The 51908-nt window shown below is 67.7% G+C and carries 71 protein-coding genes and 1 pseudogene (2 of these 72 running past the window's edge); 20 read left to right on the top strand and 52 right to left on the bottom strand.

The genetic code is table 11. The features are described from left to right. Positions 1–1613, bottom strand: the 5' portion of a protein-coding gene (gene acnA / locus ACFPJ1_RS40925) for an aconitate hydratase AcnA (RefSeq protein WP_380111785.1). 1162 nt of this gene lie to the left of the window's left edge; 1613 of the gene's 2775 nt are visible here — the first part of the coding sequence; the start codon lies at positions 1611–1613; the stop codon falls past the left edge of the window. Between the two features lie 246 nt (positions 1614–1859). Here acnA and ACFPJ1_RS40920 point away from each other — a divergent pair, with 246 nt between their 5' ends. Next, positions 1860–3059 (top strand): MFS transporter, encoded by a 1200-nt coding sequence (locus tag ACFPJ1_RS40920; protein WP_380111784.1) that lies wholly within the window; start codon positions 1860–1862, stop codon positions 3057–3059. Position 3060: 1 nt separating this feature from the next. Here the strand turns inward: ACFPJ1_RS40920 and ACFPJ1_RS40915 are convergent, their stop codons facing one another. After that, positions 3061–3993 carry an LLM class F420-dependent oxidoreductase gene (locus ACFPJ1_RS40915; RefSeq protein ID WP_380111783.1) on the bottom strand — a complete coding sequence of 311 codons (933 nt, stop codon included), beginning with the start codon at positions 3991–3993 and terminating at the stop codon, positions 3061–3063. A gap of 204 nt (positions 3994–4197) precedes the next feature. Between ACFPJ1_RS40915 and ACFPJ1_RS40910 the strand changes: the two genes are divergently transcribed. Continuing rightward, a complete protein-coding gene (locus ACFPJ1_RS40910; RefSeq protein ID WP_380111782.1) occupies positions 4198–4452 on the top strand; it encodes a hypothetical protein in 255 nt (84 codons plus the stop codon). On the opposite strand, the gene ACFPJ1_RS40905 is transcribed toward ACFPJ1_RS40910, so the two are convergent. Next, entirely contained in the window at positions 4431–5498 is a 1068-nt protein-coding gene (locus ACFPJ1_RS40905; RefSeq protein ID WP_380111781.1) for a GntR family transcriptional regulator, read from the bottom strand. The two genes, ACFPJ1_RS40910 and ACFPJ1_RS40905, sit on opposite strands and share 22 nt — an antisense overlap. Positions 5499–5582: 84 nt before the next feature. Here ACFPJ1_RS40905 and ACFPJ1_RS40900 point away from each other — a divergent pair, with 84 nt between their 5' ends. From ACFPJ1_RS40900 to ACFPJ1_RS40860, 9 genes are all read left to right on the top strand, one after another. Next, entirely contained in the window at positions 5583–5816 is a 234-nt protein-coding gene (locus tag ACFPJ1_RS40900) for a hypothetical protein (protein ID WP_380111780.1), read from the top strand. A 153-nt stretch (positions 5817–5969) separates the two neighbouring features. After that, positions 5970–6371: a hypothetical protein gene (locus ACFPJ1_RS40895; protein ID WP_380111779.1), complete on the top strand. Its 402-nt coding sequence runs from the start codon at positions 5970–5972 to the stop codon at positions 6369–6371. Further along, positions 6368–6736, top strand: a complete 369-nt coding sequence (locus ACFPJ1_RS40890; protein ID WP_380111778.1) for a hypothetical protein — start codon at positions 6368–6370, stop codon at positions 6734–6736. The genes ACFPJ1_RS40895 and ACFPJ1_RS40890 overlap by 4 nt, the downstream gene beginning before the upstream one ends. After that, positions 6733–7098, top strand: coding sequence for a hypothetical protein (locus ACFPJ1_RS40885; protein ID WP_380111777.1), 366 nt, complete (start codon positions 6733–6735; stop codon positions 7096–7098). Before ACFPJ1_RS40890 ends, ACFPJ1_RS40885 begins: the two co-directional genes overlap by 4 nt. Next, positions 7095–7268, top strand: a complete 174-nt coding sequence (locus ACFPJ1_RS40880; protein ID WP_380111776.1) for a hypothetical protein — start codon at positions 7095–7097, stop codon at positions 7266–7268. Before ACFPJ1_RS40885 ends, ACFPJ1_RS40880 begins: the two co-directional genes overlap by 4 nt. Next, a complete protein-coding gene (locus tag ACFPJ1_RS40875) occupies positions 7261–7617 on the top strand; it encodes a hypothetical protein (protein WP_380111774.1) in 357 nt (118 codons plus the stop codon). The genes ACFPJ1_RS40880 and ACFPJ1_RS40875 overlap by 8 nt, the downstream gene beginning before the upstream one ends. Before the next feature lie 152 nt (positions 7618–7769). After that, on the top strand, positions 7770–8174 hold the full coding sequence (locus ACFPJ1_RS40870; RefSeq protein ID WP_380111773.1) for a hypothetical protein: 405 nt from the start codon (positions 7770–7772) through the stop codon (positions 8172–8174). Then, entirely contained in the window at positions 8171–9115 is a 945-nt protein-coding gene (locus ACFPJ1_RS40865; RefSeq protein ID WP_380111772.1) for a tyrosine-type recombinase/integrase, read from the top strand. Before ACFPJ1_RS40870 ends, ACFPJ1_RS40865 begins: the two co-directional genes overlap by 4 nt. Beyond that, on the top strand, positions 9112–9558 hold the full coding sequence (locus tag ACFPJ1_RS40860) for an endonuclease domain-containing protein (RefSeq protein WP_380111771.1): 447 nt from the start codon (positions 9112–9114) through the stop codon (positions 9556–9558). The genes ACFPJ1_RS40865 and ACFPJ1_RS40860 overlap by 4 nt, the downstream gene beginning before the upstream one ends. A gap of 257 nt (positions 9559–9815) precedes the next feature. Here ACFPJ1_RS40860 and ACFPJ1_RS40855 read toward each other — a convergent pair whose 3' ends face one another. Next, a complete protein-coding gene (locus ACFPJ1_RS40855; protein WP_380111770.1) occupies positions 9816–10634 on the bottom strand; it encodes a GntR family transcriptional regulator in 819 nt (272 codons plus the stop codon). 316 nt (positions 10635–10950) lie between these two features. On the opposite strand from ACFPJ1_RS40855, the gene ACFPJ1_RS40850 reads away from it, so the two are divergent. The 9 genes from ACFPJ1_RS40850 (at position 10951) to ACFPJ1_RS40810 (ending at position 17531) form a co-directional block, all read left to right on the top strand. Further along, positions 10951–11292 (top strand): hypothetical protein, encoded by a 342-nt coding sequence (locus tag ACFPJ1_RS40850; protein ID WP_380111769.1) that lies wholly within the window; start codon positions 10951–10953, stop codon positions 11290–11292. Further along, a complete protein-coding gene (locus tag ACFPJ1_RS40845; RefSeq protein WP_380111768.1) occupies positions 11292–11543 on the top strand; it encodes a hypothetical protein in 252 nt (83 codons plus the stop codon). The genes ACFPJ1_RS40850 and ACFPJ1_RS40845 overlap by 1 nt, the downstream gene beginning before the upstream one ends. After that, positions 11543–11827 (top strand): hypothetical protein, encoded by a 285-nt coding sequence (locus ACFPJ1_RS40840; protein WP_380111767.1) that lies wholly within the window; start codon positions 11543–11545, stop codon positions 11825–11827. The genes ACFPJ1_RS40845 and ACFPJ1_RS40840 overlap by 1 nt, the downstream gene beginning before the upstream one ends. After that, positions 11824–12195, top strand: coding sequence for a hypothetical protein (locus ACFPJ1_RS40835; protein WP_380111766.1), 372 nt, complete (start codon positions 11824–11826; stop codon positions 12193–12195). The genes ACFPJ1_RS40840 and ACFPJ1_RS40835 overlap by 4 nt, the downstream gene beginning before the upstream one ends. A gap of 12 nt (positions 12196–12207) precedes the next feature. Then, positions 12208–12645: a hypothetical protein gene (locus ACFPJ1_RS40830; RefSeq protein WP_380111765.1), complete on the top strand. Its 438-nt coding sequence runs from the start codon at positions 12208–12210 to the stop codon at positions 12643–12645. A 3-nt stretch (positions 12646–12648) separates the two neighbouring features. Then, positions 12649–13389 (top strand): DUF2637 domain-containing protein, encoded by a 741-nt coding sequence (locus ACFPJ1_RS40825; protein WP_380111764.1) that lies wholly within the window; start codon positions 12649–12651, stop codon positions 13387–13389. Beyond that, positions 13389–14426, top strand: coding sequence for a hypothetical protein (locus ACFPJ1_RS40820; RefSeq protein WP_380111763.1), 1038 nt, complete (start codon positions 13389–13391; stop codon positions 14424–14426). Before ACFPJ1_RS40825 ends, ACFPJ1_RS40820 begins: the two co-directional genes overlap by 1 nt. 170 nt (positions 14427–14596) lie before the next feature. Beyond that, on the top strand, positions 14597–16603 hold the full coding sequence (locus tag ACFPJ1_RS40815) for a hypothetical protein (RefSeq protein WP_380111762.1): 2007 nt from the start codon (positions 14597–14599) through the stop codon (positions 16601–16603). Positions 16604–16814: 211 nt separating this feature from the next. Next, on the top strand, positions 16815–17531 hold the full coding sequence (locus ACFPJ1_RS40810) for a hypothetical protein (RefSeq protein WP_380111761.1): 717 nt from the start codon (positions 16815–16817) through the stop codon (positions 17529–17531). A 73-nt stretch (positions 17532–17604) separates the two neighbouring features. Here the strand turns inward: ACFPJ1_RS40810 and ACFPJ1_RS40805 are convergent, their stop codons facing one another. The 48 genes and pseudogenes from ACFPJ1_RS40805 to ACFPJ1_RS40570 all read right to left on the bottom strand — a co-directional run. Beyond that, on the bottom strand, positions 17605–17760 hold the full coding sequence (locus ACFPJ1_RS40805) for a hypothetical protein (RefSeq protein ID WP_380111760.1): 156 nt from the start codon (positions 17758–17760) through the stop codon (positions 17605–17607). Then, positions 17760–18212 (bottom strand): hypothetical protein, encoded by a 453-nt coding sequence (locus ACFPJ1_RS40800; protein ID WP_380111759.1) that lies wholly within the window; start codon positions 18210–18212, stop codon positions 17760–17762. Before ACFPJ1_RS40800 ends, ACFPJ1_RS40805 begins: the two co-directional genes overlap by 1 nt. Positions 18213–18215: 3 nt before the next feature. Continuing rightward, on the bottom strand, positions 18216–19136 hold the full coding sequence (locus ACFPJ1_RS40795; RefSeq protein ID WP_380111757.1) for a peptidoglycan recognition protein family protein: 921 nt from the start codon (positions 19134–19136) through the stop codon (positions 18216–18218). Positions 19137–19158: 22 nt separating this feature from the next. After that, on the bottom strand, positions 19159–20061 hold the full coding sequence (locus ACFPJ1_RS40790; protein WP_380111755.1) for a hypothetical protein: 903 nt from the start codon (positions 20059–20061) through the stop codon (positions 19159–19161). Next, positions 20054–20392 carry a hypothetical protein gene (locus ACFPJ1_RS40785; protein WP_380111754.1) on the bottom strand — a complete coding sequence of 113 codons (339 nt, stop codon included), beginning with the start codon at positions 20390–20392 and terminating at the stop codon, positions 20054–20056. Before ACFPJ1_RS40785 ends, ACFPJ1_RS40790 begins: the two co-directional genes overlap by 8 nt. 131 nt (positions 20393–20523) lie before the next feature. Further along, positions 20524–20868 (bottom strand): hypothetical protein, encoded by a 345-nt coding sequence (locus ACFPJ1_RS40780; protein WP_380111753.1) that lies wholly within the window; start codon positions 20866–20868, stop codon positions 20524–20526. 8 nt (positions 20869–20876) lie between these two features. Further along, positions 20877–22457, bottom strand: a complete 1581-nt coding sequence (locus ACFPJ1_RS40775) for a hypothetical protein (RefSeq protein WP_380111751.1) — start codon at positions 22455–22457, stop codon at positions 20877–20879. Next, a complete protein-coding gene (locus ACFPJ1_RS40770; RefSeq protein WP_380111749.1) occupies positions 22457–23611 on the bottom strand; it encodes a hypothetical protein in 1155 nt (384 codons plus the stop codon). Before ACFPJ1_RS40770 ends, ACFPJ1_RS40775 begins: the two co-directional genes overlap by 1 nt. Then, on the bottom strand, positions 23608–24669 hold the full coding sequence (locus ACFPJ1_RS40765; RefSeq protein WP_380111748.1) for a DcrB/PsbP domain-containing protein: 1062 nt from the start codon (positions 24667–24669) through the stop codon (positions 23608–23610). Before ACFPJ1_RS40765 ends, ACFPJ1_RS40770 begins: the two co-directional genes overlap by 4 nt. A 9-nt stretch (positions 24670–24678) precedes the next feature. Continuing rightward, positions 24679–25527 carry a phage tail family protein gene (locus tag ACFPJ1_RS40760; protein WP_380111747.1) on the bottom strand — a complete coding sequence of 283 codons (849 nt, stop codon included), beginning with the start codon at positions 25525–25527 and terminating at the stop codon, positions 24679–24681. Further along, positions 25527–27992, bottom strand: coding sequence for a hypothetical protein (locus ACFPJ1_RS40755; RefSeq protein WP_380111746.1), 2466 nt, complete (start codon positions 27990–27992; stop codon positions 25527–25529). The genes ACFPJ1_RS40760 and ACFPJ1_RS40755 overlap by 1 nt, the downstream gene beginning before the upstream one ends. Positions 27993–28007: 15 nt before the next feature. After that, entirely contained in the window at positions 28008–28226 is a 219-nt protein-coding gene (locus ACFPJ1_RS40750) for a hypothetical protein (RefSeq protein WP_380111745.1), read from the bottom strand. 143 nt (positions 28227–28369) lie between these two features. Beyond that, complete coding sequence (locus tag ACFPJ1_RS40745) at positions 28370–28993, bottom strand: hypothetical protein (RefSeq protein ID WP_380111744.1); 624 nt, start codon at positions 28991–28993, stop codon at positions 28370–28372. Between the two features lie 107 nt (positions 28994–29100). Continuing rightward, a complete protein-coding gene (locus ACFPJ1_RS40740; RefSeq protein WP_380111743.1) occupies positions 29101–29628 on the bottom strand; it encodes a phage tail tube protein in 528 nt (175 codons plus the stop codon). Position 29629: 1 nt separating this feature from the next. Then, positions 29630–29812 carry a hypothetical protein gene (locus tag ACFPJ1_RS40735; RefSeq protein ID WP_380111742.1) on the bottom strand — a complete coding sequence of 61 codons (183 nt, stop codon included), beginning with the start codon at positions 29810–29812 and terminating at the stop codon, positions 29630–29632. Positions 29813–29822: 10 nt separating this feature from the next. Further along, the gene (locus ACFPJ1_RS40730) at positions 29823–30233 is read right to left on the bottom strand and encodes a hypothetical protein (protein ID WP_380111741.1); all 411 of its coding nucleotides are present in this window, start codon (positions 30231–30233) and stop codon (positions 29823–29825) included. After that, entirely contained in the window at positions 30230–30571 is a 342-nt protein-coding gene (locus ACFPJ1_RS40725) for an HK97-gp10 family putative phage morphogenesis protein (protein ID WP_380111740.1), read from the bottom strand. Before ACFPJ1_RS40725 ends, ACFPJ1_RS40730 begins: the two co-directional genes overlap by 4 nt. Continuing rightward, entirely contained in the window at positions 30571–30987 is a 417-nt protein-coding gene (locus ACFPJ1_RS40720) for a DUF6093 family protein (protein WP_380111739.1), read from the bottom strand. The genes ACFPJ1_RS40725 and ACFPJ1_RS40720 overlap by 1 nt, the downstream gene beginning before the upstream one ends. Beyond that, entirely contained in the window at positions 30987–31601 is a 615-nt protein-coding gene (locus ACFPJ1_RS40715) for a copper resistance CopC family protein (protein ID WP_380111738.1), read from the bottom strand. The genes ACFPJ1_RS40720 and ACFPJ1_RS40715 overlap by 1 nt, the downstream gene beginning before the upstream one ends. Next, on the bottom strand, positions 31591–32931 hold the full coding sequence (locus ACFPJ1_RS40710) for a LamG-like jellyroll fold domain-containing protein (protein ID WP_380111737.1): 1341 nt from the start codon (positions 32929–32931) through the stop codon (positions 31591–31593). Before ACFPJ1_RS40710 ends, ACFPJ1_RS40715 begins: the two co-directional genes overlap by 11 nt. Positions 32932–32959: 28 nt before the next feature. Further along, the gene (locus ACFPJ1_RS40705; RefSeq protein ID WP_380111736.1) at positions 32960–33313 is read right to left on the bottom strand and encodes a phage tail fiber protein; all 354 of its coding nucleotides are present in this window, start codon (positions 33311–33313) and stop codon (positions 32960–32962) included. A 189-nt stretch (positions 33314–33502) separates the two neighbouring features. After that, a complete protein-coding gene (locus tag ACFPJ1_RS40700; protein ID WP_380111735.1) occupies positions 33503–33679 on the bottom strand; it encodes a hypothetical protein in 177 nt (58 codons plus the stop codon). 45 nt (positions 33680–33724) lie between these two features. Then, positions 33725–34849: a phage major capsid protein gene (locus ACFPJ1_RS40695; protein ID WP_380111734.1), complete on the bottom strand. Its 1125-nt coding sequence runs from the start codon at positions 34847–34849 to the stop codon at positions 33725–33727. A 14-nt stretch (positions 34850–34863) separates the two neighbouring features. Next, positions 34864–35205: a capsid cement protein gene (locus ACFPJ1_RS40690; RefSeq protein ID WP_380111733.1), complete on the bottom strand. Its 342-nt coding sequence runs from the start codon at positions 35203–35205 to the stop codon at positions 34864–34866. 3 nt (positions 35206–35208) lie between these two features. Beyond that, a complete protein-coding gene (locus ACFPJ1_RS40685; protein WP_380111732.1) occupies positions 35209–36543 on the bottom strand; it encodes a hypothetical protein in 1335 nt (444 codons plus the stop codon). Between the two features lie 44 nt (positions 36544–36587). Next, positions 36588–37625: a phage minor head protein gene (locus ACFPJ1_RS40680; protein WP_380111730.1), complete on the bottom strand. Its 1038-nt coding sequence runs from the start codon at positions 37623–37625 to the stop codon at positions 36588–36590. Continuing rightward, a complete protein-coding gene (locus tag ACFPJ1_RS40675) occupies positions 37625–38713 on the bottom strand; it encodes a DNA-methyltransferase (RefSeq protein ID WP_380111729.1) in 1089 nt (362 codons plus the stop codon). The genes ACFPJ1_RS40680 and ACFPJ1_RS40675 overlap by 1 nt, the downstream gene beginning before the upstream one ends. Beyond that, positions 38695–38859, bottom strand: coding sequence for a hypothetical protein (locus ACFPJ1_RS40670; RefSeq protein WP_380111728.1), 165 nt, complete (start codon positions 38857–38859; stop codon positions 38695–38697). The genes ACFPJ1_RS40675 and ACFPJ1_RS40670 overlap by 19 nt, the downstream gene beginning before the upstream one ends. Further along, positions 38856–40496, bottom strand: a complete 1641-nt coding sequence (locus ACFPJ1_RS40665) for a hypothetical protein (protein WP_380111727.1) — start codon at positions 40494–40496, stop codon at positions 38856–38858. Before ACFPJ1_RS40665 ends, ACFPJ1_RS40670 begins: the two co-directional genes overlap by 4 nt. Before the next feature lie 18 nt (positions 40497–40514). Further along, positions 40515–42071 (bottom strand): phage terminase large subunit, encoded by a 1557-nt coding sequence (terL, locus tag ACFPJ1_RS40660; protein ID WP_380111726.1) that lies wholly within the window; start codon positions 42069–42071, stop codon positions 40515–40517. Positions 42072–42444: 373 nt separating this feature from the next. Further along, on the bottom strand, positions 42445–42738 hold the full coding sequence (locus tag ACFPJ1_RS40655) for a hypothetical protein (RefSeq protein ID WP_380111725.1): 294 nt from the start codon (positions 42736–42738) through the stop codon (positions 42445–42447). A gap of 111 nt (positions 42739–42849) precedes the next feature. Continuing rightward, positions 42850–43038: a hypothetical protein gene (locus ACFPJ1_RS40650; RefSeq protein ID WP_380111724.1), complete on the bottom strand. Its 189-nt coding sequence runs from the start codon at positions 43036–43038 to the stop codon at positions 42850–42852. Beyond that, on the bottom strand, positions 43035–43379 hold the full coding sequence (locus ACFPJ1_RS40645) for a hypothetical protein (RefSeq protein ID WP_380111723.1): 345 nt from the start codon (positions 43377–43379) through the stop codon (positions 43035–43037). The genes ACFPJ1_RS40650 and ACFPJ1_RS40645 overlap by 4 nt, the downstream gene beginning before the upstream one ends. Positions 43380–43402: 23 nt before the next feature. Beyond that, positions 43403–43597, bottom strand: coding sequence for a hypothetical protein (locus ACFPJ1_RS40640; protein WP_380111722.1), 195 nt, complete (start codon positions 43595–43597; stop codon positions 43403–43405). Beyond that, entirely contained in the window at positions 43594–43830 is a 237-nt protein-coding gene (locus tag ACFPJ1_RS40635) for a hypothetical protein (protein WP_380111721.1), read from the bottom strand. Before ACFPJ1_RS40635 ends, ACFPJ1_RS40640 begins: the two co-directional genes overlap by 4 nt. Beyond that, positions 43827–44222, bottom strand: a complete 396-nt coding sequence (locus tag ACFPJ1_RS40630; protein WP_380111720.1) for a hypothetical protein — start codon at positions 44220–44222, stop codon at positions 43827–43829. Before ACFPJ1_RS40630 ends, ACFPJ1_RS40635 begins: the two co-directional genes overlap by 4 nt. Before the next feature lie 25 nt (positions 44223–44247). Further along, complete coding sequence (locus ACFPJ1_RS40625; protein WP_380111719.1) at positions 44248–44673, bottom strand: hypothetical protein; 426 nt, start codon at positions 44671–44673, stop codon at positions 44248–44250. Beyond that, a complete protein-coding gene (locus ACFPJ1_RS40620; RefSeq protein WP_380111718.1) occupies positions 44670–45632 on the bottom strand; it encodes a hypothetical protein in 963 nt (320 codons plus the stop codon). The genes ACFPJ1_RS40625 and ACFPJ1_RS40620 overlap by 4 nt, the downstream gene beginning before the upstream one ends. A gap of 47 nt (positions 45633–45679) precedes the next feature. Continuing rightward, positions 45680–46645 carry a DNA-methyltransferase gene (locus ACFPJ1_RS40615; RefSeq protein WP_380111717.1) on the bottom strand — a complete coding sequence of 322 codons (966 nt, stop codon included), beginning with the start codon at positions 46643–46645 and terminating at the stop codon, positions 45680–45682. After that, positions 46642–46833: a hypothetical protein gene (locus ACFPJ1_RS40610; protein WP_380111716.1), complete on the bottom strand. Its 192-nt coding sequence runs from the start codon at positions 46831–46833 to the stop codon at positions 46642–46644. Before ACFPJ1_RS40610 ends, ACFPJ1_RS40615 begins: the two co-directional genes overlap by 4 nt. Positions 46834–46993: 160 nt before the next feature. Beyond that, a complete protein-coding gene (locus ACFPJ1_RS40605) occupies positions 46994–47659 on the bottom strand; it encodes a hypothetical protein (protein ID WP_380111715.1) in 666 nt (221 codons plus the stop codon). Further along, positions 47656–48027, bottom strand: coding sequence for a hypothetical protein (locus ACFPJ1_RS40600; RefSeq protein WP_380111713.1), 372 nt, complete (start codon positions 48025–48027; stop codon positions 47656–47658). The genes ACFPJ1_RS40605 and ACFPJ1_RS40600 overlap by 4 nt, the downstream gene beginning before the upstream one ends. Beyond that, positions 48024–48554 carry a hypothetical protein gene (locus ACFPJ1_RS40595; RefSeq protein WP_380111712.1) on the bottom strand — a complete coding sequence of 177 codons (531 nt, stop codon included), beginning with the start codon at positions 48552–48554 and terminating at the stop codon, positions 48024–48026. The genes ACFPJ1_RS40600 and ACFPJ1_RS40595 overlap by 4 nt, the downstream gene beginning before the upstream one ends. Before the next feature lie 218 nt (positions 48555–48772). Beyond that, positions 48773–49198 (bottom strand): hypothetical protein, encoded by a 426-nt coding sequence (locus tag ACFPJ1_RS40590; protein ID WP_380111711.1) that lies wholly within the window; start codon positions 49196–49198, stop codon positions 48773–48775. 34 nt (positions 49199–49232) lie between these two features. After that, complete coding sequence (locus tag ACFPJ1_RS40585) at positions 49233–49586, bottom strand: DNA methyltransferase (protein ID WP_380111799.1); 354 nt, start codon at positions 49584–49586, stop codon at positions 49233–49235. Positions 49587–50502: 916 nt separating this feature from the next. Next, positions 50503–50796, bottom strand: coding sequence for an HNH endonuclease (locus ACFPJ1_RS40580; RefSeq protein WP_380111798.1), 294 nt, complete (start codon positions 50794–50796; stop codon positions 50503–50505). 560 nt (positions 50797–51356) lie between these two features. Next, positions 51357–51773 (bottom strand): annotated as a pseudogene (locus ACFPJ1_RS40575) (DNA methyltransferase); the annotation flags it as partial. Continuing rightward, positions 51770–51908: the 3' end of a hypothetical protein gene (locus tag ACFPJ1_RS40570; RefSeq protein ID WP_380111710.1), read on the bottom strand. It continues 392 nt past the right edge of the window; the window shows 139 of its 531 coding nt (coding positions 393–531); its start codon lies beyond the right edge, outside the window; its stop codon occupies positions 51770–51772. The pseudogene ACFPJ1_RS40575 and the gene ACFPJ1_RS40570, both read right to left, overlap by 4 nt.

Below are 51908 nucleotides of genomic sequence, written 5' to 3'. Positions count from 1 at the left end.
GGCAGCGGGCCCGAGTTGCCGATGCAGGTGGTGCAGCCGTAGCCGACCAGGTGGAAGCCGAGCTTCTCCAGGTACGGCGTGACGCCGGCCTTCTCGTAGTAGTCGGTGACGACCTTGGAGCCGGGCGCAAGTGACGTCTTGACCCAGGGCTTGCTCGCCAGGCCCTTGTCGACGGCGTTCTTCGCCAGCAGCGCGGCGGCGAGCATCACCGACGGGTTCGAGGTGTTGGTGCAGGAGGTGATGCTGGCGATCACGACATGGCCGTGGTCGAGCTCGACCTCCTGGCCGTTCATGCTGATCTTCGTCTTCTTCGACGGGCGGCCGTTGGCGCCGTGCGGCACGTGCGGTTCGTCGTTGACGTTGCCGTGGCCGTTCGGCGCGTCGCTGGCCGGGAAGCTGCCGATCTCCGACGGGTCGACGTCGAGCTCCTCGGTCGCGTAGTCGGTGAGCGCCCCGCGGAAGGCTTCCTTGGACTCGCTCAGAGCGACCCGGTCCTGCGGCCGCTTCGGGCCGGCGATCGACGGTACGACGGTGGACAGGTCGAGCTCGAGGTACTCCGAGAAACGGGGCTCGACCGACTGGTCGTGCCACAGGCCCTGCTCCTTGGCGTACGCCTCGACCAGCGCGACGTCCTGGTCGGGCCGGCCGGTGAGGCGCAGGTAGTCCAGGGTGACGTCGTCGATCGGGAAGATCGCGCAGGTGGAGCCGAACTCCGGGCTCATGTTGCCGATGGTGGCGCGGTTGGCCAACGGCACCGCCGCGACGCCCTCGCCGTAGAACTCGACGAACTTGCCGACCACACCGTGCTTGCGCAACTGCTGGGTGATGGTCAGGACGACGTCCGTCGCGGTCGCTCCGGGCGGCACCGAGCCGGACAGCTTGAAGCCGACCACCTTCGGGATCAGCATCGAGACGGGCTGGCCGAGCATGGCCGCCTCCGCCTCGATACCGCCGACGCCCCAGCCGAGCACGCCGAGGCCGTTCACCATCGTGGTGTGGCTGTCGGTGCCGACGCAGGTGTCCGGGTAGGCCACGCCGTCGCGGACCATCACTGTGCGCGCCAGGTGCTCGATGTTGACCTGGTGCACGATGCCGGTGCCGGGCGGGACGACCTTGAAGTCGTCGAAGGCGGTCTGGCCCCAGCGCAGGAACTGGTACCGCTCGCCGTTGCGCTGGTATTCGAACTCGACGTTGCGCTCGAACGCGTCCGGGCGACCGAAGACATCGGTGATGACCGAGTGGTCGATGACGAGCTCCGCCGGGGCCAGCGGGTTGATCTTGGCCGGGTCGCCACCGAGCTCGGCGACCGCCTCGCGCATGGTGGCCAGGTCGACGACACACGGCACGCCGGTGAAGTCCTGCATGATCACCCGCGCCGGGGTGAACTGGATCTCGGTCTCGGGGGCCGCGTTCGGGTCCCAGCTGCCGAGCTTGGTGATGTGGTCGGCGGTGATGTTCGCGCCGTCCTCGGTGCGCAACAGGTTCTCGAGCAGCACCTTGAGGGAGTAGGGCAGCGTCTCCGCGCCCTCGATTCCCGCCAACCTGAAGATCTCGTACGACTGTCCGTTGACCTCGAGTGCACCCTTGGCACCGAAGCTGTCGACGCTGGCCATCAACCTGCTCCTCTATCCGGTCCTGTTCCGCTGAAGCACATCCTGCCGAGCCGCCGGCCCGGCCGGGAGATCAGGCTGCCCTAACTGTTCCCGTTCCACAATGTCTCTCGACATCAAGATACACGACATCGAGTCACCAGGTCGCACCCAGTTCACCGCATCACGCCCGCGATCTCCCGACAACCCGCCACGCCCGCCGAATTCGGTTGCCCGGGTACGGCGTGTGCTGCTGGACTGCTGGCCACCTTGAGCCGAACGAAGTACCAACGCCGCCTGGTCACTGCCTTCGTCCGATGGACGTGGATGCGGGCGGCTCTGCACCGCGGCTGGTGGCTGGTCGCCAGCGTCTACCTGGTGGTCGACGCCGGACTGACCGCGTCCGAGCTTGTGCTCATCGGATCCGCGCATGGGTTGTTCGCGCTCGTGAGCGAGGTGCCGGCCGGAGTACTCGCCGACACCATCAGCCGGAAGTGGTCGCTGGTGCTGTCGCAGGTGCTGATGGGTACCGCGATGCTCACCACCGGGCTGGTCACCTCGTTCCCGCTGCTGCTCGGGACGCAGGTGCTGTGGGGGTTGTCGTGGACGTTTGCGAGTGGATCGGACATCGCCTGGATCACTGACGAGCTGGACCAGCCGGATCGGATCTCGGCTGTCCTGTCCCGAGCGGCCCGGGCTCAATTGAGCGGCGCGGCGGTGGGACTCCTCGGGATCGGCGCGCTGGCGTGGGCGACCCGGCGCGACATCGCGATCGTGCTCGCCGGCTCGGCGATGCTGCTGCTGGCGTTCTATGTCGCGTTCCGGTTCACCGAGGAGCGGTTCGTGCCGACCCGCGTCGCGCGGTGGTCGGCATCGTGGGCGATCTTCCGCCGCGGTCTCATGCTGGTACGCCGGAGCCCGGAGATCCTGCGGATCTTCCTGGCCACGTTCCTGATCAACGGGGCTGTCAATGCCGGCGGGCGCCTTGCGCCGAAGCAACTGGTCGAGCTGGGACTACCCGAGCTTGATCCGATCGTCTGGTTCACCGTGCTCGGGTTCGTGGCGCTCGTGGTTGGCGCCGTCGTGCTGCGCGCTGTGGAGAAGCGGCTCGATGGGGAGCACGCGCGCCACTCCTATGGTGTTTCCGCAGCTGTCGGGGCAGTTGGGATGGCGGTGCTCGCGTTCGCGCCGGACGCGGTCAGCGGGAGTTTGGCGCTCGTGGTCGTCTCGGGGATCGCCGCGCCGCTGACCCGGCTGATCGCGACGATCTGGGTCAACGCGCGCACGACGAGCGAAGTACGGGCTACGACGCATTCGTTCCTCGCGCAGGCCGAGTACCTGGGCGCGGTCATCTGCGGGTTGTTGATCGCGTTGGTTGCCGATGTCGGCGGTCTGCCGCTCGCCCTCGCCGGGTCCGCCGCGCTGTACGCCCTGACCGGGGTACTGATGCGGCGGCCGGCGAGGGGCTGATTCAGGAGACTTGCGGGAGGACCTCGGCGGCGATCAGGTCGAGGTGGTCGAGGTCCGCGAGGTCCATGATCTGGACGTACTGCCGCTGCGAACCCGCCTCGGCGAATCGGCCCAGCCGCTCGACGACCTGCGCCGGAGTACCGGCGACGGCGTTCTCGATCAGCTCGTCGGCGTCACGGCCGATCGCCGCGGCCCGCTGCTTCACCTGCGCGTCGTCCTTGCCCACGACAACGGTGTGGGCAGTGGAGAGCGCCAGCGTCTGCGGATCGCGCCCGATCGCCCGGCACGCCTCCTGAACCCGATCGAAGAGCAGCTTCGTCTCCTCGACCGACCGGAAGCCCGCATTGAACTCGGCCGCGTACTTCGCCGCGAGGGCGGGCGTCCGCTTCTTACCCGCGCCACCGACGATGACCGGCGGGTGCGGCTGCTGCACCGGCTTCGGCAGCGCCGGGGAGTCCTTCAGCTGGTAGTGCTCGCCGGCGAAGTCGTACGTCTCCCCCAGCGGCGTGTCCCACAGCCCGGTGATCAGCTCGAGCTGCTCGGTCAGCAGGTCGAACCGCCCCGGCGTGTCCGGGAAGTCGAGCCCGTACGCCGCGTGCTCCGCCTCGTACCAGCCCGCGCCGAGGCCGAGCTCGGCGCGCCCGCCGCTCATCTGGTCCACCTGCGCGACCGAGATCGCCAGCACGCCGGGGTTGCGGAAGGTCGCCGAGCTGACGAGCGTGCCGAGCTTGATCCGGCTCGTCTCACGGGCGAGGCCGGCCAGCGTGATCCACGCGTCGGTCGGACCAGGGAGGCCGTCCTGGTCTCCCATCACCAGGTAGTGGTCGGAACGGAAGAACGCGTCGAAGCCGCACTCCTCCGTCTTGCGCGCGACCGCCAGCAGATCGTCGTACGAGGCGCCTTGCTGCGGTTCGGTGAAGATCCTGAGCAACATGCGGATAACGCTATCTCCTTACGCTTGGCAGGCACCGGGTGGCTCTGACCTGCGGTTATGCGGATGCGACTGGACACGACTGGATGCAACTGGGCACTCATGGCGGACGGAGCAGCCACGGAACAGCGGGAGCCTGACGGAACGGGCACGGAACACGATTCGAGCGTTGTTGACTTGTTGCAACATGGCTCTTACCCTCGGGCCATGGGCCACTACGAACCGAGCGCCACTGCCGCTGAGCTTATCGCCGAGGCGAACGCCGATGCTGCCGCTGCGGTCCGCGAGCTGGAGAACCTCCGCGCCCATCGTGCCGCGTTGGAGGCGAACCCGGATGACCGGGAGGCTCTGGCGTTCCAGGTCGAGCGGTCGGAGAGGATCGTTGCCGAACTGGAGGCGACCGCCGCAGCGAAGTCTCGCGAGGCTGCCCGCATCCAGGCTCAGCTCAAGTCTGTCTCGTAGCGCAGCACGTTCCGCGCCATCGGCGCGATGACCCTGCTGACTTCGACGGGTACGCCGTCGACTGAGAACACTCTGACGATGTCCCACACCGGGCCGGCTGTCTCCATCTGGAGGAGTCGGCGTTCGGTGGTGTTCGGCATGCGCCCCTTGGCTTCGTGGTCTGCGCTGACCTCCGCGCCGTCGGGGATAAGCCCAGCGTCGTACAGCTCGGCGAGGGTGCCGCCCGGGTAGGGCTGAGCCCTCTGGTCTGCCAGCACGGTCCCCTTGGCAAACTTGAGCGGGACGGCGGATCGCTGGATCTCGATCGGCTCACCCTTGAGCCGCTTCACGAGCCGTCGCCGGATGACTTTGCTGCCGGCGCGGATGCCGAGTCGCCGCTGGTCTTCGTCGGTGGCGACCTCTTCGCTGTACTCGGCATCGACGGTGAAGTCGTCCCAGGTGGCGCCGTGGTCGGTGACGAAGGCCGCGGTGTCTTCGCGGATCCCTGCGCGGAGGTCGGCGAGTTGCTTGCGGTATCGGCCGGTGGACATTTCCCGGACGGGTGGCGCTTCGGCGACGGTGGTGGGTTTCCCGTGGGAGCGGACGATGAGGCCTTCGTCGGCGAGTGCCTTCAGCGCGAACCGGACGGTGGACCTGTTGATGCGCGTGGCGGCTTCGATCTTCGGCTCGCTGGGGATGGTGTCGCCGGGCTGGAGGTCGCCGGTGGCGATGGCTTGCCGGATGTGGTCGGCGAGCTGGTCGCGTAGGGGCGGGTGGGGCTTGATGCGCGTGACGACTTGCTCGTTGAGCTTGAGGGCCATGGCGTGAGCGTAGCAACTTGTTGGCTTCTTTGAACATGTTTGGCTTGACTTGTTGACTTGTTGCAACAAGTTGGTGCAGGGTGGGGTCATCGGTAACCAGCCAGCCTCGGAGGACGAGATGAGCACCAAGGACACCCGCCCCGTAAAGCTCACCCGGACGAGCGGCCCGAAGCGGCCGGCGTTCGACAGCAACGGAAACCCGAACCCCCGCAAGGGATCGGGAGCGGTGATCGCTTCACCGCGCACCTGAGGCCACGCAAAACCAACAAGCAACCGAGCATCACCAACTGGGGAGCAGCAGTGCCCGACCCGGACGAAGGGGAGTCAGAGATGAGCGAGCAGGTAGCAGAGCGAGTCGAGCAGCAGGAGCAGAAGCGTCGGGTCCGGGTCTGGTTCGGCCGGTACGTGATCGCGGACTACACCGCGGAGCCGGAGCTGGCCCAGCGGTACGCGAAGGCGATGGCTCGCCGGTTCGCCGGGCTGCGGGTGACGAACGACCCCGTGGGCGACCAGCCTGGCCGGCCGTTGCCGTCGGAGCGCCTCTGGGACAACCCGCCCAACTAGACCGGTCAGGGCGTCGGTGCCGAACCCCACATCCCCTCACCGGCCCGGCGCCCTGGCCTCTCCACGGAGCGCCCCTAGTTCCCCCACAGATCGGGGGGAGGGAACTGGGGGCGCTTCTCGACAGACTGCAAACACCCGAAGAAGGAGAACAGAATGATCGTCATCGAGGCGAAGCACGTAGGCCGCACCGCCAAGACCCTGCTCGCGGGGACGAACAGCCACGGCACGACCGAGATCGCGACGGGCGCGAAGGTCGAGATCCAGGACGTGTTCCTGCCGTTCAGTCACCTCGACGGCCCGGACCGGGCGCAGGTCGTTGTCCGCGACATCGAGCACGGTCGGGTGTGCAGCATGGAGGCTCGGCACCTGCAGCTGTTGACCGACACGGTTGGGCCGTCCGACCGGCCGGTGGTCGCGTCCCACCCGGATGTCACCTGGGGTGAGTTGAAGGACGCGCTCCGGCCGCTCAACGCATTCGCGGATCAGGACGAGATCGCACTGGGTGCCGCGGCTGACGCGGTGCTGGAGCTGCTCGCGGGGAAGGCCTCGGCGTGAGCGACGCGTACGAGCGCGCTGTCGAGCTGTATCACGCTGAGCGCCTCGCGGAGATGCGAGACATGTTCTTCCGCTTCGCACTCAACCGGGTACCGCGGCCGCGGCTCGACGAACTGATCGCCGTGATGGAGGACGAAGACACGGTCGCCTTGCGCGAGAATCTGAGCGCGGCCGAAGCGCCGAGCCTGGATCGTGCCGCGGTCGACAAGGCGCTCCGCAAGGTGATCTCGTTCGCCGACTACGACCTGCACAAGGGGATTGAGTGCGACGAGGAGACCGGCGAAGACACGTATGCCGAGCATGTCGAGCGGTTCATGGCGGCGTACACGGAGGCCCAGGCCGAGCTCAACGGGGCCGAGTCGTGACCGCGCCGGCGGATCACCTGCTCGCTGCCGCTGACCTGCTCGACAAGCGGGCAGGGGAAGCGACCGAGGGGCCGTGGCGCGCGGTCGCGACCGGTGAAGCAGGACGCGCTGATGTGATCAACGACAAGATCGTCAGCACGACGCGCGGGATGGTGGCCGCGGTCGACGTCTCGACCACTGATGGCCGCTACATCGCCTCCCTGGATCCCGAGAAGGGCAAGCTGATCGCCAAGATCCTCCGCGCCGAGGCGGAGCGGCTGACCCGCAGCCCGCGTGCGTTCGGTGGCGCTCCCCTGTTCAAGCCGCAGCCCGACACCCTCGCCCTCGCAGATGCCCTGCTGGCTGGCGGTGAGCAGTCGTGATCCACAACCTGATTGGTCGGGTGCTTCTGGTCGTCGGCATCGCGGGCGTAGTGGCGTACTGCCTCACGGGTCGGAGCGGAGTGCTGCATTGGGTCCTAGGACTTGGAGGCATCCTGCTCGTGTTCATTTCGGCATGGATGGGCCGGATCGTGGAGGTCGACGATGAGTGACCTGAGCGGGCGGTTCGAGCAGTACGTCTCCCCGGCTGCCGTGGCGATCGACCCGGCGGCGTTCGACGAGACGATCGAGAATCACGCCGGGCTGATCCGGCAGTTCCGCCGCGACCGGGCTATCGAGTTGGCGCAGGCAGTGCTTGGCGCCGTCGCCCCGTTGATCGAGGAGGACACGCGGACCCGGATGGTTGAGGCCGCGGCCGCCGCCGTGAAGCGGGAGCTCCACGCGGACTGCGACGCTACGCACCCTGACGCCAGTCACATCCCCTGCATCAAGTCTCCGGGGCATGGCGGCGACCACGTTTCCCGAGGAGGCCGCAACTGGCGAACGGGCGGTGCTTCATGAAACGACCAATAGGTTATGGAAAGTGTTCTTCTCCTAACCAAGCTGGCTGAACCGTTTCAAATATCTAGTCTGATAATGCATATTATCTGCCACTCAGCTTCTTCTCATAAACAAAAACCGGACTTCAAATACGCAGAGAAAGCGAGCATGAAATGAGCAACCAGCACGCCCGCGACATCGTCATCAACACACTGACCGCACGCCACGAGGAACTGCACGACGGCGAGGCAATGCCGCGAGACCACCAGGGCGGAGACAAGATCATCCGCGCGCTGCAAGAGGGAGGATTCCAGATCGTCGCCCACCCCGCGCCCGAGCAGCCCAACGTCGCCGGCGCGCTCGACATCGCCGCCGAGTGCGCCCGGTACGACGGCGGCCACCACAAGCAGTGGGTGTTCGACCAGATGGTCCGCAACCTGACGGGCTGCCCCATGGTGCCGATGGTGAACGAGTCCGCTGTTGGCGGGCCGTACCACTTCATGGGCCTGGGCGAGTCGGAGGCGTATCGCGAATTCCGCGCCGCAAACCCGCACTGGACGGAAGGCATTGCGCCGTGAGCGATCTGGTCCCGGTCTCCTCCCTTGCCGCCGAGGTCGCCCAGTACGGCCCGACGCGGCGCGTGCAGGTGCTGGTCGCGTCCTGGCTCGCCGGGTACGACAGCCCTCACACGCGGCGGGCCTACGCGCGGGACATGAAGATGTGGCTGAAGTTCTGCGAGGAGATCGATCTGGATCCCCTGCTGGCAATCAGGGTGCACCTTGACGCGTGGAGACAGCGGTACTGCGGCTACGAGGCCCGGCATGACCCGAGCGTTGCCCGCCGCCTATCTGGCGTGTCGTCGTGGTACGAGTACCTGGTGCAGGAGGAGGTGCTGGACCGCTCCCCAACGGCGCACGTGAAGCGGCCGAATGTGGACTCGTCCCATTCGACGACGTTCGGCCTCGATGAGCATGAGGCGCGGGCCGTGATCAAGGCGGCCGGCGAGTTCGGCCCGCGCGAGTTGGCGGTCATCTCGGTGCTGATGCTGACGGGGATCCGGGTCAACGAGTTGGTGATGTCGGATGTCGGGGATCTGGGTCACGAGCGTGGTCACTTCACGTTGGATGTGACCCGGAAGCGCGGTGCGCGGCAGCGGATCGTGTTGGTGGCGGGTGCTGTCGCTGCGCTGGAGGCGTACCTGGATGGGCGCACGAGCGGGCCGTTGATCGTGACGAGGCAGGGGCGGATCTCACCGCGGCAGGTGCAGCGGATTGTGAAGCAGGTGGCTGTCGCGGCGAAGGTTCCGCACGGGGAGAAGGTGTCGCCTCACTCGTTGCGGCATGCGTTCGTGACGTTGTCGCTGGATGCTGGCGCGATGGTCGAGGAAGTGCAGGACGCGGTGGGGCACAAGTCGTTGGATACGACGATGCGGTACAAGCGGAACCGGGGCAGGCTGGACAAGTTCCCGGGCTACAAGCTCGCCGCATGGTTGAACGGCGACGACGAGGAGGCATCGTGAGTGACGTGCCGGCGTGCCACACCTGGCCCGTGGCGACCCGCGAGGAGCTTGTCGCGGAGTGGCATCAGGTGCACCGCGCGCCCCCTTCCGATGACGACCTTCTGCGGTTGTGGCAGGACGGCCGCTGCGCGGTGTGCGCTGTTCCGGACTGGGGATCTCTGGTTGAGGACCACGACTGGGACACGGGGCTGACTCGCGGCATGCTCTGTCGGTCGTGCAACGTGAAGGAGGGAAACGCGGGGGACGTGATGCCGTGGACGGCGTTCCGGGAGAACCCGCCAACCCGGATGCTGGGTATGCAGATCGTGTACGTGAATACGTTCGGCGGCCCGACGACTCGCACGCAGGTGCCGGAAGCGGATCTGCGTGCCGCGGCCGGGAAGTTGCACATCCCGTACGTGCAGCAAGGCGGGTACTGCGACGACGAGAGCGCAGATGGCTGATGACCAATCCCCCCGGAACTGTCGGCCCGAAAACTTCGTGCCAGGTTGGGGGGTAATCGCCAAACCTGCACATAGGAGGAGGCATGAGCCGATACAACCTTCCGCCCGGTCGTGGCGGGTACCGCGCGATCGACGCTGGTCAGCCGAAGCCCGGCCAACCTGGCTACCCGCCACCACCGCCGAAGCCGAGCAAGGGTGGGGCCACGACCGCCAAGGACCGCCGGAACCGGTCTACGTTGGCAGGATGAGCGAACCAGTCATTCCTCGGTGAGGTCGAGCTCCACCTCGTAGTGCAACACGTTCCGCTCCCCCGGCGCGATGACCCGTGAAGCTTCCACGGGCCGATCCCCCACCCAGAACACCCGGACCATGTCGAACACGGGTCCGGGTGTTTCCATGCCCAGCGCACGGCGTTCTTCGTCCCGCGGGGTCCGGGCCTTCGCGTCGTGCGTGACCTTCGTGACCTCGAGCCCGAGCGAGTAGAGCTCGGCGATCGTGCCGCCCGGCCACGGCTGCTTGCCGGGGCTGGCGACGGGTGTCTCGCCGGCCAACTCCCACGGGATCGCGGACCGCTGCAACTCGACGGGTTCCCCTTTGGCGTACTTGGTGAACCGGCGGCGAAGAATGTCGGTGCCTTCTGGTACGAGGAGGCGGCGCGCGTCTTCGGCTGTGGCGTGTTCTTTGGCGACGACCATTTCGACGGTGTATTCGGCCCAGGTGATGCCGTGGTCTTCGGTGAACGCGGAGGTGAGCGGGTGGGGTTCGCCGGACTTGAGGCGGCGCAGCTCTTTGGCGTACCGGTCGGCGTTGATGCTGCGCTCGGGTGGCGCTTCGGAGACCTTGGTGCGTGCGCCGTGCCGGACGACGACGAGCCCCTCCCCCGCGAGCAGTTGGACGCTTTTGCGGATGGAGTCGCGGGACATGCCGGTCGCGTTCCTCAGGTCTTGCTCGCTGGGTAGCTCTTCCCCTGGCGCGAGTCGACCGTCGTCGATGGCGTCTCGGATGGCGGCGGCGAGTTGCCTGTGCTTCGCGAGTTGCCCGTGGGGGTCGATCAGCGCAGTGAGGTCGATCGGCATGTGCTCAGCGTAGCGGTCGTCTGTCCCTGTGCTGGTCAAGTCGGCAGTCGAGGAATCGAACCTCGTCCTCCGGTCCCATGACCGGTGCGCTAACCCCTCGCAGTAAGTCTCTCGGCCAACCTGTCCGGACAGTGCCGATGCGATGTGCGAGCAGCTCCCGGTCACCCGGGCCATTACGCCAACTGCCGTACAGCGCTGATCTTACCAGCGACACGCGGGGGGATGTTGACATGTTGCCTCGTACGTACGAGTGACCTACGGTAGGACTTTACGCGCGCGCAGTACGTGCGGGTGCGCGAGAGGAAGAGGTCACGGGATGCGAGTCACAAGGTTCAGCGACGAGGTCGAGACGATGCTCGCGGGAGCAGGCTTCGAGCCGTGCTTCGTCCGCGACCTGTACGACGGCGACGTGATCGCGATCCGTCGCGGCACCGATGACGAGACGCCGACCGAGATGACCGTGACCGAACTGTTCCTGCCCGGCGCTGTCGTCCGCACCGGATACGGCGACGCCCAATGGATCGGGGTCCTCGCGACCGACGGCCGGAAGATCCACTGCACCTATGAGGGCAAGCATCCCGCGTGGAGGCAGCCGCGCACGCAGGAGGACGGCGAGCAGCCCGGCGCCGTTCCGGTCCCGTTCTGGGAGGCGAGCTGATGGCACGCCAGCAGAAGCTCAAGCTGACACTCCGCAACATCGGTAACGGCCGCGAGTGGACCAACCAGCCTCTCACCATCACCGCCGACCCCGAAGACCACGCCGCGATCAAGCCGCGCATCGAGCAGATGGCGCGCGACCTTGACGGGCGCGGCTCCGGCGTTGCCTGGTGGGCGGACCAGTACAAGGTCCACGTCGAGGGCATCAAGGAGCACTGGTGGGACTTCTGGGTCCCGGGCGGTGAGGGTTGATGGCGGCCGACGTCGTGACCCCCTTCGACCGCGGCCTCGAGCCGGTCAGGAAGCCGCACAGGGCTGAGGAGCGCACGAAGAAGCGTCGCGCCGCCTTCATCATCCGGATCGGCCATTCCCGCACCCCCGTCGAGAAGCTCAACGCGGCGGTCGACTACTTCCGGGCGACCGTGATGGACCCCCGCGTCGACCAAGCACAGGTCGGACCGCACACCGACCACCTCGTGCAAACCCTGATCGCCGCCGCTGACCAGCTCGCGAAGACCGTGAGGAGGACCCGATGAGCGCCATGGAACGCCCCCAAGACACGCTCGAGCACGTCGCTACCGTGACGCCGCTCCCGTCCCGCGCCACCCCCGACCCCGCGCCGGCCAAGCCGGTCATCAACACGGCCGCGATCGTCGACTTCGTCTGCCCGCCTGACATCTGGTCGGACGACCGGCCGTCGCTGCGGAAGGTGTGGCTGTACGGCGTCTACGGGCGCTGGACCCACGCGGACGGGTTCGCCCGGTTCGCGGGTGCCGCCTACGCCACTGTCATCGCGCTCCCCCTCCACGCGCTCGCCTACACGGCGCTGTGGATCGTCGAGCGCCCCGCACGTCTCGCCGTGGCCGCTGTGCTCGGCACCTTCATCTACCTCACCCTCCACTGAAAGGAGTTCGTCATGGTCACCCTCACCGCCGCGAGCATCGGTGCCGTCGCCCTGGTCGCTGGCTTGGTGCTGAATCACTACAAGGCGGGCAAGAACGCCGTCCCCTGGCTGATGCTCCTCGCTGGCCTGTCGATCGCCGGTGGCGTCGTCAACCGGATCCTCGACCGCATCGGCGGATCCGCGGCCCGCGCAACGGAGTCCGCGTCGGTCCGCCTGTTCGGCGTTGGGCTTCCGTTCCTGCTCACCGTCGCGATCGGGATCGTCCTCTTCCTGCACATGAAGCCGAAGTCGCGGCCGCCGACACGGTTCACGCCGTGGCTTGCCTTCGTGTTCCCGTCGATCCTGGCCGCGACTGGGTTCGCGAGCATCGTCGCTCTCGCGAATGCAACCGGTACTGAGATCGGCGCGACCACCTGGGACACCTTCTCCGCGATCATCTCGGGGCGCTGACTGATGCGCCGCTTCCTGCTCGGTCTCGGCCTCACCGTGGTGACGGTTGCTGCGGTCGTCGCGTCGTTTTCGACGTTGGCGTCGCTGGCCGTGTTCACCGGGTGGGGTGAGCGGTCGTCGTGGCTGCTGCCGCTGGCGCTGGATGCGTTGGGGATGACTGCTTGTCTGGTGTGGCTGGACCCGACCGCCCCGAAGGAGGCACGTCGTTACGCGGCCTGGATGACCTGGGTTGCTGCTGGCCTGTCCGTCCTGGGGAACGGGGCAGGGCATCTGGCGGCGACGGGGCATCTGTCCCAGGGTCTGCTGCTGGTCGTCCTGGTCGGGTCGGTTCCGCCGGCGGCCCTGACGGTGACGGTTCACCTGATCGTGTCGGTGAAGACCTCGCCCCCGGAGGTCAAGGTCCAGGGCAAGGTCGAGGGCAAGCCCCAGGTCGAGGGCAAGCCTGCCCCGGACGCAGCTCCCGTCCCGGTCAAGAAGGCTGCCCCCGCCCCGGTCAAGGTCACTGCCCCGGCCCTGCCCTCAGGTCAGGGCAAGCCGAGGTCTGCCCCGCAGGTCGAGGGCAGGGCAGAGGGCAAGGTCGATGAGGTCGAACTGCAGAGGGCAAGGCACGCCGACCGTGAGTACAGGGCAAGCCACGAGGGCAAGCCGATCGGACGGGTTGCCCTGAAGGCTGCCCTCGGGATCGGGACAGATAAGGCGCAGGCCCTGCTGGCTGCCCTGAAGAAGGAAGAGGAGGCAGCCTGATGGAGATCCTGGTCGTGGTCGCGATCATGTCCGTGATCGTGAAGCGCGGCGCTGAGGACATCATTCACACGGCGCGCGGCGGGACTCCGCCCCGGTATGCGGCGGCCAGCGCCCGGCGGAAGTCGGGGGCAGCGGGCCGGTACTGGGGGCAACTGTGGGACGACGCGTGGGACGACCTGTCCCAGCGGCATGCGGCGAAGAAGGCAGGACGGTCCTCGTCCCCTGCCCCGGCCTCGGCCTCTCGTCCTCGCGGGGCAGCGACCCAGTTCTTCGCGGGCCTGGGGCAGGACGCGGGCCGGGGCATCCGCCGGTCCTGGGACAGGGGCTGGGTCAGGGCAGACGAGCGCCGCAGGGCAAGGGCGACCCGTCCTCGTCCTGGTCAGGTCACCGTCCCGGGGCAGGTCGTCCCCAATGCGCCGTCCCGTCCTCAGGACGAGGACCGTCCTGCCCCCGACCCGCATGTCGTCCCGACCGAGGACGGGGCAGACCTCCGCTTCGGAGATGACCCGACTGACCCGACCGGAGTCCGGGGCTGCCCCGAGTGCCACGGGACGAGCGTCGTCGACGGCGAGATCTGCCTGTCCTGCCGGGACCGGCAAGAGCAACGCAACCAGCACCACGAAGACCAGACCGCACCGGACTACCCGCCGGACTACGTACCGGACTACGTACCGGACAACCAGACAACCACTCCTCTCGCCAGCACCACCACCCAGGAAGGAACCACCATGACCACCACGATCCCCACCGACACCGAGATCATCGGCCTCGACCCGGCCATCGACTACTGCGGGACGACCGTGCAGGCGTGCAACGCCATGGTCCACTCGCTCGAGCAGACCGAGGCCGCGATCATCGCGGGCGGCGTCAGCGGTGTCGCGACCGCCGCCTTCGCCAACGCGCGCGAGCTCTTCGGCCAGATCGCTTCGATCATGGGCGGCGCCGGCCAGGAGTTCATCGCCCACAAGCGTGTCCAGGAAGCCTACGACGCGACGCCGGGTGCAGGTACGAAGGAGTTCCTCACCGCTGGCCGCTGATCCCGCAGACCAATGGCGCTCCGGTCCGGTTGTCCGGGCCGGGGCGCTTGACATAGGTCCGGTTCCTCGCGTACGCGCACGTGCGCGCGGCCGGGCGTTGGAGCACCAATCGAGGGATCTCAGTCCACCGGACTTCACCGGACCGGACTTCGACAGGAAGGAGCACTCGGATGGGTAGGCGAAAGGAGAGTGAGCGGCTGTTGCATGACCTGGCTGCCGTGGTCGATCGGCCCGGCGGGTATCGGCGGCCACTGACCCGGCAGGAAGCGCGGACGATCCAGGCGGACGCGGCGCGGGCGCGGAAGGAGCGGCGCGCGAGCAGCGCGGTCACGCTGCTCAAGCCGCAGTGGGTGCCGTGGGCGCTCGGCCTGATCGTGTTCGTGCTCGGCGCGGTCACGTGGTTGATGCGTTGGCTGTCGGATGACCCGATGCTGCCGCTGTTCTTCGCGGCGACGGTTGTCGCGCTGATCGCGTGGACCGGATGGATGGCGGGCAAGCGCACGCCGAAGTGGCGGACGAACGTGCACCTCGCCGCGGGGGTCGCGTCGGTGTGGCTCCTGTTCGCCGCGACGCAGGGCCCGTCCTTCGAGGCGCCGCTGGTGTGGATGGTCGGGGTGATCGTGTCGTCCTCGTCCTGGTGGAAGGCGAACCGTCCCAAGCATCCGTTGGCCCCGTCCCGGGCGGCCGTCCCCGTCTCGGTCGACCAGTCGATCCCCGTCCTGTGGGCCGAGAATCTCGGCGCACCTGGTGCTGTCCTGCAGGGCAGCAAGCTGACCGACCAGGACACATCGAGGGCGAACTGCGAGTCGTACACCGTGAACCTTCGTCCCGGGAAGCAGACGATCAGCGGGACGCTGTCCCAGCTCGAGCTGATCGCGGGCGGCCTGTTCACCCCTGTGAAGCAACTCGTCCTCGAGCCGCACCCGGATCACAACCCGAACCACGTGAAGCTCACGGTGGTGCAGCACTCCCCGATCGATCAGACGATGCCGTACTCCGGGGCTCGGATCGTCGGCGACCAGCGGCACATGATCGAGGTCGGCCCGTACGGCGACGGGGATGGATTCGCCAGGTGGCGGATGTGGCAGCCGGGCGAGAAGCCGATGACCGGGTCGTGGCTGTCGGGTCTGATCATCGCCGGTACCGGCATCGGGAAGTCGCGGCTCATGGAGTTGCTCGCGGCGGGCTACATGGCGTCGGGGAACGCGGTCGTGTGGTTCGTGGATCCTCAGGGTGGGGCGTCGTCACCGGACTTGCAGGAGTACGCCGACTGGTACGTCTCCAGCGAGGGCACGGCGAAGATGATGGGTGCGCTAGAGAGGATCGCGGAGGCGCGGGAGAAGCAGAACAGCCAGCGGAAGTGGCAGCGGTTCGACCCGACCCCGGAGCGTCCTGGGATCGTGGTGTTCCTGGATGAGTGCCACATGTCGATCAAGAAGTACGGCAGCAAACTGGAGGAGCTGGCCCGGAAGACACAGAAGGTCGGGATCTCGTTCGTCGGACTGACGCAGGGCGCTGGCCTGACGTCGCTGGGCGATGACATCCTGCGCGCGTCGTTGACGGCGAACCTGATCGTTATGAAGACCGGCAGCAACCAGACGAAGAACCTGCTGCCTGGGCTGCCGGTCGACCCGGAGACGCTGCCGAAGATCGCGGGGTTCGGGTATTCGATCGGCACGGACGGGAGCAGGACGGCGCCGTTCCGGTCGGAGTATCTGGAGTCTCCGGAGGCGTGGTTCAAGCGGTACCCGATGCCGAAGCTTGACGCGTTGTCAGCGGGTGCGGCTGGTGAGGTGTATCAGCTCCGTCAGGAGGCGGCGGTCGAGGAGCAGGAGGCGAACCGGCTGTACGTCGAGCAGTTGGAGAGCGGCACGGTCCAGCCCGAGCGCGCCGAGCCGGACCTGGATGACGAGGGTACCGACGATCAGCCGGCTGCGTTCAAGGTGGTGCAGTTCCCGTCTGCGCCGGTCGCTCAGCAGGACAAGCCGTCGTGGCAGCGGGTGCTGGCGGTGGTGGGGCAGGGCGTGACGCGGACAGCGGAGATTGAGAAGGCGGTCGGGTTGAAGCCGTCGCAGTTGCATGCGGTGCTGAAGAAGCTCGTCGAGGACAAGCACTTGGAGCAGCCGACGCGCGGCGTCTACCAGCTCGCCGGTTCGGCTACTCCCCCGGAGCGCTGAGCCGCTGGAACTGGGGGCGGCTCATGGCAGGTTCGAACCATTTAGAACGCACAAAAACGCCCACCCGGTCAGGGTGGGCAAAGGGGGAACCATGCAGTTCAACAAGAGGCTCGGCCGGATCGTCGCCGTCGTCTGAACAGTCAGCATCGGCCCTCGCTGGGGGCTGGTGTGCTGGCTGCTCAGAGGGAGTCGCCGGATCCAAAGGAGTCACATGAACAAGCTCAAGACCGCAGCCTCGACGGTGTGGGCAAGCCGGGTCGCGCGGACTGCGATCGCCGGTGTCGGTGCAGTGGCGCTGCTCGTCGGCGGTGTGACCGTCGCGAACGCGGCCAGCGACTGCACCAACCTGATGTACCCGCTGTGCCCGCGGTCCGTCGCCAAGACGCAGGTCGTGGATGGTTCGCTGGACGGCGTCGAGATCAAGGATGGGTCGCTGGGGGCGAAGGAGATCGCCCCCGCCGACCGGGAGGCGTTCCTGAAGGACACGAGCACCCCGGACGTGAAGGGCGGCGCGAGGCTGGTTGCCGTTTACAACGAGGTGCCGATCGAGAAGGTCGGCGGTTCGTGGAAGACGAACAAGACGAAGCTGGGCGAGTTCACGCTCCCGGCCGGTACCTGGCTGATCAACACGTCGGCGTTCTTCCGTCGCACGGCGGCGAGCACGGACAACGCAGTGACGCGGCCGCAGTTGGCTCTGCGCGCCGGTGACGTGACCACTGGGTTCGGTTCCGACTACGGCACGGTGATGGGTTCGGCGATCTCGCCGGTGGTCGAGGGTGACCTGACCGGGTCGGATGTCCGGCTGGTGCAGGTGCCGACGGCGAGGACGATCGGTGTGTACGCGTTCGCCTACCAGGACGACCGTGGTTCGTCGGACTCGAACAAGATCGAGGTGCTGCGCGCGATTGTCGCGATCGCGGCTGCGTAGTACCCGTCGGCCGCACAACGCGACGAAGCGCCCCCGCCATGTAGGCGGGGGCGTTCGTGTGTCCGGGGTGCAGCTAGCTGACGAGCGGGACGAGTGCCGACAGGAACCAGTACAGCGCACAGCAGGCGAGTCCGGCTGCGAGGAGGTTCACGCGGGAGGCGACGTTCCCTGCGGCGGCGAGGAAGCAGAGGAACGCGATGCCGTACAGGATGAGCGCGGCGGCGACCATCAGAACCCGCCGCCCGCCAGATCAGCCTTGTTGGCGAGCGCGTCGGCGACCTCCGGGGTTGTCGCGAACGTCTGGTTCACGACGGTGCCCGGTACGACCATCGGCTCCTCATGCAGGCTCGGGGTCTCGGCCGCAGAGTTCGAGGTCCAGTTGAAGAAGCCCAGCACGATCGTCGACAGGAAGATCACGCCGGTCGTCTGGTCGACGGTCAGCTCGAGTCCGTAGCCGGCCATCAATGCGATGGTTGCCTGGACGAGGCCGATCGCGAACGAGAACCCGGTCCGCTTGGTGTAGAGCGCGACGCCGACACCGATCGCGGCGTTGACGCAGGCCATGATCAGCGGGACCAGCGTCTCGGTGAGACCGAACAGTCCCCAGGACAAGGCGAGTCCGAGGACGGCCTGGATCAGGGTGGCGTAGGCGGCCGGGTCGCGGCGCAGGAAGTTGGGCATGGGTCAGATCTCCTTCTGGGCCTTCAGCATGGCGGCGATCGCGGGCTGGACGATGGCGGCGGCCTTGGACGCGGCGGCTGCCTTCGCTACTACGTCGGTTGCGCCGGCTGCCTTACGCGCGGCGTACTCCTGCTCGTAGGCTTCCTGCGCGGCGGCCTTCTCGTCGACCATCATGAGGTCGTAGATCTGGGTCCAGAACGCGTAGCGCTGGATCTCGTCGCTGATCCATTTCTTGTCGGCGTCGTTGAGGGGCATGTCGTCCTCCTTGGGAGGGCTCGGGGTGACGGGCGGCTTGGTGGCCTTCGGCGGTCCGGCCTTGAGGAGCGCGGCGACGTCGGTGCGGAACTTGTTCATCGGGCAACTGCCGGGGTCGGGCTTGCGTCCGGTGTGCTCGCGGTGGCCGATGATCGACAGCGCGGACCAGCCGTGGAAGTGGCAGATCGCAGCTGCCCAGCGGGTCACGGCTGCGTACTGCTTCGCGGTCATCGGCTGTCCGCCGTCGTAACGGACTTCGTTGCCGTAGTAGGCGGCGTTGCCGTCGATGTTGTCCGGGCCGGGCTTGAGTTCGGTCTTGAAGCCCGCGTAGTCCTCGTTGATGACGTGGTTGAGGGTTGCGCTGGACCCCTCGCCGGCGTGGTTGGCGCGGCCCTGGGCGATGAGCCACAGGTCGCCGTCCATGTCGGTGGCCGCGTTGCATAGCGGGCCGGGGAGACCGGGCTTGCCGCGGGTGGCGAGGAAGTCGAGGTAGTCGTCGGACTGCCCGATGTCCGAGCCGGTGTGGTGGATCACCAGGCCGTGCACGTCGCTGAACGGGCCGTGCTCCGGGTCGCGGCCGCGGGTCGTCCATCCCGGCCATTGCTTGTACGGGACGTCCCAGAGCTTCATCGCTGCCAGTACCTGCACAGCGGTCATCGGTTTCGCCATGAGTGGGCTCCCTCGGTCGGGTCTACTTGAGGACGCAGACGAGGATCTTGGCCTGCGTCAACGGGTCGGTCGTGGTGACGGTCAGCTCCTGGAGCTCGCCGCTCATCGAGGCGCACTTGACTGCTGAGGTGTCGGGTCCGGGCTCGCCGGGGTCACCCTTCGCGCCCTTGTCGCCCTGTTCGCCTTTCGGGCCGGGGACCGTGGAGTCTGCGCCGACGCAGCCGTTGTGCTGTGCGCAGTACGCCTTCAGTGAGGTGTCGATCAGGGCGCTGAGGCGTTCGTCGGTGACTGGTGGCGCGTCCTTGCCCGGGTCACCCTTCAAGCCTTTGCCGACACACCGGTCTTCGCCGCAGAACGACGTCACCGCTACGGCCACCAGCGGCTGCAACTCCGCCTCGGTCGGTGTCCTGCCGTCTCGCGGCCGGACGACCTTGGGTGCTGCGACCCGGGCGATCTGGTTCACCTGTGACGGCGTGAGGGTCGGCTCATAGTTGCGGATCGCGGTCGCGACGATCGCCTGGACCTGCGCCGTGGTCAGGCCGGGCGTGCCCGGGTCGCCCTTGTCGCCCTTGGCTCCCTGGTCGCCCTTCTCCCCGACCGGCCGGTCGTCGATGACCTTCGCCTTGCCGCACACATCCCCGAACACCTTCCGGGCTTCGGTCGGGTTCGCGAGGCACGCGGCGCGCATCTGGCCGGCGAGGTCTCCGAGGGTCTGGTCGGAGGTGTTCGCTTTGTCGTTGCGGTCTGCGCCGTAGATGCCGAGCGCGATGATGACGAGCACGATGAGGATCGCGCCGAGGATCATGGTTGCTACCAGCCGCCAACTCCAGCCGCTGTCTGCCCGGTGATCCGGGGTCCCGTTCTCTGCGCCGCCTGGTTCCGGCATCCCTGTCTCGCCGGGCTGTTCTAGGTGGTCGCTACTCATCGAGATGCCGCCTCCTCGGTGGCTTCGATTTGGGCCTGGTCAACGGTGGGTATTCGAGTTCCTCATGTACGTCGACTGGCGGGTCGATCCGCCGGGTCGCGTAGTCGTCGAGGAACTTGTTGACCACGCCGATGGCTAGCCTGCGCCACCATCTGAGGTCTTCGAGCTCGTCGAAGTCGACGAGGTACTGGTCGGCCCTCACCTTGGCCATGGCCAACTGGTGGGCGTTCATGAGTTTGCGTACTTGGAGGATGAAGGCGAACACAGCCCCGATGACTGCGGTGATGCCGGTGGCAACTGCCGCGATCACCCCCGCTTCGGGCAGTTCCATCACTCCTCGTTCGCTGCGGTGCGTGTTGGTGGCGGTGGGAGCGATGCGGGTGCCTGGCGCAGGCTCGGTGTGGTGTTCACAGGGGTGCTCCCGTGGTCTAGGGGGGCATGGGTGGTGCACGGGGGTGCTGGTTATCGGAGCAGCACAGTTAGGACGGTTCCGATGGCAACTAGCGCGACGCCGCCGATTGCGATGGCCTTGGCCACTGGGCTCCAGGCGCTCTCGGTCTTGGAGCGGCGGGCATCCTCGGCGTCCTTCAGGGCGGCGGCTGTGGTGACGACGGTCGCGTCTCTGGAGACCGCCTGGTCGCCTAGTCGCTGCACGGCCAGCTTGAGGTCGTGCAGCTCCTTGGCGACGTCTGCGAGGCTGCCGTTGATGGTCGCGAAGTGCTTGTCGTGGCCGGCCAGTCTGGCGTCGATCTTGCCCGCGACAGTGCCGCGTTCGTATGCCTCTTGAGGGGATTCGTCACCTGTCATGTCTCGTCCTACTCGAAGATCTGGACGGTGAGTGCGGTGTGGGTGGGGTTCATCGCGAAGGTGCCTGCGCCGGACATCACGTGGCGGAGCTTGAAGGTGTGGGACCCAGCGGCGGCGAGGGTGCCGGTCCAGGACTGCGCGACGTTGGCACGGTCGAGCGTGGTGGCACCTGTGAAGTTCGCCTGCGCGGCTTGGTTGGACCCGTCGATGTTCAGCTTCCCGGTCGCTACTCCGGTGCCGCCGGTGTTCGCGCCGAGGTAGAACGACGCGGTCACGGCGTACCGGGCGTTGGCCTTCGCGGTCGAGAAGGTGAGCGTCGCGCCGGTGATGTCGGCCTCGGTGGTCGGCACGGTCACAGCGCCCCCGGTCATGGCCGCCGACAGCACCTGCGTGAGCATCTGGCCGGGGAACGTGTTGGTGGACGCCGTCAGGTCTTTGTTGGTGAGGGCCTGCGTGCCGGTGAGGGTGGCGACGGAGGTAGGCAGGGTGTTCGTGGCGCTGGACAGGTCTTTGTTCGTCAGGGCCTGCGTGTCGGTGGTGGTGACGACGGGGACGCCGTTGGAGGTCGTCGCTCCGGTGCCGACGAGGGCGAGCGGGCCATCCTCTGCGTCGATCGTGTGGCCAGCAAGGGTGATGTAGTCGGAGCCGTCGCCGAGCCGGAGTGTGCTGAACCCGTCGATCTGGGTTTCGGTGGAGAAGAGGTTGAACTTGTCGGAGTCGATCTCAACGGTGCTTTTGGCGGTCGAGTTGTTCGCACCAAGGTCGAGTGTCGCTGGGCTGGCGAGTGCCGTAACGTCCGGCCCTCGAAGCTGCAGGCTCGCTCCGCCTAGTCCGGTCGGAATGATCCTGCCCGGTGCAGTCTCGTCCGGGTTGTTGGTGTAGTACACCGTCTGGTTCGGGTACGTCGGGTCGTTCAGCCCGATCCGTACACCAGTTGCCGCCGTCCGGATCCAAGAGCCGGTGATGGTCAGGCCGTCGATCGCTCCGGCGGAGAGTTCGTTGGCGGTGATCGAGTCGGCGGCCATCTCGTTCGCGGTGATCGTGTTCGCCGCGATCTCGTTCGCCGTCACAGCGTTCGCCGCGATCTTCGGGGTGGTGATCGCGTCGTCCGCGATGTCCGTCTCCGTGATCGGCAGGATCCCGTCGAGCTCCGTCTGCAACGCAGGCAGCGTGACATCGTTGAGGGTGTCGAGCTCGCCCTGCAACACAGCGGCCTGCGCAGCGGCGAGGTCCGCAGCGGCCTGTGCAGCATCGGCCGCAGCCTGAGCGAGGATCGCATCGGCAGCCGCCTGTGCGGCAGCAGCGTCAGCGGCAGCAGCATCGATCGCGGCCTGCGTCGCGTCAGCTTGCGCGGTGTCCGCCGTGGTCTGCGCGACCGCGATCGTCTCGTCCCGCACCGGGACCCAGTTCGTGCCGTCGTAGTACTTCGGCTCGTTCCCGTTCGACGAGTCGTACCACCCCGAGCCCCTCACGGCGAGCGGCTCGACCGCCGACTGGGACAGCGACGGCATCAACTTGATGCGGCGGACCTCGTCCTCAAGCTTCTTCAGCCGCTGCCCGAGATTCGCGTCTGCACGAGGGATAGCCATCAGTCGGTCGTCTCCTCGTCGTAGGGGTTCCACAGGGCAGGGGTGAGGGTGTCGTTGCCGATGTCGAGCGCGACCCCGATCACCCGGATCACCTCGGAATGCCCGTCAGGGTGGCGGGGCGACGGCGACTCGGCACCCGGCGTCTCAGGGCCTGCGACGAACCAGAGCGCGTTGTCGCCCAGCACCCAGTCCCGCCCGTACTGCGGGCCATACGTGAGGGAAACGGCGATGCTTGCCGTCGCCTGCCCGCGAGCCCGCTTCGTGAGCGTCTCCTTCGCGACACCGGTCAGCCCGGCAGCGTCGAGATCGCCGGACGTTTCCACGTCCTCTTCCCACCGGGGCCAGCCCTGCGACGTGATGCCCTGCGTGTCGCGGGCCGGCGCGGACCCGCCACCGTTGGAATCAACCGCGCGGATGTGGTTCGCGCCGTGCCCCTCGGTGTAGTCGTCGGTCACGTTGTACTTGTTGATGCAGCCCGGGTAGTCGAACCGGATGTTCGGGCTGCCGGCCCAGCCGAGGCGCGGCCGGGCGAGGAACACGTGCTCGACGGCGAGGCGCGCTTCGGTCTTCCAGCGGGTGACGATCCGCCACTCGGGGCCGCCCTCCATGTCGGACAGATCCTTCAGGCAGGCGAGCACCTTCTTGCGTTCCGCGTCGAGGTACTTGACCGCGCGCACCGTCGGGCAGTCCGTGTCGAGGATGAACCCCAGACCCTCGGGCGCGGCGTCGGCGAGTAGGTCCGCGATGATCTGGTCGTCGGTGTCGCCAGGCCCGCCGAGATACGTGTGGGTGCCGACGTCCCTGCGGCCGAAGTACGAGCCGACGGTCGCACAGTTCAAGGTCGCCTCGGCGTCGGAGCCTGCGTCGCGGGCGGTGACGATCCCGGCCCACAGAATGTCCGACGTCGAGTCGCCCGCGTACTCGCGCTCCACCACGATCAACGTCCGGCCGGGGGTGGTGACGCCGATGAAGTCGCCGCCGTCCCTCAGCACCGCCGCCTGGTCGCACGCGAACACCGTGGTGCCGACGTCGCTGATCCGGTCCGGCAATGCGCCGGTCGGCTTCAACGGCAACTGGGCAACCTTGTTCCCGGTGCGCAGGTCGCACGCCCAGAACCGGTACTCGGCTGCCGGGAGGGGAGGGGTGGCGGTCACAGCGGCACAACGACGAGCTGCCGATAGAGGATCGTGATGTTTCCACCGACCTCGGTCGCGTACATCACGCGAGCGTTGTAGGAGTTCCCCGGCGTCAGACCGCTGACCAGCTTGAAAGTGCCCGAGTCCAGCTTGAGAGGGACACCGGACGTGACGGTGCCGCCGAGCACGATGCCGTCGTTGTTGTTCGCGGTCCCGCCGGACACGACCGAGCCGGAGCCGAGAGACGCCCCGGTCTTGATCTCGGAATCGACCCAGACGGCTTTGTCGTTGATGCTGGACAGGATGCAGGCCTTCATGTGAACCATCACCGCGCCGGACGGAGGAGCCGTGAAGGCCACAGCGCACGGGGTGCTGCCCGGGATCCAGGTCGCGCCAGAGTATGCGGCTTCGTCCGCAGTCTCGTCGTCCCTGACTGTGGCGAGTCCGTTCGGGAGCGTCACCCACGCTGTGCCGTTGTAGTACTCCATGACGCCGGTAGACCGGTTGAAGATCGCGGTCCCGGGGCGCGGGCTGCTCGGTCTGGATGAGACTTCTAGGATGCCGCCGGCGGACGCGTACCCGATGAGGGCCGGGTTGATGGTCCACACCGGGTTGCCGCCACCGGAGGCCGGTACAGCGAACGTGCCGAGCCTGACGCCTTGCCCGGCGAACGCGGGCGCGGTGGGTGATCCTGCGGCGGTGCCTGCGGTGTAGACGATGTCGGCGCCGCGGAGGCTGGAGGCGTCGGCTTCGTGGTCGTAGACCTTCACGTCGATCGCGTCGACCCGCGGCAGGGTCGCGTGGGCGGCGCTGATCGTCTTGGCGAGCTCGGCCGCACCGGCGGGGAACGCGGCGCGGTAGACGCCGGTCGACGCGGACGGCTGGACGGCGACGGTCAGCGGGGCGATGGTGACGGAGAACCCGGTGTTGGAGACCGCTCCGCCGCGGACGCCGCTGATGACGAGGTCGTTGCTGGCACGGAGGAACAGGCTCGTCTCGGCCTGCCGCCACTCGGCCGCGGTGAGCTCGGGGCCACCTGACACTCCGTCGTATGTGATGCCAATCAGGTCACGCATCAGGTCTCCCTACTGGAACGAATCAGCCCACTCGAGGAGGGCGGTGCCGGTGCCTGAGGCGGCGCGGAAGGCGATCGGGTTGGTGCCGGGCTTGATGCCCCAGGTGCCGCCGCCGCCGGTCGAGACCTTCCCGGTGCGCAGCGCGGTGCCCTGCAGTAGCGCGACGAGCGGGGCCTTCAGGTACAGGACGACGTACTCGCCGTCGGCGAGCGTGTCGTTGTACTGGATCCACTGGCCGGTCGCCGTGTTCGTGATGCGCGGCGTACCAAGTGGCCCAGTGAAGGTGAGGACGGTGGGCGCGGTCTCGTTGCCGTCGTTGACCGCGTCGCCGTCTCCGGTGATGGTGGAGCCGGTGAAGCGGAGCGGGAACCGCATCGGGAACTGCATGCCGCCCGTCACCGAAGGCAGGTTCAGGGTGAGGGTCTTCGCTACGCCGTACCTGAGCGGGTCCGGGCAGCGGAGTTCGGCCTGCCACGTCACCTGCGTGTCCGTGTCGTCGACCCTGGAGACGTCCCCCGCCCGTTGCGCACGGACCGTCAGCGGGATCCCGTCGACCACTGTCAGGTCGAACAGGTCCAGGGAGAGCGCCGCCTGCAGCGTGTGCTCGGCCTGCTGACGCAACAGGATCGTCGGTGCCTCGATCCGGCCCGACAGCTGAAGCGTGCGTGCCTGCAGTTTCGGGTTCGGCGCCGGCGACTCACCGTGTGCGCCTTCCCGCGACTGGCCGCCGCCCTTCGATCCGGGCGACCCCCAGCCGTCGAGGGACGCGCACGTCATGACGACGCCGTCCGCGTTGGGGCCGGTGTTGAGGCTGATGCCGGTGGAGAAGGTGAACTCGTTCTCGTCGGGGAACGGCATCAGTAACCCCTGTTCATGAGTTCGGCCTTCGCGTTGGCGCGCTGTGCGATCAGGTCGGCCTCGTCCATCGAGGTTCCGTTGAAGGTGATGTGCTGGTGGTTGTGGATCTCCCGCACCACCCGGGGCGCTGCGCCGCCTCCGCCTGCGAGGCTGCCGACGTACCGGTTCGGGTCGGCGGTCGGGGCGGTGATGAACTCCTGCCGGTTCCGGGTGCCGTCGGCGAACGACTGGACCAGGCCCATGCCGAACTCGTTGGCGACCTGGCCGAGGATCTGCGTCGACCGGTCACGCTTCGACGGGGCAAGCGGGATGAACGCTTCTCCCCCGGTCTCCTGCTCGGCCCACTGGACGAGCCCGGCGCCCTTGCCTGCGGCCACCATCGCCTGCGACGGGAGCTTCCCGTCCGCGTAGGACGGGAACCCGCCAGGGTGGAACCCGCCGTCGGCCTTCGGGACACCTTTGCCGGATGCGACCAGGCCGCGGTCGATCGTCGTCTCGATCATGTTCCGGTACGTGTTGACGGTGACGTTGACAGTCCTGCTCGGCGGCAAGCCGTTCAGCAGCCGGTTCACCTCGGCGATACCGTCCTGCGCGTTCTTGATGTCGGCCTTGAGCTTGGCCGACCGTGCCTTGGTGACGCCCTTCGGGTTGTCCAGCTCCTTCTTGGCCGCGGCGATCTTGTCCTCGAGATCCTTCTTGTTCGCGTTCAGCTTCGCGGTGCGCGTCACGTTCGGGATCTTGAAGAGATCGTCTGCCAGTCCTTCGGCGACCTTCCTGTTCTTCCCCATCTGGACGGCATGGTCGATCCACGACTTCTTCCCAGCCTCCATGGTTCTCGCGGCCACGACTTCGCCCTGGTTGCTGTTCCGCTGCGCCTCGACCTTCGAGTTCGTCGAGGCGACGAGATCGTCCAAGGCACGCTGGTTGTTGCGGCCCTTCTCGGTGGAGATGTCGAGGTTCTTCCCGTTCTCCTTCACCGAAGCGGTCGCCCGGTCGACGGCTTCCTCGTAGCCGATCGACGCACCCGACAGGGTCAGCAGCAGACCCGAGTTCCGGAACAGCGCGTCGTTCGATTTCTGGGTGGCGAGCGCCTGGCGTTCGAACTTCGTCCCCAGCGTCTCGACCTTCGGCGCCGTGCCATCGGCCGCTGCACCGACACCCATCGCCGCCAGTTCCGCCGCGCTGAGTCCCTGCGTCCACAGCTGCGTCGTCTCCGCGGTGATCGCCACAGACTCGTTCGCCTTGTCCGATGACCCCTTGAACAGACCGAGGCCCTTGGTGACGCCGGACAGCGGGTTGATCGAGTCCTTCACGAACCCGACGAACTTGCCGATGTTCGAGTTCGCGTCACCGAGCGCCAGATCCACCAGCGACAGGCCACCGGTGAACCGCTCGAACGCGCCGTTGATGTTGTTCAGCTGCGTCACGAGGTCGAGCCCGTTCTTAGTCAGGCGCCCCATGCCGTCGACCAGATCGGCCAGCCCGTCCGGGTTCTTCTCCACTGACTCGGCCAGATCCTGCAGGCCCTGCGACACGTTACGCAGAGCGGACTGCATCGCCGGACCCAGGGACCGCAGGACGGCCTGGAACGCCTCCGACAGCGGGCGTACGGCCGGCTGGAGCTCCTCCAGAGCGGCGCCGACCTCGTCCACGAACTCGGACACCACCGGCGCGGTCTCCTTGAACGCGGCCTGCAATGAGGGCTTGAACTTGCCGAACACGCGGTCAGCGACGTCCGCAGCGTGGATCAGGGTCGCCTCGTACGGCTTGGAGAACAGCCGCATGTCCGCGCCCATCCCGGCGAGCGTCGTCTGCCACTTCTTGCCGACCGCTTCGGACTTCGCGGCGAACAGGATGCCGAGCCCGGCGAGCCCCGCGCCGAAACCGGCGACGAGGCCAGAGGCAGCGATCGCACCCACCGCGGGCAGCGCAACCGCGACAGCGGCAGTTAGGGCAGCGATCAGCAGCGGCCCCAGGACCGGGGTCTTGAGCGCGCCGAGGAAACCGGACCCGAAAACAGACCCGCCCGACTTGCCGATCTCGGCGAACAGGCCGCCGCCTTCACCCCTGAGCCACTTCTTGAACCCTGACCCGAACGACTTGCCGGACTCGTCGCCGGACTTGGGGAAACGCTTCTTCGTCTCCTTGTCGAACGACTCGGACGCTTCCGCGCCAGCCTTCGCGAACTCGCTGGAAGCGGTCTTCCTGGCCTTCGCGCCCGCCGTGGACATCGCCTTGTCGGCGGTGTCGGCGAGCTTGCCGAGTTCGTCGGACGCTCGCTTGGTGCCGGCGGCGACCTCATCACCGAGCGCCTTGCCGCCCGTTGCGGTCTTCTTCAGGGTCACGTCGGCTTTGGTGGCCGCACCCTCAAGCTTCTTGACCGCAGCGACGGCCTTGACGCCGATGTCGGAGACGAAGTCGGAGATGTCGGCTTCGAGCCGTACCCGCACGCTGCGATCAACCATGGCGCACCTTCCGGCTCAGGGGTTCGGTACTGCGGTGGCTCTCCACAGCCGACCGGCCGGGGCTGCCTGCTTGCGGGCGTCGCTGTCGTTCGCGCCGTGGTCTTTCTTGGCTTGGGTGTAGGCGACGGTTTCGCAGCGGTTGCATTCGTCGTAGGTGACGTGCCACGACACGTGCTCGGTGTCGGTCGTCTGGTCGAGCGGGCCGCCGCACTTCGGGCACTCGTTCGCCTTCACCTGCGCCAGGGCGGTCAGGTGGTCCCGGTCGTTGTCGTCGAACTCGGGTTCGGGCTGCGTGTAGAGCAGCCTGCCGTCGTTGTCGTAGTAGTAGAACGTGCGGGGCTCCCAGCCGAGGAGGCGGCGCAGGGAGACCCCGTGGGCTATCGCCTGCTCGAGCTGCTGCCGCTTCGCCGGCGACTGCGCGAGTTGGCGTCGGAGAAAGGGACACTCAACGCCCTGTCATTGACCGACATGGCGGCCTGGCAGGCGATGATCCGTTCACCGTTGGACAGGGTGCCGAGGAGTTCGGGGATGTCCATGTCGACGATGTTGCCGTCGGCATCCTGGACCTTCGTCGCGGATGCGAACATCAGCGCGTCGGGGAAGGTCTGGTTGTTGCGGTCGTCCTGCGCGTCGATCTCATTGCCTTCGCGCGGCGGGTGCTTCTTGAGGAGCTCGTCGTAGTCGTTGGCCTTCATCGCGGTGAAGGTGACGGTGACGGACGCGGCGTCGACGGCGGCCTCGGCGTCGGTGACTGCCTTCTCGGCGGCCTTCTTCCGCTTGGTGAGGTCGGGGTCGATTGCGACGGTGCCGCCAGCGCGCCTGTCGGCGGTGGCCTCGGCCAGCGCGATCTCGGCTTCGATGCCGGCGAGATCCTGTTCGGCGAGGGCGAGGGTCATCGACAAGGGCGCGGACAGGCAGATGTCCATGCGGCGCGTCGCGCGGCCGCCCTTCGGTGACTTCCGGTCCTGCAGCAACGCCTGCAGTGCTTCGTGATCGGGCATGGGGCACTCCTGGGCTCGGGGTGGTACAGGGCTCGGTGGGCTCGGCGCAGAGAGAAGGGGGCGGCTGACCCGAGCCCGGTATCAGCCGCCCCCGCATGTGGGACGGATCAGGTCAGCGCGATCTGCTTGCGGACGATCCCGGTCACCGCGACCGCCTGGACGATCCGGATCTTCGCGAACTCGTCGTTCTCGTCCAGCGGGACCTTGTTCTGCGCGCCGAAGATGATCGGCCACACGTCGACCTTCTGCGCCGCCGCGAAGTCGACCGTCTCGGCATCCAGGCCGTACCGGACCACGAGGAACCCGGCGACGTTCTGCTGGAAGATCTCCATCGCCTTGTTGCCCGGGGCTGCGGCAGCGGCCTGCGGGTCGGCGATGTAGATCAGGTCGTCGATCGACGACTTCTCCCGACCCAGCACCTCGAACGTCTGCTTCGACCCGACGCGCCGGTCGTCGCCGCGGGCCTGCTCACCGGACGGCTTGAAGTTGCCCGCGGTCAGAAAGAAGCTGATGTCGAGCGAGCCGGCGGCGTTGACCTCGACGGTGGTGGGCGCGGTGACGACGGCGATCGTGGGGACGTAGGACACCTTGAGGTTGCCTTCGGCCTTCACGCCGGTGGGGATGGTGACGACCATGTCAGGACTCCTTCGAGGTGGCCTTGGGGCCGGTGGTGGGCTTGTCGGCCGGGTACTTCGGCGGCAGGAGGTCGCCGTGCACGTCGACTGCCGGCTCGTCGAGGACGGTGAGTCCCTCGTAGACGCCGTAGGTGGAGTACTCGTGCTTGGTGACGTTGTCGCGGACGCGTACGGGTTCGGGCATGGCTGGGCTCCTAGACGTGGAGTCGGTAGAGGATTGACCCGGAGGTCCGGGAGGGGACGACGTCGGTTTCGGTGCGGATGGTGACGTCGTCGAGTACTTCCTTGAGCCGGGCTCCACCGGTGGGGCGTTTGCCCGTGAGTGCGGCGCGGATCTTGTCGAGCGCCCACAGGGCGCGGGTCTTGTCGCCGCCGACGAACAGGATCCGGCAGCCCCACCTGAGTTCGGTTGGTGCGTCGTTGAGGCGGTCCCCGAAGGCGTTGCCGCCGCTGGGGAAGAACACGGCGTAGGGGTGGACGCGGCCGTCCGGGTCGAGCGGCGGGTCCGTGGGGAGTTCGGTGTCGTACACGTTGAGGTGCTCGATCGCCTGCAGGAGCGCGTATGTGGCGTCGGCGACCGGCGTCACCGTGGGCAGCGGCGTCACAGGATCTTCTCCGCGACCTTGCCCAGCGCAGCCTCGAACGCGGGGACATGCTTCTCGAACGCGGGACCCATGTACGGCTGGGCAGCCATGCGACTCGTGCCCCCCTCTACGAAACCTCCGTAGCTGGCCGTCGGCCCGCACTCGCCTGACAGGCCGTCGATGTCGCTGGAGATCGAGCTCTCCAGGTTGCCGGTGTCGACGGGCGCGTTGATCTTGGCGTCTGCCTCGATGTCCAGCACCGACTTCTTCACCACGAGCGGCGCGGTCTTGGCGACCTTCGCTGCGCCCTTCTCGAGATCGCGCTCCAGGTCCCGCAGTTCGGAGACGTCGAAGTGCATCAGGCCTCCAGGGAATCGGTGCAGATCAGATCCCGCTCGAACAGGAGCGAGCCGCGTTCGACGCTGGTGACTCGCAGCCCGCGTCCGACGAAGCTCGGATCGTCAGCCGTGTCGACGGTTCCTACGTCGTCCACCTGGAGGTCGATCGCCTCGACCTCGAGCGAGACCCGGTAGCGGCGGAGCGAGATGTTCTGTGCGCCTGCCTCGACGACCCGGTCGTCGGTGAGCGCCTGGATTCGGCAGGTCCCGGAGTAGACTGTGGTCATCGGCTGCGTCGTCGTGCCCGTTTCGGGATCGAACACCGGTGCGCCGGAGAGCCGTTTGAACGTGATCGTCGCTGTGCGGGTCGTGGCGAGGACGGGCCGGTGGCGCGCCTCCCAGCCGGCCGGGATGACCCGGGAGCCGGGGAACGGCATCAGTACCAGCCCTCGGTGAGCTCAGCCCTGCACCGGTAAGGCTCGTACTCGACGATCTCGAAGCCGGACGCCTCGCTGTCGCCTTCACCTTGGTCGGCTTGCCGGCGCAACTCGGCCGCCTGGGCGCGCAGTGCAGCGGCGACAGCGGGCCCGTCAGTGGAGAGATCCTGGGTGCGGATCTTCTTGGAGACCATCGCCTCGTTGCCGGCGATCGCATCCAACGCCTGGGCGGCGGCGCGCTTCACGGAGTCGCCGTTCATGGCGAGGAACCGGGCGATCTGCTGCGTCGAGAAGATCCGGTTGCCAGGGTCGGTGTCGGCGATCAGGAGCCGCACGTCGCCCTGGTCTTCGGACGGGGGCGGTGCAGGGTCGGCGTCGGCGGTGTCCCATTGGGTGCCTGCGCCGGTGCCGGTGACGGTCCAGCCGATGTACCAGGTCCCTGCTGCGGTGAGCGGGACCTGCACGGTCCATGTCGCGCCGCCGCCGGATGGGGTCGGGGTGGCGGGTGTCTCGGTCCCGTCGGGTGCCCGGACTGTGACGGTCGCGGCGGTTGTGCCGTCGTGCGGGTCGACGGTGAGGCTGAACAGGGCGATATCGCCGACGTCATACGCCATGACTCACCTCCAGTTGGCTCGATGGGGCGTTCGACGGGACGAGGTGAGGCTTGGGGTTCGGTGTGAGGCCGCTGGACGGGGTGTTGGTTGCCGTCAGCACCGGCTGTACTGCGGGCCCGTGGGATCCGGCCTTGGCGAGCGTGCCGTTGCCGCTGAACTGTGCGACGCCTCGGTGCGCGGGCGCTCCGGTCGCGGCGAGGCTCCCTGAGCCGACCAGGCTCAAGGTGCCGAGGGTGGCGGGTGTCCCGCTCGAGGCGAGCGCGCCTGCGCCGGCGAGGTTGATCGCGCCGGCGTAGTTGTCTCCGTGGGACAGGAGGAGCAGTCCACCGCCGGACAGCGACAGGTTGCCGGGAAGCATTGGCTGTCCGGCGGCGGTCAGTGAACCGGCCCCGGAGAGGCCAGCGGTTCCGGTGTGGCCGGGGGTGCCGGTCGCGGTGAGCGATCCCGCCCCGGAGAGCGCGGCGCTACCGGCGGTTGTGACGGTGGCGATGCCGGTCAGGGTGCCGCTGCCGGTGAGGGCTGCGGTGCGCGCGACGGCTGGGCTGCCTGCCGCTGCGAGCGTCCCGGCGCCGGAGAGGCTCCGGCTGCCGCTCACTGCAGGGCTGCCAGCGTTCGCGAGGGTGCCGTTGCCTGACAGGGCTCGGCTGCCGGTGACCGCAGGCGTGCCCGCGTTGGTGAGGGTGCCACTGCCGGACAGTGCGACGTTGCCGGAGAACGACGCGCCGGAGGAAACCGGCGTACCCATCAGCGTGGTGATGGTCGCCGCGTCGAGTGCGGTGTCGTAGTACCGCACGTCGTCGAGGATCGTCTCAGCCCCGAGGGTGTCCATCAGGTGGCTGCCGGTACCGCTGGTGTGGGGAGTCCCCGTCAGCGCGGTACTGGCGACCTGAGTTCCATTGATGAACAGCTTGACATTCGCGCCGTCCCAGGTCCCGGCGACATGCCACCAGCCGTTGATGGCAGGTTGGGCGACACTAGGGGTCTGAGGCGTACCGCCTGAGTTCCTGCACCGGAATCCCACATTGCCGGACAGGCCGAGCAGGATGCCCCGGTTGCCTGATCCGCCGGACTTGATCTCCCCGAACCACCCGATGACCGAGTTGTCGGTCCGGAAGACCCAACCCATGAGGGTGCAGTTCGCGGTCTGCAATCCGGTGATCGACGGGCCGGCCGAGTCGGCCGCGGGCGAGGTCTGTGTGATGCCCTTGCTGGTGTGCCCGGACGCCGATCGGGACAGTGAGCCGCCGAAGACCGTGTCCCTGCCGTTGCCGGAAGCATCGAGGATGTTGCCGCTGGCCTCATCGAAACTGTAGGCGTAGAGCAGCGCCATACCGCACCCCCGACAGGCGTTCGGTGAATCAGGTCTGGGTGTAGGTCAGGGTCAGCGCGTAGGTGCCTTGCGACGCGAACGCCTGCGATGTCACAGCGGCACCGTCGAGGTAGTTCCCTGCAGTGATCGCGTCATGGACCCCGGCGCCGACGATCGTCGTACCGGTGGGCACGTCGAACGTGACGGTCGCGGTCATGACACCGTTCGTCGGCGAGCCCCACGTGATCGCCTTGCGGGCGTAGGCCGGGGAACCGCCGGACGGCTCGGTGCCTGCAGTGCCGCCGGGTGCCGTGGTGTAGAGAGCGGCGTGGGTAGCTCCGCCGCCCGCTGCCCCATACGCGGTGGCCAGCCGGTTCTTCTGTGTCGCTGTCTGGATCGTCACGGCGAGGCTCCTCGCATGTTGCAGGGGTGTGGTGTCGGGGCGCAGGACGCGCCATTGCAGGGAGGTTAGGAAGGGGCCCGGTGCGAGCCCAGCCTTTGACCCGGCCAGGGCCTCCCCGGCACGCCTTCCCACGGTTCTGTGATGGTGGTGCTGCACCGGTTCTCCGCGGGTTGACGCCCCGACACCCAGCTACTGGCCCGTGACCTTCTTGCGGGTCGCGGCCTTCTTGGCCGGCGCCTTGGGCGTCGGCTTCTCGTCCGGAGCAACCCCAGGCTCCGGGTCGGCGGGCGGCTCCGGAGCGAGAGCCCCGACCAGCTTCCGGAGCAGAGTGTTCTGCTCGTCGAGCTGGCCGGAGATCTGCGCCATGAGCCTCTGCTCAGTCGTGATCAGGGGCAGTTGAGTCATCAGGCGTCACGCGCCCGGCGACGCCCACGTGCCCTTCGGGTCGGCCGTGGCCGCACCGATGACGTGACGCACCCGGTACTGCACGTCGTCGATGTCGAAGGAGCCCTCGGTCGGGGCGACCTCGCCGCCGCCGACACGCGAACCGCCGTCCGACTTGATGCGCAGGTCCGGCACCTCGTGGCCACGGAGGAACCCGAGGCCCACCGAGAAGCGGGTACCGGCGTTCGGGTCGGGCAGCAGGTACCAGGCGGTGGCGTTGGTGAGCCACCGGTTGGTGACCAGACGAACCGCCCCAGCGAGGATGTTCGTGGTGATCATCGTGCGGTTCGTGGTGGCGTCCACGTAGCGCAGCTCGGTCGCGTTGAGGATCTTCTGCGCCGTGATCTGCAGCGCGGGCGGAACCACCAGGACCACGGACGACACCAGGACCGGCAGGCCCTCGGAGTCGCGGACGTTGCTCAGCGCGGTGATGGCCGTGGTGAGCGACTCCACGCTGAGCGCCGAGGTCGTGCCGGAGGCCATGAGGTTGCCGTTGCCGGACGTGAAGAACGCCGGGTTCGGGGCACCCGCGACCTCGATGGCGCCGGTCGCGAGGTAGTCCTCGGTGTTGCGGGCGGCCTGGGCCAGCCGGTTCGGCAGGTCCTTGAACGCGTCGAGGTCGTCGTTGACGAACGTCTCCCACGACAGGGAGATGCGCGCACCGCGCTTGCCGACGCGCAGGGTGTAGGGCGTCTCGGTCACCGGGCGGGCCGGGTACTCGGTCAGCTCCGCCACCTCGGGCAGGATCGCCCGGCCGCCGAGGATGTCGTGCAGGGTCGCGACCTTGAAGTCCTTCAGGACGCGGCGGGCCGCGAACTGCGACCACACCTGCGGCTCGACCTCGTAGGCCTGCAGCAGCGCGTGGTCCATGACGGCGCCGAACAGGCCGGCGAAGTCACTGGTGGACATGGCCTCTTCGAGCTCCAGCATCGCGCGCCGGGACCCGTCGAAGACACGGCCCATGAGGACCGCGCCCTCGTGGAGCCGTTCGTTGGAGTAGCGGCCACGGAGGCGCCGCCCGGACGACTCGGCGACCGTGTCGTTCGCGGCCTGTCCGGAGACAACCTCGACCGGGTCGATGGTGATGGTCATGGTGTATCTCCTTCTCAGGCCGCGGGGCCGTTGGCGTTGCCCACGAGGCGGACAGGGATGACGGCGGCACCGGCGGTCTTGACGGCCAGCGCGTGACCGAACAGCCGGTTGCCGGTCGAGGTGATGACGAGGGCGCCCGCACCGGTGATGTAGATCGGGGTGCCGACGGCGGTGATGCCGGTGACCGACAGGTTGAACACTCCGGCCAGGGCGACGGACGCGGTGCCGTCAGCGTCGCGGGTGGTCTGCGCTACGCCGACCAGTTCGCCGACGACGACGGGGGCGCCGGACACGACGCCGGATGCGACGGGCAGGTCGATCCAGTCGCCCCTCTTGAAGACCTCATTGGTGGCCATGGGTCACGCCCCCTTCCGGTTGATGCCGAACACGTTGGAGACCGTGTCGGTGACGACGGCCGCCTCGACGACCTTCTTGTCCTTGGCCTCACCGAGGCCGCGGACGGAGCCGACGTTCTCGGCGATGGACGCGAGGTAGGTCTCCTCGGCCTTGCGGGCCTCGTCGACCTTCGCGCCGAACGCGTCGGTGTCGAGCCGTCCGTCTTCGCCGAGGGTGATGTCGCGCATCGCCTCGTTGACGATCTTGTCGACGATCGGCGACGCGAGTTCGCTGTTCGCGTCCTTGACCCGGGTCGAACCGAACTCGCGGGCGTAGTCGCGGGCTTCGGCGATCTTCAGGTCGGTCTCGGCCTTGTCGGCGCGAGCCTTCTCGGTGGCGAGCTCAGACTCGAGCATCGGCACCCGGCCGGCGTCCGCTTCGAGCTGGCGCATCCGGGTCTCCTTGACGGTGACCGTGGCGCCCTCCTCGATTTCGGGCATGGTGTGCTCCTTGATGGTGGTGGACTGCCCGGCCGGGTGGACCGGGACGATGGGGGTGGTGGTTTCCGCGACGGCAGCGGCAGTGGGCTCGCCGTCGATGGGGACGTAGGTGCGCTTGACGCGGACCTGGACCGGGTCGCCGGTCAGTTCGACGGCTCCGTCGGTCTCCGTGTACGTCTGGGAGAAGGTGCCGGGGTCTTCGCCGCCCCAGCGGTCCCAGTAGACGACCGTGTCGTCGTAGTCCTCGACCCACACGTCGACACCTTCGGAGGCGTGCGCGTCACGGACTGCGTTGCGGAACTTGTCGCGGCGATCCGAGTCCAGCTCGCCCGCCTCTTCGACCTGCGCCTTGCGGGCGGACTCGAGGATGACTCCTCCACGTCCCGCATGGGTCACGATGTCGACCGAGTTGAAGGTGTCGGGGAAGATCTCCTTGACCACCCAGACCCTCTTGCCAGCGACCTCGCCAACCTCACCCTCAGCGGATGCGCGGACAGAGACGCCGACAGCGGAGCGGAACGTGTCGTTCTCGAGGACGGTCTTCCCGAGGCCAGCGGGCTTGATGGCCGCGACGAGCGCACTGCCGTTCCAACTGGCGTCCTCGGTGAGTACCGCAGCCAGATCTTTCACGGACCGGGCGGGGCGCTCCTCGTCCTCAGTGGCGGTCGGGTGGTCAAAGTAGACATGCGTCCCCTTCGGCCACACCTTCGCCTTCGCGGCAGCCTCGAGCACCTGCGGCGAGTACCACCCAGAGCTGCCAAGCCCAGGACTAATAACCTGGATCTTGTAGCTGCCGTCGGCTTTGGCCTCGGTGACTTTGCCGAGCGTGCCGTCCTCAGTGAGGCTCTTGCGGGACATGCGTGACCTCCCTGGGTCGGGCGTCGTGGGGTTTTGGTGGTGGATCAGGAAGCGAGCGGCGACGTGACGTAGCTCGGGCGCCAGTCCGGGTTCTGCTTGCGGACGGCCCAGTTGTCCATCGGGTAGTCGCCGCGCTTCCATGCCTCGTACCGGCCGGCGCCGAGGATGCTGCGCTGCGTCTTCTCGTCCTGCTGCGCGAACCACTCCCCCGCGTCAGGCGTGACCGGGCCGGGTTCGTCCATGTCCTCGAAGCCAAGCTCGGCCCATGTCTTCGTGCGGGGCATCCGGCTGCAGCGGCACTGCTGGTGTCCCTGCGGCCCTGGCTCGCTCAACGGGTGTTCGGTACCGGACATGCCAAGGCAGGCCGGGCAGGTACGGGGCGAGAGGTCAGTGAGCCAGACCCAGCCGCCGAGCACGTCGGCGTTGGCCTCCTGGGACACCTTGGCGGCCGCTCTGTGCGCGTCTAGCGTCTCGGTGCGGCTGATGACGAGCGCCCGGGTGAGTCCCCCGTTAAACCCACCCTCGGCGTTCTTGATCATGCGGGCCGCGGTCTGCCTCGGGTTCGATCCCGACGCGATCCCGCGGACCAGTTCGCGCCGGATGACCGCGTCAGCCTCGGCGGAGATCGGCCACAGTTGCGACGTGATCCGTTCCGTGGAGCGCTTCACGATCGCGGCGATCTGCTCCGGGTCGACACGGTCCCAGCCGGCCAGGTTGTCGAGCTGATCCTTGGGGACTTGAGACCCGATGATCGCGGCCTGCGCCTCCCCGGCTTCCCGGACGACCTTGGGCAGGTCGGTGGTGATTGTGATCCCGGCAGCCTCGATGAGCGCCACTAGCGCCCGCGACACCGCATCGAGCGCCTGCTGCAGCCGTGACGCCCGGAGTGCCTGCGCCTGGGTGACGGTGCCCTCGTCGGCGTCGATGATCAGCCTTGCGATCGCCAACTCGAGGTCACCTGCGACGAGGTCCCACGCATCGACCCAGGCCTTGGTGAGGGCCCGGTCGTGCTGGTTGGTGATGGTGAGGAGGTCGGCGCGGAGCTTCGCGGTGAGGCGCAGGGTCGTCTTGGTGACGGCCATCAGGCACTGATGCCGTCTTCGAACAGGTCGAGCGTCGACACCTGACCTTCGACCTGCTTGGCGGGCTTCTTCGCCTTGGTGGGCTTGACCTGCATCGCCTTCGCGATCTGGCCGGGGTCGTTGGTCCGCCATGTCGCTAGGCGGCAGTAGTCGGCGGACATGTCGACGTGGATTCCTTGGCGGCCGAGCGCCTTCGCCACGAGGGCAGTCGTGCCGGTCCCACCGAACGGGTCGAGCACAACGCCCCCGAGCGGAGACCAACCCTTGATGATGCGGCGGGGCCACTCCATCGGGAACGCAGCGAAGTGATCGATGCCCAGCTCGGCAGGGACCCTGAGCGGCTGGGTCGGCACAGTCCAGACCGACCCGGGGAGCTTGCCGAGCGGGTTTGCCTCTGAGATGGTCCGAGGTCCGCCACCAACGACCGTCCGCTCCCGCTGCGAGCCGTAGGTGGACTGGTCGCGCCCTCCGCTTTGGGGCAGATACGCCTCGCGGATCTCGTCTACGGCGCTGTAGTACCGGGGCGAGCGGGTGAAGTGGAACCAGGTCTCGTGGCTGCGGCGCACCCGGTCAGTCACCGACTCCGGCAAGCCGTTGGGCTTGGACCAGATCACCTCCGCCCGCAGGATCAGACCGAGGTCGTCGATGCAGCGCAGCGCGTACCGCCACGGCACGCCGATGAGGGACTTGGTCGGGGCGCCTGCGACGATCCGAGTCTTGGCGTGCTCCTCCTGCATCTGCCGACCCTTGGTGTTCGGGTTCGTGAAGCCCGCGAGTGTCGACTTGTCGGAGTAGCCGCCACCGCCGCTGCTGCCTGCGTACCGATCGCCGAGGTTGACCCAGATCGACCCGGACGGCTTCAGCACCCGCACCATCTCGCGGGTAGCAGCGATCAGCGCATCCACGAACTCGGCCGGTGTCGCCTCGGCGCCGATCTGGCCGTCGTAGTGCTCGCCTGCGTCTTGGTACGACCGCAGCCCGAAGTAGGGCGGAGAGGTCACGACGAGATCGACCGACTCGTCCGCCAGTGGCAGTGCGAGTGCGTTGCCGCGGATGATGCGAGCGCTTCCTACATCGCGTCGATCCACGTCTCCACCTCCCGCTCGGTCCAGGTCTTGTTGATGCGCTGATCGGCCCGCGCGACATCAGCGCGCGGGGTCGGCAGGGGCTTCCAGTGGGGGCACTCGCCGCAGTAGCAGGTGGCGAGGCAGTACCGGCCAGGGGCTAGCGTCACTGCGCGAGATCGGTCGAGTCGGACTCTGGGTCCGGAGCGCCGTTCAGCGCGGCAGCCGGGTCCTGACCGCGCCGGAACGCGTCCGCCGCCGCCTGCCCGGCAGAGGCGCGCCGGTCAATAAACGTCCCGTCCTCGTCCGTGACTTCGTTGAGGATCTCGTCGGCGTTGTCGACCTTCAGCGCGCCGAGCAGGGTCCGCAGCGTGACGAGCGGCGGGAGCAGCCCGGTCGTGTCGGCCTCCACGATCGCCTTGACGAGCGTGTCGATCGGCATGGATGAGAACTCGGGCCATGAGATGTCCACGGTGCGGTCGTCGTTGTCGGGCAGTTCGACGAGGACACGGTTGCCTTCACGCTTCACCGACCCGTCCAGTTCGCCCTGCGGCGCCCGGACAGCCCAGTCGATGACGTGGTTGATGATGTCCGTCTGGAACTCCGACCACAGGTTGCGGCGCATCCAGAACCCGAGCTCGGTCGGCTGGTCCAGCGTCTCCGCAACCGCCCGCGCACCGTTCACGCCGGGGTCGCCGAGCAGCATCGTCACCGGCAGCTCGAGCGCAGTCGCAGCCATCGCAGCCAGCGGCCGGCCGGAATCCGCGTCGATCGTCGCACCGGTCTTCGGGATCGCCTCAAGCGTCTCGTCGCCCGTGTTCACCACGGTCGCGCCGACACCATCCGGGTTACCCGAACCGACAGACGTACCAGCACGGGACGCGATCTTCGCCGCTACCTGCTTCACCTTGTCGCCGCGAGTCTTCTTCTGCCACGCGAACCGGGCCAGCGCCTTCATCAGCACCGACCACTGCTCAAGGAACTCTTTGTAAGAGCGGGCCCAGGCGATAGCGGCGAACGCGTCCGGGATGCCGCGCATCGACCCGGACGGCCGGTTCACGGCCAGCATCCGGATTGGGGAGTCCCACAGGACTGGGTAGCCGTCGATGAAGCGGGGCCGGTCGATGCCTCGCGGTTCGTAGCCGAGCGCAGGGTAGAACGAGGTCAATGTCTGCTCGATCAGGCGGCCGGCGGTGACGGTCTTCGCCGTGTACTCGCGCCGGTAGTACCAGTGGGAGACCTGGTCTTCGGGGTCGGAGATGATCTCGGTGATCTCGTCGACCGGCACCCACCGGACCTGCACGCGCCCGGTCAACGGGTTCGTGAACAGGGCAGCAGCAGCCTCGCCGTCGGTGCCGAGCGACCGCTCCATCTCCTCACGGGCCTGCGACCCGGAGAACGTCTTCTTGTTGCTGGGGTCGTCGAGGAACGCCTGCACGACAGCGTTGACATCCTGCCCATCGTCGGACTGGTCCCGAACGGTGATCGTGACGCCCTGACCCCACACGTACGCGGCACGGAGGCCGAGGCCGCGCTTGATCAGCGGGTTCGCGATGTTCATCACGCGGCACAGGTCCCGGATCCGGCGCCGGCCAGCGGCCGACAGGTCCCTGTTCGCGTCCATCGAGAGGCGTTCCCAGCCGCGGTCCTCGAACGCAAGCTCCAGGTCGGCGAGGGACTCCTTCACGACTTCGAGTTCGTTGCTGCGGGCAGCGAGCTGGTCGGAGAGGTGCACGACACGCAGGTCAGCGGTCTCGCTGATCGCGTCGTCGAGCGTCGGCTGAGTCCAGTCCATGGGCATCGACATGCGGGCACCTCCTCCGGGCTAGTACGGGCTGATGGCGTGGCCGACGGTGTCGAGTTCGTCGAACTCGTCGGGTTCTTCGAGGTCTTGGCCGGCGAGGAGCGGCGCGAGGATCAGGCGGTTCAGCGCCTGCGACAGGGCGTCAACGCGGTCATCGTTGGCGGCGTTAGGAAAGGCGGCCGCTTCCTCGATCAGGCCACCGACCCAGGGCGCGAGCTCAGGGATCGGAAGGTGCACGTTGCCTGCCTCAACGAGCGGTGACACAGCGGACGCGCGCGCCACCTTCGACCCGTGGGGTTCTTCGGGGACGATCCCGGGCACGACCAGCCGGAGCGAGTTGATGACCGCGGTGCCGTTCGCCTTGTCCTCGACGAGCTTCAGCACGGCCTGTGGCCACTTCGCTGCGAGCTCACGGAACTGCTGGCAGGTGGTGACGAAGTCCATCCGGTCGTGCACCTGGTCGAGGAGGAACGCTTCGGCGCCGCGGCGCATCCAGACCTGGCCGACGACATAGTCGCTCGACTTGGTGTCTTTGAACGCCATGTCCCACGACATGATGAGTTCGTCGTAGTGGGTGACGATGTGGGATCCGTCGCGGCGGACCAGCCAGGGTGCTTCGCTGTAGCGGCGCTCGCCTGCTTCGCCGTCCCACCACTGCCGCTTGAACGCGCCACCCTCGACGGGCGACGGGCGGCCTTGGTACAGCGCTTCCCAGTCGCGGGAGCCGGCCTGGATCTTGATCTGCTCCCACTCTTCGTCGGAGCGGGGTTCGCCGGTGCGTTCGTTGGTGCGGGCGGACTGCATGTACTCGCCGGGCTCACGGCCAAGCGGGTCGGTCTCGCCCTCGTTCGGGTCATGGTCAGCCTGCGCGGGGATGTTGATGACCCGCCACCGGTGGCCGTCCTCACGGCCGAGGAGCCAGCCGGCCAGGTCTTGCTCATGCCACCTGGTGAGGATCAGCACGACGGGCGCACCGGGTGCGAGGCGGGTCGATCCGGTCGAGGTCCAGAAGTCTTTGGCGCGCTGCCGGTACCGTTCCGACTCGGCCTGCTCCCTGTTGGACAGCGGGTCGTCGATGAACAGCCAGTCAGCCGGGCGACCAGTGATGCCGCCCGCGAGGCCGATCGACCGGACTCCCCCGCGCTTGCCTGCGATCTGCCACGACGACACGGCCCCGTTGTCGGGTGCGATGCGCAGGCCGAGGTCGAGGGTGCCGTCCTGGCCTTGGTTGCTGGTGATCATCTGGCGGATCTCGCGGCCGAACGTCTCGGCGAGGTCGGCGCCGTAGGACACGACTGCGATGCGCCGGTCAGGGTTGCGGATGAGCGCCCACAGCGGCCCGATCTTGGTGACTCGGGTCGACTTACCTTCCTGGGGCGGCATCGAGATGATCAGCCGGTCGCAGCGTCCCTCTTCGACATCCACGAGCGCCGCGTCGATCAGGTCGAGCGCGGGGGTCTGGATGGTGTGGGGGTCGATCGCTCTGGCCAGCTCGCCGGGGGTGGCGAACTCCTGCTCCGGTTCGGCCGGCTCGTCGAACATGCGCGCGGCGAACTCGAATGCTGAGGCGACGGCCATCGTTCACCTCCGGGTGCGGCAGGACTCCCAGGTCTCGACGAGCGGGTACAGCCGGGGCGGCTTCGGCTTCCAGGGCCACCACCAGGCGCGGTCGATGCGGGAGTGTCTGGCCATGGGTGCCGCCTTGGGCTCGGTGGCTTGCTCCCGGTCCCTTCCGCTTCGCGTGCGCGTGTCAGGCCCGGGGCGTCGGGGGAATGCGAGGGCCCCGGCTCTCAGGTGGGAAGCCGGGGCCTTCGCTGTGGTCAACCGCGGGGTCGAGTCCGCGGGACCGGCCGCGCCTATGGGGACGGCGCGGATGTTCTGTGGGCCGCTCTGTCAAGCGTCACGAGACAATGTGTCAAGCAACAGTGGACATAGTGCGCCGCGACAAGAATTACACGGCGCTTGATTCTGATGCAAGTAGCCCTCTGTCATGGGCGCGCCGCATGATGTCTTCCAGGTCGTACAGAGCGTGACGGGTGACGGGGTGCGTGCCGACGCGGCGGACGTAGCCGCGGTGCGCCCATGACCGGATCAGGTCCACGGTGACGACTGTCTTCGGGTCGCTGGCGAATGGCATCGCGACGTAGGCGAGGTAGGCGGCTGCGAGCGCGGCTGGGACGTGGCGTGGGTTGTCGGGCTGGAAGTCGTTGCGGCGGCCGAACGTCGGCTCGATCACTTCGCTCATGCGTGTCCCCGTTTGTGCTGGCCCGGTGGGGCTGGTGTCATGGGTGGTGGTGAGTACCCCTGCGTGACACCGTTGCGAGCGCCCGGCCGGCCAGTCGGGCGCTCGCTCGCGTTACCGGAGGTCGCTTGGCGGCCGTACTTCTCCGCTGCAGGAGCGGCGGGAGCACGCCAGTCGTGGCGGGGCGATGCCCTCGGAGGGGTGCATTTCGGAGCCGCACTCGGGACAGTGGGCGGTGGCGTCGCGCAGCCACTGCGCCACCTGCTCAACCCTGATCGGGTCGTACTTGGCTTCAGGCGTCATTGCGCGATCCTCCAGCGGTCGTCGAAGTCGGGGTGGCCCGACCAGCGCTCAGCGAGCGACATGACCGCCAGCCGCAGGGCACGCTTCGCGGAGGGCGATGCGGACGGTTCGACGTACAGCGCCATGAGCTTCCGGAACACCTCGCAGTCCTTACGCACGTACCCGGCGTACCGGTACGCCATCGGCTGATCCATGGCCCGCTCCGGCACCTGGTCGGCGACAGGCTCTGTCTCGGCCTCGCGGATCCGGTCCAGCACGAAGCGGGACAGGTCGTCGACCGGATCGGGCCGGGGTTCGAGCTTGGCGCGGAAGTCGTCGACCCCGGCGCCGCTGCCGGGCATGCTGTACGTGCTACGCCTGCGGGTCACGGCAATGCGCCCGCAAACTTGGCGTCGTGTTCGATGTAGTACAGGCACCGGCTGCACGTAACCTGCTCGATCGTGTCCGCGAACGGGTGACCGTGCCCGACGTGCATCCAGCGCCCGTCGCCTGCCGCCTCCCACTCGCGCGGCAGGCCCTTGGTCTTGAAGCTCGCGTGGACTGGCCGGTCGTCGCTCATGTGTCCATTCTCCGTCCCGTGTACAGCATCGCCTGGTGCACGGTCGCGCCTGCCCGGACCCCTTCGATCACCAGCAGGTCAGCGACCCACGCGACACCCCACTTGGTCGGCTCGGTCGCGATCTCATACAGCGCACCGTCCCCGGCCTGGAACCGCATCCCCTGCTCGACGCTCTCCGACGCGAGGTAGAAGACGCCCGGCTTGGAGCGGTGCGCGAGGATCGGGTCGGTCATCGCTTCCTCCCCTTCGCGGCGACACGCGCCTTCAGCTTCGGATCCGCCTTGGCCTTCTTGCGGATGTTCTTCACCGCGTGCATCGTGCGGCCGAGCTTGAGCGCGGCCTCTCGAGCGGTCAGGTCGGGGCGGGTCGCGATCTCCAGGTCGGCGCTCGTCCACTCCTCGCGATGCTTGCCTGCCACCTCCCGGGTTGCGGAGTTGTTCCGCGCCCGCATCTGGCTGTCCTTGGCGTAGTGCGCCTCGGTGCAGTCGCCGCAGCGGCACCCGTGGAAGCCGTAGGTGTTCGCTGTGCCGTGCTGGATCGGGCGGCCCTGCTTGTCGCGGACGTTCCCTGCGCAGCCGGCGAGGCCACACGTGCACTCACAGGTCGTCCCCAGTCGATCCCCCATGCATGCCATTCTGCCTTGGCTCGGGTCACGGCCTCCACTCCTCGCGGTGTAGTCCCGCGTCCTTGCGGACCTTCTCGGCTGCATCTGCTGCCGCATGTGCACCGGCCACCTTGGCGGCGATACCGGCGTACTTCTCGACCCGCGCGACATACACGGCATGCACCCGCTCGGCGAGCCCAGCGTCCATGTCCTCGACCACCGGACTCTTCAGGTGCACGTCCGGAAGATCTCCCGATGTCCAGCTCGTTTCGAGGACCTCTGACCCGGTCACCACAGGGTTGATCCCCCACCAGTCGATGACCCCGGCCGCGATGGTGATCCGGCGGTCAGACCGGATCTCCTTCGGGTCGATGCCGTTGACGCGGAACCATTCGAGCAGCGCCTCGTAGTCGGGCATGCTGAGCGAGTCCCAGATTTCCGCGTTCGCGCCGATGGTCACGGTGGTTGTCACGATGCTGCCTTCCTGATGCCGGTGGTGGTTCCATCATCGCGGAACAGGGAGCCAACGATCAGCCCCAACTCGCGCAGCCCTTCGTCGGCCCGGTGGTGTGTCCCGCACGTCAGGCAGGTCACGCCGTGTCCTTCGCGGTCCATGACAAGGGCTCCCCCGCAGAGCACCTGCACCGGCACACCCGGCTTGTCGGTGAGCTTCGCGCACTTCCCGACCGGCCGGGCACGGTAGTCGCCGACGGTGTCTGCGAGCTGCCGGTTCAGGTCTTTCAGTTCGGTGTACAGGTCGCCGGCCCATGCCTGTTCGGTGCAGTAGGCGAGATTGGCGAGGATCATCTTGCACTCGGCCGCGACAGTCGGTGCGATGGGCTGGTAGGCGTGGCAGCGGCACGTTTTCGCGGTGCAGGCGACGACGCTGTTGGGTTGGTGGCCGAGGGCAAGGTGGCCGCAGGTGCAGTGTCTCGGCTGGTTGCGCTGTTCACGGACGAGTTCGGCCCAGCCGTGGAGGAGGGCGAGGGCACCGAAGCCGGGCCGCTGGTCGAGGAGGTCGACCACTTCGAGCCGCATCGGGGCCGGGGCGTCGGGTTGCTTGGTGCGCGCGTTCTCGGGGTTGCCGGGGACTGTGCCGTGGCCTTTGACCCAGAGCAGGAGCCCGAACAGGGTTGGCAGGTCGCGGAGCCATCCGTCGAGTTTGGTCAGGCAGGAGCGCCTCTTGTCGGTGTCGTCGCTGCACAGGTACTGGCCGGGTTGGCACAGGACCGGTCCCCGCGCGTCGCCTGTGCCCTGCTGGCAGCCGTTGAGGCACTCGGACGGGGGAACGGCCACATGGGCGGCTGCGGACCGCGGATCGGTGGTGGGGCGTTCGGCTCGTACCTGCCGCCACTCGTCGCTGCTGAGCGCCTCTGTGCCGTTCAGAGGTGTTTGCGTGCCCGTGGACGCAGAGCCGATCCGATCGCTCACGGGGCCATACAGAGCATTCGAGCCACTGAACTCGGAACGATCATCAATCATGAGGCGGTCTCCTCGGTGAAATCCAGCGCTGCCTGCTGCAGGCGTGTCCGCAGTGAGAGGTCGAGGTAGTCGGCGTTGAGGTCGATGCCGACGTATTTGCGGCCGTGGCGTTGGGCAACCATGCCGGTGGTGCCGGAGCCGCTGAACGGGTCGAGCACCGTCCCGCCCGGCTTGCAGCCCGCGAGGATGCACCGCTCCGCCAGTTCGGGAGGCATGACCGCGAAGTGCGCCTCGCTGAACGGCCGGGTCGCGATAGTCCACACGTCTCCCGGGTTCCGGCCGTCTGCGTGGTAGCTGTTGTCGGCCGTGAGTCCGCGGTGTTCATCGAATGCCGCCGCTTTGGCCTCCGCACCGCGGAGCTTCCCGACGCCGCTGCGGTGCCGCTCATCGCCATGCGGCTCGCGGATCGCATCGAGGTCGAACCAATACCGGCGCGACTTGCTGAACAGGAGCACGCTCTCGTAGCGCGTGGAGAGCCGGTCCGTGACTGACTCCGGCATCGCGTTCGGCTTGTGCCACACGACCGCGTTGCGGAGGATCCAGCCGTCATCCTGTAGCGCGAACGCCACACGCCACGGAATTCCGAGCAGGTTCTTCTCGGCGATCGCGTGCCGGATGGCCCCCGACCGGTCGCGGGTGTCGTCGTCACCATTCAGGCCCCGGCGACCGCTGTCCCGTTGCGACGCCCACCGGACGCTGTAGGAGTCCCCGAGGTTGAGCCACAGTGTGCCGTCGTCGGCGAGCACGCGGCGCACCTCGGCGAACAGGGCGCGCATCGTCTCGACGTACTCGGCGGGCGACGCCTCCAGCCCGTACTGCCCCGGCTCGCCGTAGTCGCGCAGCCCAAAGTAAGGCGGCGAGGTGACGCAGCTGTTCACGGACCCATCGGGCAGGGTGCGCAGGATGTCGAGCGCGTCGCCGTGGTGCAGCGTCACCTGATCGTCGGCGTAGTGAACGCTCACGCGGAGTCCCCCTTAGTGCCGTGCTTGATCGCGCAGTCCAGGCAGTCCCGGACGTGCCCCATGTCGTTATGGCGGCGGGTGCAGCAGCAGCACTCGGTCTGGGTGGTCCGGTTGCCGATGTGGTCGCCCACTGGATGGCCGCACCCGTCGCCGAGTTGGGTGCTCTTGCAAACCACGGTGTCTGTCATCGGTTGGCTCCTTGGCGCTCGCATGCGGTCAGCGGGCAGACTCCAGCGGGTGCGCCGTCATGGCCTCGCATGCAGTGCCACCGGTTCACGTTCTGGTCGGCGCAGTCTCGGAGGGGCCCGCAGAGGATGATGAGCCCATCGCGGGATTCGGGCGTCTCGGTCATGCAGCCCCTCCCGTTTCGAGTTCAGCCATCGCGGCCACCACCGGAGCCATATGCCGCAACACCACCTGCGCCGCAACCGACCCCGGCGCCACGTCATGCCCCAACTCCCCCAACACGGCCACCAGGATCCCGTGCAGCAACGTCCCCTGCTGCTCCGCCAACCGGACCCGCCGCTCATCCACACCAGCCTTCAACGCCGCCGTGGAGTACTTCTCCAACCGGTTCGACGCATCCACCAACATCACGTAAGCGATGTTCGGCTTCGCCTCCTCCGTCGTGCCGGTGTCCTGGCCGCCGTCCTTGATGCGCGTCACGCCCCAGGTCAGCTCGTGCTCCTCCAGGAGCTGCACCCGGTGCCGCCAGTAGTCGACCTCGCCGGCCGTCCAGTGCACCAACTCGAGCAGCGCGTCCGCGGGGTGGATGTCGCGGCGGCCACCGAACAGGACCACGTCACGGCGGGCCTGCGTCGCGACTGCCGCGGTCTTGTGGTTCTGGGTGGAGCCGCCGTGCAACTTGCACTTTCCCAGGCCGGGATGGTCCGTGCCCCAGCCCGCAGGCCGGGTGCAGTCGCCCTCCCCTTGCCGCTTCTTGCCGCCGCAGATCTCGTAGCGCTTGTCACGTCCTGTGGGACCGGCTGGAGTTGTCATGTCGTCGGTCGTCATGAGGCCGCCCCTGCAGGCATCGGAACGACCTTCAGGCCAGCCGCAGTCTCTCGGACGACACCGAGGGCGCGGTCCCTGAGCTTCTTGCGCCCGTTCTTGGTGTGCCGCCACCAGCGCCACAGGTAGTAGGCGGCGAGGGCGCCCGTCACGGATCCGGCGATTGCGTGGCCGCGTCCGGCGTTGATGACGGCGACGACGAGATAGCAGGCGCCGATGGTGCCCATCCACCGGGATTTGAGGTGCCGGTCGGCGAGGAGTTCGGCGCGGCAGGAGCAGAAGAGGCGTCGGGGTAGGCCGAGGATCTCGACGATGGAGAGCGTGAACGCGACGGCCCAGAACACTTGGCCGATGAGGAAGGCGAGGCTCATGCCTTGCCCCCGATCTCGCGGGCTTTGTTGGCTGCCCAGCGCAGGTCGTCTGCTGCGTCGTAGTCGCTCCGGGCCTCGGCCTCGAGTGCCACCGCGATCTCTTCGGCGATCTGTCGGCGCAGGGCAGGCAGGGCGGCGGTGAGAGCGGCGCGGGCAGTCGCGTACATGTCCTCGCCGGGGCTGCAGTGGAGGATGTTGTGCCCATCCTCGTAGAAGGCGTTGGTCACGGCCTCGATCGCTGCGATGGGGATGTTCAGCGCGGGCTGCTCGGGCGCGTTCCCTTCGCCGGTGAGGTCGAGGGTGCCGGTGTGGTGCGGGCCGGCGGGCTGGGTGGCGAGGCTGCGCTGCGTGCAGGTGGCGAGCCGCTCCTGGAACTCGGCCAGCGAGATGGGGTCGGTCCAGTCCCGCCCGTCGCGGCCTCTCCAGCCGTCAGCGTCGAGGATCTGGACGCCTTCGATCTGGCACCACTCCTCGGCCGTCTTGAGCACCTCGGCCGTGTCGGTTTTGGTCTCGTTTTCGTTGCTCACTGGCTTCTCCTCGCGTGCGTTACGGACCTGTGCTTTTTGATCAACGGTCATTCGAGCGGACCCCCAAAACCTGTACAAAAAGACCACGATCACTGGGGGGGTTTTCCCTTATAGGTCTGGTCGGTGTGACTGACGGTGTACGTACGGCGTGACTAACGCCGTTTGTCACGGTGGTTGTCACGGGGTCTGTCACGCCGTTTGTCACGGCGTGACATCGGCTAGTCATAGGGGTCCGAGTCGCCGTACGGATCGCCCTCCGCTGCGGCCCGTGCACGCTCCTCGGCGGCGGTCTCCTCGGCTTCCAGCCGCTCGCGCTCCCGCCTCGCCCGGGACTTCCGCTGCCGCTCGGCGCCCTCCTTCTTCTCCTTCTCCCACCAGGCCCGCGACTTGTTCCAGTCGAGGTAGTCGTGGATCCTCTGGCCGTCGTCGTGCTGGACCCACAGGCCGGCCTTGATCAGCTCGGTGACATGGGCCTGCTTGAACCTGGGCACGAGCCGCGGGATGCGTTCGGGCGGGATCGCCCCGTCGGTCTTGTGTTTCGCGGCGTAGCACATGGCGGAGACGTGGAGCCGGAAGGCGCCATCGGACAGCCCGTCGACTTTGGGGTGGTCGGCGAAGTTGTCGTCCATGTTCAGGTAGGGCATCAGGCGCTCCTCGCGTCTTGGTGGTGCTCGGCGGTCAGGCGCTGACGCCGTCTTCGAAGTTGAGGCCGATCTGGATCGGCTTGGAGAGTCGGTTGACGATGAGCGGGAGGTAGTCGGCTTCCCGCTCGATCGCGATGCATTGGAAGCCTTCGATGACGCAGGCCTCGGCGGTGGTGCCGCTGCCGGCGAAGGGCTCGAGGACGGTGCCGCCGGGTGGGGTGACGAGGCGTACGAGCCACCGCATCAGGTCGAGCGGCTTCACCGTGGGGTGGGCTGTCTCGCCGTCTCTGGGGCGTTCGGAGGTGGGGGCTTTGGCCTCGTAGTGGAAGGTCGGGAAGAAGCGGGACGCGCCGCCCTGATCGTCGTACTCGGCACCCGTGGCGGTCATGCCCCAGCCCTCACCAGCAGCAGCGCCACGCGGGCTGCCGATGCGAGAGACGGTCAACCCGGTCTGCTTGTCGAGTTCGGCGGCCTGCGACTCGTCCAGTACGACGTTCGTCGGCCACCGACCCGCGCTCGTGTGTCTCTCTGAGCGCGCCCCAAATCCCATGATGTCGCCGTCCTTCTCGGACGTGCCACACATGCGGCGGGCACCGGACTCAACACGCGCGGCGTCGATGTTGAGTGCCCCGGTGCCGTGCTCCAGGACGTTGCCCGCGACCGTCAGCGGGCCGCCCTTGACGTACTCGGGGAGGCCGTCAGGCCAGACGCAAGTCCCGTCCGCCAGTCTGTCGATGCGGACAGTCGCCCATGAGCCGGTAAGCCCAGTTGCAATTCCAGCAAAGGACTCGATAGTCGGGCGGGAATCCCTCACGCTTGACCTGCTGGTAGACCTTTCCCCAGGTCGCCTTTCGGTGTGCGGTTCCTCCGCCGTCGATGTGGTCGAGCGTGAGGAAGTCGGGCGTCCGCTCGTCGCAGCAGGCGCAGGCCCCGCCGTAGGCACTGAGGATTTCGGCGCGGAGTTCTGCGGCCTTGCGTCGGTTGTAGGCCCTGACGTGCTCGCGGTTGGCCTCTCGCCATGCGGAGTGATCGTCGCGGAATCTCTGACGGTTTGCTGCCTTGACTTCGCCGTCTCGCTTCCGTCTGCAGGGGCGGCAGATGTTGCCGCCGTTGACTGCGCTCGGGTTGAAGACGAACTGGTCGAACGGTCGCGTGTCGCCGCACCGTTTGCAGGTCTTCTCGTCCACCGGATCTCCCCCTGGATGCCCTTATTTCTAAGGCCAAATTCTACCATTTGGAGGACGTTTGTCGGAGTTGACGCGAGCGGCTTGCGGCCGACGACGATCGGCTCGAACGCGGGGCGGTTACCCCTTGCGGCTGCGTCCCGGGGTGAGGGCTGCGTGCTTGCGGTAGCAGGCTCGATCGCAGAAAGCGCGAGGGTGGAGCGCGAGCTGAGAACGCCAGCGGCGAACAGGTTGTCCGCAGCCGTGACAAGCGACCTCAATGAGTCCGGTTCGGGGATGCTCGTCGCCGTGACGCTTTGCATGATCCTCGACAGACAGGACGACAAGGTTCTGAGGTCGGTTGTCCTGCTTGTCGCCGTTGACGTGGTGGACGTGCTCGTCGCTTCGGAGAGTTCGGCCCAGCACGCCTGCCATGACGTGACGGTGCTCAAGAGCGTCTCGGCCGTCCACTCGGACGCTGACGTAGCCGTCGCTGCGGATGAACCGGCCGCCGGACCAGTTGCCGTTCTCCTCTCGCTTACGCCCTCGTGCGGGGTTGCTGCACTTGCGGGAGCAGAAGCGGTCCTCGCCTCGTGCGAGTCGTGACGGGTAGGTGCTGAATTCCTTGCCGCACCGTTCACATTTGGTCTGCACGAGTCCTCCAAGGCGGATAGCTGTGAGCCTATCCTAGCAAGAATTGCCTTGTCGGAGTGCGGTTTCATGGCGCAAACCACTGGTTCGTGAGCGGGTTTCAACGCGGTGCCCCAGCCCTGCCACTGCTGGGCGGCGTCGGTGGCTGGTGCGGTGAGCACTGCGTCGTTGCCACTCATGGCGAGGGTGTAGTCGTCGGCCGCGTAGGTCGTTCCTTTGAACTTCGCCGCCGAGACGTTCTCGCGCGGCGCGGAGCCGTCCGGCCTTCGCTTCGTTCCTACGATCTCCCGCTCAGCACCGGCGGCCTTGTCGATCGCCTTGGACACGTCGAGGGACTTCGGGAACCCCGAGCCGTACAGCCACGCGATGCTGTCGCGGATCTCGAACCCGGCGTCCTCAACGGCTGACGCGAGGCGGTGCCAGGTGCGGGAGCCACCGAACGCGAGCATGTAGCCGCCCGGCTTGAGGACCCGGAGGCACTCGGTCGACCACTCCTCGCACCACTCCTGGAAGGTGTGTAGCGCGCGGTACTCCGGTGACGTGCGAGAGGTGCGGCCGAACACGTTGTCGCGGCCAGCGTCGGCGGCGTTGAGCGAGCGCCGGAACCCATCGGCTCCATCCCACTCGCGGCCCATGAACTCGAGCCCGTAGGGCGGGTCTGTGACGACGGCGTCAACGCTGGCAGCAGGGAGTTCGCGGAGTACGTCGAGGCAGTCGCCGTGGTGCAGGGTCACCGAGTCGTCGCGGTAGTGGACGGTCATGCTGACTCCCGCTTCGGGTCTTGTGGGATGTGGACGTCCTTGACGTCTCGCGGCAGCGCGAACATGCCTGCGGTGGCCCGCTCAAGGGCTTCCGCTCGGGCTTCTGCACGCGCCTCGGCGATGCGGCCGTCGGCG

It is taken from the genome of Kribbella qitaiheensis, from assembly GCF_042657745.1.
GTDB classification, from domain to species: domain Bacteria; phylum Actinomycetota; class Actinomycetes; order Propionibacteriales; family Kribbellaceae; genus Kribbella; species Kribbella qitaiheensis.
The sequence above is the reverse complement of the archived record's forward strand: the minus strand, read 5'-3'. Positions and strand labels throughout refer to the sequence as shown.

What these genes read in the sequence shown, in the direction of transcription:
- ACFPJ1_RS40900 (WP_380111780.1), top strand. Translation starts at nt 5,583, where the DNA reads ATGAGCGAGCAGGTAGCAGAGCGAGTCGAGCAGCAGGAGCAGAAGCGT.
- ACFPJ1_RS40915 (WP_380111783.1), bottom strand. Translation starts at nt 3,993, where the DNA reads ATGTTGCTCAGGATCTTCACCGAACCGCAGCAAGGCGCCTCGTACGAC.
- ACFPJ1_RS40710 (WP_380111737.1), bottom strand. Translation starts at nt 32,931, where the DNA reads ATGGCGCTGCTCTACGCCTACAGTTTCGATGAGGCCAGCGGCAACATC.
- ACFPJ1_RS40635 (WP_380111721.1), bottom strand. Translation starts at nt 43,830, where the DNA reads ATGACCGACCCGATCCTCGCGCACCGCTCCAAGCCGGGCGTCTTCTAC.
- ACFPJ1_RS40610 (WP_380111716.1), bottom strand. Translation starts at nt 46,833, where the DNA reads ATGACAGACACCGTGGTTTGCAAGAGCACCCAACTCGGCGACGGGTGC.
- ACFPJ1_RS40735 (WP_380111742.1), bottom strand. Translation starts at nt 29,812, where the DNA reads ATGCCCGAACCCGTACGCGTCCGCGACAACGTCACCAAGCACGAGTAC.
- ACFPJ1_RS40655 (WP_380111725.1), bottom strand. Translation starts at nt 42,738, where the DNA reads ATGAGCGAAGTGATCGAGCCGACGTTCGGCCGCCGCAACGACTTCCAG.
- ACFPJ1_RS40715 (WP_380111738.1), bottom strand. Translation starts at nt 31,601, where the DNA reads ATGGCGTATGACGTCGGCGATATCGCCCTGTTCAGCCTCACCGTCGAC.
- ACFPJ1_RS40700 (WP_380111735.1), bottom strand. Translation starts at nt 33,679, where the DNA reads ATGGCGCAGATCTCCGGCCAGCTCGACGAGCAGAACACTCTGCTCCGG.
- ACFPJ1_RS40590 (WP_380111711.1), bottom strand. Translation starts at nt 49,198, where the DNA reads ATGCCCTACCTGAACATGGACGACAACTTCGCCGACCACCCCAAAGTC.
- ACFPJ1_RS40720 (WP_380111739.1), bottom strand. Translation starts at nt 30,987, where the DNA reads ATGCCGTTCCCCGGCTCCCGGGTCATCCCGGCCGGCTGGGAGGCGCGC.
- ACFPJ1_RS40775 (WP_380111751.1), bottom strand. Translation starts at nt 22,457, where the DNA reads ATGGCTATCCCTCGTGCAGACGCGAATCTCGGGCAGCGGCTGAAGAAG.
- ACFPJ1_RS40815 (WP_380111762.1), top strand. Translation starts at nt 14,597, where the DNA reads ATGGGTAGGCGAAAGGAGAGTGAGCGGCTGTTGCATGACCTGGCTGCC.
- ACFPJ1_RS40745 (WP_380111744.1), bottom strand. Translation starts at nt 28,993, where the DNA reads ATGCCCGATCACGAAGCACTGCAGGCGTTGCTGCAGGACCGGAAGTCA.
- ACFPJ1_RS40795 (WP_380111757.1), bottom strand. Translation starts at nt 19,136, where the DNA reads ATGGCGAAACCGATGACCGCTGTGCAGGTACTGGCAGCGATGAAGCTC.
- ACFPJ1_RS40790 (WP_380111755.1), bottom strand. Translation starts at nt 20,061, where the DNA reads ATGAGTAGCGACCACCTAGAACAGCCCGGCGAGACAGGGATGCCGGAA.
- ACFPJ1_RS40805 (WP_380111760.1), bottom strand. Translation starts at nt 17,760, where the DNA reads ATGGTCGCCGCCGCGCTCATCCTGTACGGCATCGCGTTCCTCTGCTTC.
- ACFPJ1_RS40870 (WP_380111773.1), top strand. Translation starts at nt 7,770, where the DNA reads ATGAGCAACCAGCACGCCCGCGACATCGTCATCAACACACTGACCGCA.
- ACFPJ1_RS40840 (WP_380111767.1), top strand. Translation starts at nt 11,543, where the DNA reads ATGGCGGCCGACGTCGTGACCCCCTTCGACCGCGGCCTCGAGCCGGTC.
- ACFPJ1_RS40695 (WP_380111734.1), bottom strand. Translation starts at nt 34,849, where the DNA reads ATGACCATCACCATCGACCCGGTCGAGGTTGTCTCCGGACAGGCCGCG.
- ACFPJ1_RS40910 (WP_380111782.1), top strand. Translation starts at nt 4,198, where the DNA reads ATGGGCCACTACGAACCGAGCGCCACTGCCGCTGAGCTTATCGCCGAG.
- ACFPJ1_RS40740 (WP_380111743.1), bottom strand. Translation starts at nt 29,628, where the DNA reads ATGGTCGTCACCATCCCCACCGGCGTGAAGGCCGAAGGCAACCTCAAG.
- ACFPJ1_RS40690 (WP_380111733.1), bottom strand. Translation starts at nt 35,205, where the DNA reads ATGGCCACCAATGAGGTCTTCAAGAGGGGCGACTGGATCGACCTGCCC.
- ACFPJ1_RS40650 (WP_380111724.1), bottom strand. Translation starts at nt 43,038, where the DNA reads ATGACGCCTGAAGCCAAGTACGACCCGATCAGGGTTGAGCAGGTGGCG.
- ACFPJ1_RS40810 (WP_380111761.1), top strand. Translation starts at nt 16,815, where the DNA reads ATGAACAAGCTCAAGACCGCAGCCTCGACGGTGTGGGCAAGCCGGGTC.
- ACFPJ1_RS40600 (WP_380111713.1), bottom strand. Translation starts at nt 48,027, where the DNA reads ATGAGCCTCGCCTTCCTCATCGGCCAAGTGTTCTGGGCCGTCGCGTTC.
- ACFPJ1_RS40800 (WP_380111759.1), bottom strand. Translation starts at nt 18,212, where the DNA reads ATGCCCAACTTCCTGCGCCGCGACCCGGCCGCCTACGCCACCCTGATC.
- ACFPJ1_RS40725 (WP_380111740.1), bottom strand. Translation starts at nt 30,571, where the DNA reads ATGCACTTCGACGTCTCCGAACTGCGGGACCTGGAGCGCGATCTCGAG.
- ACFPJ1_RS40855 (WP_380111770.1), bottom strand. Translation starts at nt 10,634, where the DNA reads ATGCCGATCGACCTCACTGCGCTGATCGACCCCCACGGGCAACTCGCG.
- ACFPJ1_RS40760 (WP_380111747.1), bottom strand. Translation starts at nt 25,527, where the DNA reads ATGCCGTTCCCCGACGAGAACGAGTTCACCTTCTCCACCGGCATCAGC.
- terL (WP_380111726.1), bottom strand. Translation starts at nt 42,071, where the DNA reads ATGGCCGTCGCCTCAGCATTCGAGTTCGCCGCGCGCATGTTCGACGAG.
- ACFPJ1_RS40605 (WP_380111715.1), bottom strand. Translation starts at nt 47,659, where the DNA reads ATGACGACCGACGACATGACAACTCCAGCCGGTCCCACAGGACGTGAC.
- ACFPJ1_RS40645 (WP_380111723.1), bottom strand. Translation starts at nt 43,379, where the DNA reads ATGCCCGGCAGCGGCGCCGGGGTCGACGACTTCCGCGCCAAGCTCGAA.
- ACFPJ1_RS40835 (WP_380111766.1), top strand. Translation starts at nt 11,824, where the DNA reads ATGAGCGCCATGGAACGCCCCCAAGACACGCTCGAGCACGTCGCTACC.
- ACFPJ1_RS40585 (WP_380111799.1), bottom strand. Translation starts at nt 49,586, where the DNA reads ATGACCGCCACGGGTGCCGAGTACGACGATCAGGGCGGCGCGTCCCGC.
- ACFPJ1_RS40785 (WP_380111754.1), bottom strand. Translation starts at nt 20,392, where the DNA reads ATGGAACTGCCCGAAGCGGGGGTGATCGCGGCAGTTGCCACCGGCATC.
- ACFPJ1_RS40680 (WP_380111730.1), bottom strand. Translation starts at nt 37,625, where the DNA reads ATGGCCGTCACCAAGACGACCCTGCGCCTCACCGCGAAGCTCCGCGCC.
- ACFPJ1_RS40630 (WP_380111720.1), bottom strand. Translation starts at nt 44,222, where the DNA reads ATGGGGGATCGACTGGGGACGACCTGTGAGTGCACGTGTGGCCTCGCC.
- ACFPJ1_RS40640 (WP_380111722.1), bottom strand. Translation starts at nt 43,597, where the DNA reads ATGAGCGACGACCGGCCAGTCCACGCGAGCTTCAAGACCAAGGGCCTG.
- ACFPJ1_RS40665 (WP_380111727.1), bottom strand. Translation starts at nt 40,496, where the DNA reads ATGTCGATGCCCATGGACTGGACTCAGCCGACGCTCGACGACGCGATC.
- ACFPJ1_RS40845 (WP_380111768.1), top strand. Translation starts at nt 11,292, where the DNA reads ATGGCACGCCAGCAGAAGCTCAAGCTGACACTCCGCAACATCGGTAAC.
- ACFPJ1_RS40755 (WP_380111746.1), bottom strand. Translation starts at nt 27,992, where the DNA reads ATGGTTGATCGCAGCGTGCGGGTACGGCTCGAAGCCGACATCTCCGAC.
- ACFPJ1_RS40685 (WP_380111732.1), bottom strand. Translation starts at nt 36,543, where the DNA reads ATGTCCCGCAAGAGCCTCACTGAGGACGGCACGCTCGGCAAAGTCACC.
- ACFPJ1_RS40580 (WP_380111798.1), bottom strand. Translation starts at nt 50,796, where the DNA reads ATGGCAGGCGTGCTGGGCCGAACTCTCCGAAGCGACGAGCACGTCCAC.
- ACFPJ1_RS40820 (WP_380111763.1), top strand. Translation starts at nt 13,389, where the DNA reads ATGGAGATCCTGGTCGTGGTCGCGATCATGTCCGTGATCGTGAAGCGC.
- ACFPJ1_RS40875 (WP_380111774.1), top strand. Translation starts at nt 7,261, where the DNA reads ATGAGTGACCTGAGCGGGCGGTTCGAGCAGTACGTCTCCCCGGCTGCC.
- ACFPJ1_RS40830 (WP_380111765.1), top strand. Translation starts at nt 12,208, where the DNA reads ATGGTCACCCTCACCGCCGCGAGCATCGGTGCCGTCGCCCTGGTCGCT.
- ACFPJ1_RS40825 (WP_380111764.1), top strand. Translation starts at nt 12,649, where the DNA reads ATGCGCCGCTTCCTGCTCGGTCTCGGCCTCACCGTGGTGACGGTTGCT.
- ACFPJ1_RS40850 (WP_380111769.1), top strand. Translation starts at nt 10,951, where the DNA reads ATGCGAGTCACAAGGTTCAGCGACGAGGTCGAGACGATGCTCGCGGGA.
- ACFPJ1_RS40895 (WP_380111779.1), top strand. Translation starts at nt 5,970, where the DNA reads ATGATCGTCATCGAGGCGAAGCACGTAGGCCGCACCGCCAAGACCCTG.
- ACFPJ1_RS40765 (WP_380111748.1), bottom strand. Translation starts at nt 24,669, where the DNA reads ATGCGTGACCTGATTGGCATCACATACGACGGAGTGTCAGGTGGCCCC.
- ACFPJ1_RS40780 (WP_380111753.1), bottom strand. Translation starts at nt 20,868, where the DNA reads ATGACAGGTGACGAATCCCCTCAAGAGGCATACGAACGCGGCACTGTC.